The sequence below is a fragment of the Xanthomonas campestris pv. asclepiadis genome (assembly GCF_020784175.1).
Classification (GTDB): domain Bacteria; phylum Pseudomonadota; class Gammaproteobacteria; order Xanthomonadales; family Xanthomonadaceae; genus Xanthomonas; species Xanthomonas campestris_D.
The window spans coordinates 1-57,671 of sequence record NZ_JAJGQM010000030.1 but is presented as its reverse complement, the minus strand read 5'-3'; the positions used below and the strand labels follow the sequence as shown (position 1 = coordinate 57,671).

Sequence of the window (57,671 nt, the reverse complement as noted above, 5' to 3'; positions counted from 1 at the left end):
CTACGCGCAACAGGTATGACGGGAAGCTGCGGGCCGGCGGTCGCTTGCGACCGCTCCACCAGCAAGCCCCGTTCGACAAGGTCGTTGATCTCCAGGTCCGACACCGGGTCATGTGCCAGGTAGGCGAGCAGGGAGTGCTCCAGTGCCTCGGGCAGACGGAAGTAGCGGTCGTTGCCGACATCCAGGAACACCAGGCGCTCGCCAATGCGGCAAAACGCTAGGTCGTTGCGCAATGTGTAGCAGTGCATGGCGCTGCCCTTGAGAGAAGGGGCGCACCGTTGCAGTGCGCCCCGTGGCCTGGGAAGTTGCTCACCGGCATGTACAGCCGAGTGGCGACCGCCGCGCGTTGGCAGCGCCTAGTCCTGGCTGATGCCCAGCGTGGTGCTGCCACCCATTTCTTCGCCTGCCAGTGGCCCGCCCTGCGTGTCCAGGCTTGCGATCCCAAGCACGATGAGATCCTGACCAAACGTCTTGGTGTGCGCGTCGTTGTTGCTGGTATCCATGGTCTCTACTCCTGGTGTGAGAGGCGTGCACTCAGGCACGCCTCGAGTTCACTCTTCGGAAATGCCCGGCACATTGAAGCCGCCGATTTCTTCGCCGGCGAGCGGGCCGCCCTTGGTGTCGGTGCTGGCAACGCCAAGCACCGTGATCTCGCTGGATGCATCGCTGTGGGTGGTGTCATTGATGTTCATCGCTGTCTCCTGGTTGTGCCATGGGGATCCATGACGCAGACACGTTAGAAAACGGGTGTATTGATTTTCAAATGATTAAGTCGTAACACCGTCATGATTAAATGCACTGTGTGACCGCCATCGAAGATGACCGTGCAAGCCTGGCCGGTGGCGTCGCATCGCGCCATTCATTCCACATCAGGCGCACACTGCCGGCGGTGCGCCAGCGCAGAATGTGCATCTTGCGAGGCGTAGCGCTGGCGACAGTCAGTGCCGCGCTGTCAAACCTGACGGCTGCGCTCATGCATGACCGCCACGATGCGCGGCACGGCCTGGATACGGCGTACGTGATAGGCATGCAACGCTGTTTGCAATGCCGCAAGGTCACGCTGCTGCCAGTGCAGCGTGAGCTCTGCCAGTTCTTCATCGAGCCCGTCGAGCAGGCCGTGTTTGGCACGTCGCACCGGGGCCAGCTTGTCATTGGTCTGCCTGACCGCGTGGTGCAGCGACCAGTGCGCGGTGGCACGGGCGATGGCATCGAAGAGCTTCCAGGTCTGCTTGACCACGTCTGTCGCTGCATTGGTGGATTCCGGCTCGGCAGGGGCATGCGGCACCAATGCAACGCCGATATCGCAGGCCATCCGCAACAGGCGCTCCATCCAGTCGTACAGGTCCCGCAACGCGACCTCGGTGAGCAGCGGCACCTGAAAGCCATAGCGTGCGTGATCGATGAGCAGGCCTTCGCCGACCAGGCGATACAGCGCAAAGCGAACTGGCGTGGAGCTGATCTTTAACTCGGTGGCCAGCTTTGCCGGGTCGATGCGCTGACCGGGCGGATACCGCCCGGACTGCAGTGCGCGCCTGACCTGCGCATAGGCAACTGCACGTTTGGAGTGGATTTCACCCATGACGAACTCCTTGTCTGACCGCGACGCCTCCCCTGGCTGGATCGTACATGCAATGGCTGCGGCAGGAGTTGCTGCGGTAGTCCTTTTGGTCCCGGGCTTGTCACATCGTGCCGCGTACGAGTCAGGCTGCGAGCCAATACGCTGCCCCAACAGTAAGAGTTTTTATAACGCCCAAACTGAGGCCACTAAAAGAGGGCCGCCTGGTTTGCCAGGGCGGCCCTCGTTTGAACATTATCTGTTCCTGCTGTCGCGTTGCACGACCGGCGTGCCAAACGCCGTGGCTTGCTTAGCGAAACGACTCACGCAGCCGCTTGCCCGCATACTCCTGCGCAGCCTTTGCCTTGGCAACGACTGCCGCACACCCGAAGAACTCGTGCGTCACGCCGGTGTAGACCTCGCGCTCGACCGTTACGTTGGCCTCCTTGAGTGCGTCTTCCAGCTTGGCGCCGTCGCTGCGCAGCGGGTCGATGGTGGCGTTGATGATCGTCACCGGTGCCAGGCCGCGCAGGTTGGCGTTGACCAGGTCCAGGCGCGTATCTGCCTTGTCGGCGTCGCTGCGGATCAGGTGCCCCACGAACCATTCGATCATGGCCTTGTTGAGGGGCTTGGCGATGGCGTTTTCGATGTAGGACTCGGTGTGCAGGCTGCCGGTCTGGCCAACCGGGTACACCGCCAGGATATGCGTCGGTGCCTGCAGCCCCTTGTCACGTGCGGCCACGGCCGTGGCGATGGCCAGGTTGCCGCCGGCGCTTTCGCCTGCAAGGGCAACGCGCTGCGGATTGCCGCCGATGCTGGCCGCGTTTGCCAGCACCCATTCGTAGGCGGCGAGCGCGTCGTCCCAGGCGGCGGGAAACTTGTGTTCGGGCGCCTGGCGATAGTCGACCGAGACCACGATGGCGCCGGTTTCCTTGGCCAGCCCGCGCGCGCCGCCGTCATAGACCTCGGCATTGGCGATCACCCAGCCACCACCGTGGAAATAGACGATGACCGGCAGTGCGGTGCCGCCCTGCGGGGTGTAAACGAAGGCAGGAAGATTGCCGGCAGGCGTTTCCAGGGTGTGGGAGGTGCGCTTGACGCCGGGCACCAGCACCTCGGGATCGGCGGTCTTGCCCTGGTCCTGCAGCAACTTCTTGACCGCATCGGCGATGGTTGGCTGCTGCCGGGCTTCGGCCGGCGTGAGCTTTTCGATGGCCTTGGGTTCGAGCGCATCGTGGGCCTGGGCCAGGTCGTGCATGTCGTCGTCGGCACGGATGGCGCCGATGACGTTGGAAAGGGTGTCGATGATCGGGTTGGGCTTGCCGTGCTCTGTCATGTATGCGTCTCGGTTGGTTGACCCTGACGCTAGCGGTGGCACAGTCAATGGGGTGAAAAGGGAGCTCGGCCGTTATGCACATGGCCGCAACATCTGCGGCGGGCGCCGCTTGCAATCGCTGTTGCGTGATCGCAGCGGCGCGCGCTTTGCGCCGCTGGCGGCATCGCTCAAAGCCCCCGGCTGCAGACAGCGCTCACCAATCGGTGGGCGCATAGTCCTTGAGGAACTGCCCCCACACATGCTCGCCGGTGTTGGCGCCGTGGATGATCGGGTCGACGATGCGGGCGGCGCCGTCGACGATGTCCAACGGCGGGTGGAAGCGTTCCTGCTGGACCTTGAGCGCGGCGATGTCGGCCGGATCCTCGTCGGTGACCCAGCCGGTGTCGACGCTGTTCATGTGGATGCCGTCGTTCTGGTAATCGGCCGCCGAGGTGCGCGTCATCATGTTCAACGCGGCCTTGGCCATGTTGGTATGCGGATGCCGGGTGGTCTTGAAGTTGCGGTAGAACTGCCCTTCCATCGCCGAGACGTTGACGATGTGCTTGTCGCGCTCGGGCGTGCGCAGCATCAGCGGCTTCAGCCGCGCATTGATGATGAAGGGCGCGATGGCGTTGACCAGCTGGGTCTCCAGCAGCTCCACCGAGGGCACTTCGTCCATCAGCAGGCGCCAGGAGTTGCGCCCGCGCAGGTCCACCTGCTGCAGGTCCTGGTCCAGCCGTCCTTCCGGGAACAGGTGCTGCTGGCCAACCAGTTCGTCGTCCAGCAACGCCACCTGCGACAGCTCGGCGGCGCGGGTGAGGCCGTCGGCGCCGTCCAGGCCGCGGCCATGCACTGCCGGCAGCGCCATCGCCGAGGCATCGCGCAGTGGTTCGGGCGTGCGCAGGCCTTCGTAATGGCCGACCAGGTTGCGCACGGTGTCCGGCAACTCATGCAGCGCGGCGGTTTCGCCGGCCATCATGTGCGCGTAGAACTGCGGCGGGCGGCGCACGGTCTGGCAGGCGTTGTTGATGATGAAGTCCAGCCTGTCGCGGGTGGCCAGCAGCTGGCTGCAGAACGCTTCCACGCTGGGGGTGTGGCGCAGATCCAGGCCGAACACCTGCAGGCGATGGCCCCATTCGCTGAAGTCCGGCTCCTGCGCATAGCGGGCGGCCGAATCGCGCGGGAAACGCGTGGTCACGATCAGTTCCGCACCGGCGCGCAGCAGCTTCAGGCCGGCCTGATAGCCGATCTTGACCCGGCCGCCGGTCAGCAGCGCCACGCGTCCGCGCAGGTCGGCGGTTTCGGTGCGCTTGAAGTAGTTCAGCTCGGCGCAGGCCGGGCACATCTGGTCGTAGAAGTGATGTAGCTGGGTGAACTTCTGCTTGCACACGTAGCAGTGGCGCAACTCCGGCGAATGCGTGGGCTCCGGTGCGGCAGTGGCGTTTTCGCCGTTGTGCGCATCGTGCAGGCCGGCGGCATGCGGCGGGAAGAAGTTCGGCGTGCTGAACACCGGTTTGCGCCGCAGTGCGCGGATGCCGCGCTGCTCCAGCAGCGCCTCGGCCTTGCGCACCTTCTCCTGGTGCCGCTCGCGCTCGCGCTGCTTGAGCAGCTGCCGCCGCGCCTTGGGCTCGGGGTGATAGACCCTGGCCACCACCTGGTGCAGGCGCACGCGGTCGGCCTCGGGCAGGGTGTCGAGCACGCTGCGGTCGGCCTCGATGGCCTCCAGCAGGTCCAGCGCCGCGCGCAGGCGGTCGGTGAGCGGCAGGTCGTCGTTGGCGGGCACGGGCGGGACGTTGGTGTTCAAGATGGATCCGGAAAAGAGCGGCAGAAAGCGGAGCGAGTGCAGCGAAGGGCGCGGTGGATGGCACGTCCAGCGGCCGCACCGGTCGGGAACCGGGCGCCGCAGGCCGGAGCAACCGGGCCGTGGCTATTTTCGCCGATCCTGCGGTGCTGACGCCAACGGCGTGTCAAGGCCGTCGCAGGGGGGGACAACTGCGGTGCCGAGGGTGTGCCTGATCGGGACTGACAGCCAGGCAGGATCCGGCCAGCCAGATCGCCGAGCTCAACGCCGATGCCTGCAGGAAAGCGCAGGTTTGCTACAGGGTGCCTTCCGGCGTCGGTGATTGCCAGGTAGCGCGCGCTGCTTGCCGCTTGCGGTGCAGGGGCCGCTGTTGCCTTGCAGTCATTGATCTCCGGTCTTATAGCGCCGATGGCTGGTCGTGTTTGCTCATGCCAATACGCCAACTCACGCACTCTCCAAATCGGCTGGGCTAGGGTTGCGGCCTACTGGTGTAGCGGAGAAGACAACATGGGCCTGTTGGTCGACGGCAAGTGGCAGGACAGTTGGTACGACACCGACAAGAGCGGCGGGCGTTTCGAGCGCTCGCAATCGCAGTTCCGCAATTGGGTGACGCGCGATGGCAGCCCTGGTCCGCACGGGGAAGGCGGCTTTCAGGCTTCTCCCGGCCGCTATCACCTGTACGTGTCGCTGGCCTGCCCGTGGGCGCATCGCACGCTGATCTTCCGGCGCCTGAAAGGGCTGGAGTCGATGATCGACGTGTCGGTGGTGCACTGGTTGATGCGCGACCAGGGCTGGACGTTCGATCCTGGCCCGGGCGTGATAGCCGATCCGATTCACCACGCCAAGCGCCTGTACGAGGTGTATCTCAACGCCGATCCGCGTTACACCGGGCGCGTGACGGTGCCGGTGCTGTGGGATCGTGAGCGCAATACCGTGGTCAGCAACGAGTCGGCCGACATCATCCGCATGTTCAACGGCGCCTTCGACGAGGTCGGTGCTGCGGCCGGCGATTTCTACCCGGAACCGCTGCGCGCGCAGATCGACGAGATCAATGCGCGCGTGTACGACACCGTCAACAACGGCGTGTACAAGGCGGGTTTTGCCACCACGCAGGCGGCGTACGAAGAGGCGGTGCTGCCGTTGTTCGAAAGCCTGGATTGGCTCGATGCACGTCTGGGCCGGCAGCGTTACCTGTGCGGCGACCAGCTCACCGAAGCGGACTGGCGCCTGTTCACCACGCTGGTGCGATTCGACGCGGTGTACGTGGGCCACTTCAAATGCAACCTGCGGCGCATTGCGGACTATCCGCAGTTGTCCGGCTATCTGCGTGAGCTGTACCAGATGCCGGGGATCGCAGAGACGGTGAATTTCCAGCACGTCAAGCATCATTACTACCAGAGCCACGACATGATCAACCCCACCGGCATCGTGCCGCTGGGGCCGCTGCTGGATCTGCAGGCGCCGCATGGGCGTGGCGGCTGATGCATCTGCCGGCCGCATGCGACAGCGCTCAGGCACGCAGCAGCATGGCGTGCACTAAGCTGTGCGCCTTCGATACGAGCAGGAGCGGTAAGTGCTGAATCATGTGATGGTAGGATCGAACGATATTGCGCGATCCAGGCAGTTCTACGATGCGGTGCTCGGTGGCGTGCTCGGTGCCGCCGAGCCGTTGGTCAACCCCGCCGGCTCCGGCCATGTGCGCCTGTTCTACCGCCATGCCGGCAGCACCTTCGCCGTCAGCGAGCCGATCAACGATGCGCCCGCCACCAGCGGCAACGGTGCAACCGTCGGGTTTACCTGCAGCTCGCCCGAGCAGGTGCAGGCCTTCCACGACGCTGCCGTGGCGGCAGGCGGCGTGTCCATCGAGCAACCACCGGGCGTGCGTGAAAGCCGCATGGGACCGGTCTGGCTCACCTATGTGCGCGACCCGGATGGCAACAAACTCTGCGCGATCTATCGACCTGATTAAACCGTGATGCCCGCACTGCTGCGACATGCTGCAGCGCGACCAAGCACCGTGTTGTTGCTGCGCCACGGCGACGCTGGAATGGCGGTCGCCGCGGCTGCGTCAGGTGATGGATCCGGTCACCGGATTGTCGCGCTAGTGCTTTGCCACGTCGCGCATGATCAGCGTCGCCGCGCCCACTGTGATCGCGTCCTCGACCACGCCGGTGCTGGTCTGGCCGTAGCGCTCAATCGCACGCATACGGACGTTAAAAGTGAGATAGGCGGCCACCACTGCGGTGGTCGCGCCCAGCAAGGCAGCAACGCCGCGCTGATGGCGCGGAGCCAGTGCCGCGCCGACGATCACACCGGTGGCGACGCGGGCCACCATGCCGGGCAGCACGATGCGGTCGGGCGCGGTTTTCATCTTGTCGCCTGCCAGCTCGCCACCGGCGAGCGCGAGCATGCCGGCCGATGCCAGCGGATTGGCCAGCAGCGCCGGTGCGCCATTGTCGGCAGGCAGCTTGCCGGTGCGCGCCGCGTTGGTGACCGCAGCCAGCGGCGTCATCGAGCGCATGCCGGCGACGGCGCCCATCAGGATGGAATGAATCAAGGCCATGGTTACCTCTGCATGTGCTCACCAGGCGCAGGCGGAATGCGCTGCGTGCGGCACGCTGTATGGACGTGCACACACTAGGGCTGCGCATGTATGGGCATTGGCAAGATGTTGTGCATGCGGTGCATTGGCGGCACCCGCCAGCCACCGGTTCTGCCGGCGCGCCACGGCGCCGGGATGCACCGCCCTGCGCCGCTGAGCCAGGCGCAGGGCATCGAGCTCAGGGGGCTTTGCTGCCCAACAGGAACTTCAGGCCATGGGTGATGCCGCGCGGCGCGACGCTCAGGTGATCCTCGTCGTTGAGCACCTCCAGCTCCAGCTGTAGCGACGGATACCCTCTTGCGCGCAGCGTCTGCACCATGGTCCTGGCGTCGATCACCATGTCGTACTGCTTGTTGTAGCGCACCTGCTCGTACTCGCCGACGTACATGTAGACCCGTGCCGGCACATCGGTGTGTCCGGCGGCAAAGCGTTTTTCCAGCGCGGCCGTGGCGTGCTCGCCATACCAGTAGGAAGGGCTGCCAAGCAGATAGCCGGAAAACATCTGCGGTGTGCTGAGCAGGATATGGGTGCCGAGCAGGCTACCGTAGGAATGCCCGAGAAACAGGCGCCTGCCTTCGTCGGTTCGGTAGCGCTTGGCAATGAAGGGCAGCACCTGCCCGCGAAGGTAGGCCGCGTAGGCCGTGCTGCCGCCATGGGTCGCGTTGGGCGGTGCGGTGTCGCCATTTTCCAGCGTCGGGGTGTAATCGCGCCGCCGGCTGGGCATCGGCGCGTCACCTACCGCGTAGGACAGCCCGACCAGGATGAAGTCCTCGATCGCGGGCCCGTCGCCGTTCAAGCGGCGCGCGATCTGCCGCACCACAGGGAATGCATAGTCGCTGTCGGTGACGTAAAGGACCGGATAGCGACGCTCCGGGTGTTGGGCGTAGCCGGCCGGCAGGCCGACAATCACCTGATAGCGGCGGCCCGAGCCCGGATCCGGGACATCCCAGACCTGGCTGTCGACAATCTCGTACGGCTGCCCTTCGCCGCGTTGCCCAGCGAGCGCGGTGGCCATGGCCGCTGTGGCCGCTGCCGGCGGTTGCGCAGGCGCCAGCGCCTGTTCCTGCGGTGCGTGTGGTGCATTGATGCAGCCAGCGAGTGACAAGGCGAGCAGCCCTGCCGGCAAGTGTCTGTTCAACAGCGTCCCCCGGCCAGGTGTGGCGATAGCGCGCATCACTTCAGGCGGCCGACATATGCCAGCACGGGAGCCGCTGCCATATCGTTCGGGTTGGTGCCGGGCAGCCCTTGCGGTACCTCCATGCCTTTGCTGCGGTAAAAATCGGTCCAGTACTGCGAGATCTTGCCGGTCTGCAGGTTCTTGAAGTTCATCGGCTGCAGTGCGAAGACGTGCTGTGCGCGAAAGGCGCGTTCGATGAAGTCCGAGCAGTAGTAGCTGTTGTCGTCCTGCACGTAGGTCTGGTTGTAGGGCTTGCCGAGCATGCGCCGAGCCTGCGCGATGGCGCCGGGGATCGCACCGCGCTGTTCTTCCGTCAGCCGGTACACATGGATCTGCCGGTGCCTGGCGTTGGCGTCTTCGACAAATGCCTGCAGGGGCTGCTGCCGCGAGCCTTGTTCGTCTGCGTGCAGCAGCACCTGTTCCGTGCCGTCATGGGCGAGCAGCGCCACGTGATCGAAGCTGGGTGCGTCCTGTTTGGCGGTGGCATCATCGATGGCGCCGCTCAGGCCGGTGCGGGCGGCGGTGACGAACAACAGGTCGCCGTCCTGGAGCTGGACTGCGATGGACGTTGCGGGCAGCAGTGCCAGTGCGAGCACGGCGAGCAGGAGGAGGATGCGCATGGGAGGCCGGCAGGTGATGCAAAGGGCGCCCATTATCGCCAGGAACGACGGCGGGCGGCTGGTGCGCGATGGGCTCTGTAGAATGCGGTGGCCAGCGGGCGTCGCCGCCGCCATCGCGTCGCGGCAATCCCTGTCCGTCTGGAGTGTTGCATGCGTGCTTCTTCTGCGTTGTCGCCGATCGGCCGGCTGTTTGCCGCCGCCGCTTTTTTCGAAGGGCTGACCTGGGCCGGGCTGTTGCTCGGCATGTTGCTCAAGTACGGTACCCACACCACCGAGCTGGTGGTGTGGGTATTCGGGCGCCTGCATGGCGCGGCCTTCCTGTTCTACGTGGCGGTCAGCGTGCTTGCCGCGTTGCGGCTGCGCTGGCCGTGGTGGGCGTGGGCGCTGAGCGTGCTGGCCGCATTGCCGCCACTGGTGACGGTGCCGCTGGAGATGTGGTTCCGGCGCATCGGCTTGCTGGGTGTGCGCACACGCGGCGGTGTCTGAGCACATCAGGGCAGGCCAGGCATTGCCGGGCGGCCGTGCGTGGTACGCGGCATTTCGCTGTGAACGCATCCAACGTCACGCCAGACGATGGACGCCGCCAACCGCCTTTGCCACCATAGGTGGACCAAGGAAGAAGCGGAGTGTCGCAATGCATTACTGGATGAAGAAGGCGACTGCCGCATTGGCGGTGGCGATGGCAACCACCGGATCGGTTTGCGCGCAGACGCCGCCGCAACCGGTGGATCTGGCGCCCTATCTCAAGAGCGACCAGTTCGAGCGGATCAAGATTTCGCCGACCGGCGACTATTTCGCGCTCACCATGCCGCTGGAAGATCGCACCGTGCTGGGCATCGTGCGGCGCCAGGACAAGGTAGCCACCGCGAAAGTCACCGGCGGCGCCAACAGCGTGGTGGACGATTTCTGGTGGGCCAGCGACGACCGCATCGTGGTGTCGATGGCGCAGCGGCTGGGCTCGCGCGACGAGCCGATGGCGATCGGGCAACTGCATGCCATCGACGCCGATGGCAAGAATGGCCGCCTGTTGGCCAGCCCCTATGGCACCAATCCGGAGATCAACGGCGTGCAGTTGAAGATGGACCTGGAGCCTGGCACGTTCATGCTCGATACCTTGCCGGGTGATCCGCGCAACATCCTGGTGTCGACGATCCCCTTCGTCGGCGACCCGAGCATCCGCATCGACAAGCTGGATATCCAGACCGGCCGGCGCAGTACCGTGGCGACATCGCCGGTGCGGCGTGCGAACTTCGTGACCGACCAGCAGGGGCGCATCCGCTTTGCCAACGGCGCCGATGTGACCAACGTCAGCAAGCTGTATTACCGCGACGACGATGCGGCGCCGTGGCGGTTGGTCAACGATGCCGCCAGCAGCGGGCATCGTGAGTTTCCGCTCGGCTTTGCGGCCGATGGCAGCCAGGCCTACCTGCAAGTGGAGCAGGCGACCGGCACCGATGTGCTGGTGGGATGGGACCCGGTCAGCGGAAAGTCCACGCCGTTGTTGCACGACGACACCGTCGACCCCTACCGGATCCTGCGCGACCTGGATGGCATCACGCCGATCGGTGCGTCCTACATGAGCGACCGGGTGCGCAACCGCTTCTTCGACGAGAAGTCGCCGACGGCAAGGCTCTATCGCAGCCTGGAAAAAGCCTTCGACGGTAATGCGGTCTACATCACCTCGGCCACCCGCGACCGTCGCCTGGTGCTGGTGTATGTGTGGAGCGATCGCAATAACGGCGATTATTATTTGTTCGACACGGTCAGCAAGAAGGCCGACCGGGTGTTCAGTCGCCGCGAATGGTTTCCGCCCGATGGCGTGCCGGCGACCAGGCAGGTGAGCTTCAAGGCGCGCGATGGCCTGGAGTTGCACGGCTATCTGACCCAGCCGCTGCACGCCGAGGCAGGCAAGCCGCTGCCGTTGATCGTGATGCCGCATGGTGGCCCGTTCGGGATCTTCGACAAATGGGAGTTCGACGACGACACCCAGCTGCTGGCCGCAGCCGGTTACGCGGTGCTGCGCGTCAATTACCGCGGCTCGGCCAATTACGGGCGTGCCTTCACCCAGGCCGGTGCCAGGGAGTGGGGCGGGCGCATGCAGGACGATCTCACCGATGCCACCCGCTGGGCTATCGCGCAGGGCGTGGCCGATGCCTCGCGTATCTGTCTCTACGGCGCCAGCTACGGCGGGTATGCGGCGCTGATGGGCGTTGCGAAGGAGCCGGCCGTGTACCGCTGCGCCGCCGGCTATGTGGGCGTCTACGATCTGGACATGATGGCCCGCGACACCGCGCGCTCCGCGCGTTGGGCAAAGAACTGGACCGGCGACTGGCTGGGCGCACGTGACACCCTGGCCACACGTTCGCCGGTGGTGCTGGCCAAGCAGATCAAGGTGCCGGTGTTTCTGGCGGCCGGCGGCAAGGACGAGCGCGCGCCGATCGAACATACCAAGGCCATGGAACGCGCGTTGAAGGGTGCCGGCGTGCCGGTGGAGTCGCTGTACTTCCCCAACGAGGGCCACGGCTTCTACACCGAGGCGCATCGACGCGAGTACTACACGCGCTTGCTGGCGTTCTTGAGCAAGCAGCTGGGTGGTGGGACCGCGAAGTAAGCGAGGCGTTCCATCAGGTGTTGCCTGAGGGGGCGCATGATCTAGCGTGCCGGTGGTGATGCACGCGGCTTGTTGTGTTAACCGCGGTGTGTGTGCGCCTGCATCTTTTGCGATGCGGTGTTGCGACGTTTGCGTGCGCGGGTAGGGCGTCGCGGCCGGGTCCGCTCCTACGGTTCTTGGGGTTTGGCGGGTGTGGTGTTGCGCCCAGAGCCGATGCCGGACGACGGCGCAGGCCGGCTGCACCGACGTTTTCTCTGCACTCCCGGTTCAACTGCTTGATAGCGCGGCATCGTCGATGGCCGACGATGCCGCTTCCAGCATCGCCTACTTCTCCGGCATCGGCTTCATCTGATAGTCGGCCGGCGGGGTGGAACCGAGCAGATGCTGCACGAAGTAGTCCCAGCGGCGGCGGGCGACGTAGGGGGTGAGCTCGCCGTAGCCGTGTTTGGCGTTGGGCAGCATCAGCATGTCGAAGTCCTTGTTGGCCTTGATCAGTGCATCGGCGACCAGCAACGTGAGATGCGGCGACACGTTGTCGTCCAGCGTGCCGTGCACCAGCATCAGCCGGCCCTTGAGCTTGCTGGCGTGGGTGGCGTTGGCCTGGTCGTCGTAGTTGGAAGTGCCATCCTTGTTGACGATGTGCTCGCCGTGATACTTCTCGGCCCAGTCGTCCTCGTAGCCGCGGTTGTCGTGGTTGCCGCTTTCCGACCACGCCACCTTGAACAGTTCCGGGTAGCGCAGCATCGCGGCGGTGGACGCATTGCCGCCACCCGAATGCCCCCAGATGCCGACACGGCTGGTGTCGAACCACCGGTAGCGCTAGCCGAGTTCCTTCACCGCGGCCACCTGGTCGGGCAGGGTGTTGTCGCCCATGTTGGCGTACCAGGTGTCGTGGAAGGTCTTTGAGCGCCACGGCGTGCCCATGCCGTCGATGGCGATCACAATGAAGCCCAGTTCGGCCAGCGACTGGTTGTCGCCATGGCCGGCCAGGAAGCTGCGGCCACGCACCGAGCCGGTCTGCGGGCCGGGGTAGACGTAGTCGATCACCGGGTACTTACGCGCGGGATCGAAGTTTGTCGGCTTGAACATCAGCCCGTACAGCGTGGTCTTGCCGTCGCGCGCCTTGACCGTGATCGGTTCCGGCGGCACCCAGCCGGCGGCCTTGAGGCGGCTGATGTCGGCGGTGGCGATGGTGCTGAGCGTGCGCCCGTCGGCGGCATCGCGCAGCACGCTCACCGGCGGCGTGACCGAGGTGGAATAGGTGTCGACGAAGTGCTTGCCATCGGGCGACAGCGCGATGCTGTGGTCGGCGACCTCGGGCGTGAGCAGCACCGGCTTGCCGCCGTCCAGGCTCACCTTCCACAGCTGCTGGTAATACGGGTCCACGCCCGGCGTGCGGCCTACGCCGACAAACCATGCAGTGCGCGTCACCGGGTCCACGCGCAGCAGTTCGGTGACGTTGCCTTCGCCGCTGGTGATGGCGCGCTTGGGTTTGCCGGTGGCCAGGTCGTACAGGTACAGCTGGCCCCAGTCGCTGCGTTCGGAGAACCACACCGCCTCGTTGCTGCCGGGCAGATAGGCCCAGTTGGCGGCGACCTGGCCACTTTCGTAATAGGTCTTGGCGGTTTCGTCGAAGGCAGTGCGCACGGCGCCGGTGCCGGCATCGGCAATGCGCAGCCACACTTGCTTGTGGAAGCGCGAGGTCGAGGCGAATGCCAGGGTCTTGCTGTCCGGCGCCCACTTCACGTCGTCCCACAGGCCCGGCGAGCAGCTCACGTCGTCGCACAGCGTGGAGCGGTGCTGGTCGGCGGGCATCTTCAGCCGCACCACGCTGGCGCTGGGCACGTCGATGATCACGCGCTCGATCATGGTCACGTCCTTGTCGCCGGCCATCGGGTATTTCCAGGACTGCAGTTCCGGATGCCCGAGCTTGGTGCTGACCAGGTACATGTCGCCGGTCTTGCGCTGGTCCTGCTGGAAGGTGGCGATCTTGCGCGAGTCCGGCGACCACGCAACGATGGCGTTGTCGCTGTGCTGCCAGCCGGCGTTGTCGGTGGCGTAGCCGAAGTTTTCCACACCGTCGCGGGTGAGCTGGGTCTCCTTGCCGGTAGCCAGCTCGCGCACCCACAGGTTCCAGTTGCGAATGAACGCTTCGCGGGTCTTGTCGGGCGACAGCACGCCCGGTTCGGGTTTGGCGGCCGTGAACAGCTTGCTGCACCGGGCGCGCGCATCGCACAGCACCGCGGTGTCGCGCACGCTGAAGCGGTAGCGGCCATCGGCGCTGAGGCTGACCTTGGGCGCCAGGGTGGCGGCCTTGAGCGGCTTGTCGCCGGTCTTGAGCAAGGTGTTGAGCGAGGCGGCCAGCGCGGCGGGCTTGAACAGCGGCGCGGTCTTGCCGGTGGCGGTGTCCAGCTGCAGCAGGCGGTCGCCCTTGGCATCGTGGTCGACGTAGACCACATAGGTGGCATCCAGCCAGGTGACGCGCGTGGGGGCATGGTCGACCAGGGGCTGCGCGGCGTAGTAGATCAGGCGCTCGGCGCGCGCGTAGTCGGCCTCGGTCACGCTGGGCGCCTGCGCGTTGGCGGCGACAGGCAGCAGGGCGAGCGACAGGACAGTGAGCAGGTGGCGCAACGGCAACGGTATGGGCATGTGGACCTCATCAAAAGGGCGCGCGCCGACAACGGCGGTGCAACCTCGCATGCTACGTGGGCGGGCAGGGCATGCGACCCTGCCAAACGTCGTGCCTTGCCGCGGAACGAAGGTGCCAGGCGTGGTGCGGTAGGTGCTGCGCGCCCTGCGGCACGTGCGGCTACTTGCCCATGCAGCGTTTCCAGCGTTCATTCACGCGCTGGGCGAACCAGGCAGTGGTCAGCGTGCGGGTGATCTTGGGGCTGTCCAGGGTGATGCCGGGCAGTACCGCCCGTGGCAGCGGCTTGCCGGCACTGCGCTCGGCCCGCGCGAATACCTGGCGATACAGCTCAGTGTCCTGGAAATCGATGGAATTGCCGGCCTCCAGGGCACGGCGGATCTGGCGGTCGCTCATTGCCAGCTGGCTGCCCAGCGCGCGTGCGGCACGTTCGGTACCGCCGGGGGCGTCCAGGCTGGCGCCGGGGGTGAGCAGGTCGCCGTCCAGGGCGAGCGCGATGCCGCTGGCCTTGCTCAGCGCGGCTTGAAACGCGGCGTTGCGGCTGGCATACCAGCCGGCGTTGAAGTCGGCAAAGCGGTACAGCAGCGCGTCGTAACTGGTTGGGTAGCCAAGCAGATGCGTGGTGCCGAACCACAGCCCGCCGCGACGGCTGAAGACCTCGTGGCGGATCGAGTCGCCAGGCGGATACGGATAGCCCGCGGCGTGCTGCTCGGCAAACGCGATGCTCACCTGCATCGGCCCGGCGGTATGCACCGGATTTAGCCCGTCGAACAGCCGCGCGCCCAGCGGCACGCTGCCGGTGAAGTCCTCGAAGATGCGGCTCAGCTCCTGCTCGGTGCGCGCGCTCGCAATACGTGTGGCATAGCTGCGGCCATCGGGCGAGGCGATGCGCAAGGCGGCATCGACCATGAAGCCGGGAATGTGATGCGCGCTGGCGCGGCGATCGATCTCCGCGCGCGAAATCCTGCCGAGATTGGGCACGACCGGGTTGGCCTGGTAGGTCGACTCCTGCTCGGTCACCGCCAGCACCGCGCAGATGTGCTCGACGCTGGTGTCCAGTCCCTGCGAGGACAGCGCCACGTACACATCGTCGGCCCAGCCGGCGCGATCGGGCAGGGTGGTCGGCAGGCGCCGGGCAATGTCGGCCTTGACCGCATCCGGGGAGCGCTGTGGCGCACGCGGCGCCTGGGTGGCGCAGGCCGACAGCAAGGCGACGGCAAGCAGCGTGAGCAGGCGGGGCAGGCGGGATGTCACGGCGTCTCCAGGATCGATGGGGGCGGCAGGTGCCGTGCGGCAGTTTACGTGGCTGTCGCAGCGCGGCTGCATCTGGCGATCTGCGGCAGCGCGTTTGCCGGAAGCCTGCCGAGTGGCAGGCTTGCCGCAGCGCGCACGGCCGCCGGTTGCTGCCAGCGCGATCTGCAGCCCGATTCAAGCCCGCAGTACGCAGGCCGATAACGATCGTGACGCAATGCGTGGCGATCACATGACCTGCCCCGCTCGCCAGCCATCATGGCCGCGTGTTTGCATCGATGTGGCGTTCAAGCAGACGCCGACGTCGCTCCGATTTCACCGCCAGCCAACCATGGGAGAGCTTGAGTGCCGCAGCAACCAGCAAACCCGATACGGGCCGGGCGGCTTGTCCTGTGCACGGCAGCCATGCGGTGTGGCTCATCGTCGTCGTGAGGGGGCGATGAGCAGCGCGACGCCGCGCTGGCGGCGCAGGGTCCTGGGGATGGCAGCGATGCTGTTCAGCGCGACGCTGTGGGCGCAGCCGCAGCCGTGGAAGCGCATCGAAACCGCCACGATCGACGACCCCAGGGCTGCCCTGCAGGTTGCCCAGGCCGCGTTGCAGCGTGCCCGCAGCGATGGCGATGCCGACGCGCAGTTCTGGGCCTTGCTGGCGCAGGCGCGCGTGCTGATTTCCCTGGAAGAGAGCGAGCGCCGTCAGGCGGCCCTGGCCCAGGCGCGTGCGATGTTGGCGAAAGTGCGTGGCAACACGGCGCAGGCGCAGCTGTGGCTGGCGATCGTGCAGGCGCTCAGCGATGTGCGCGAGAGTCCCAACCGCGGCATGCTGGCGCGGCTGGAAGCACTGCGTCAGCAGGCGCGTGCGCTGGGGCGCAACGATCTGCTGTGCGAGGTCGAGGCGGTCGACATGTGGAGCATGCTCGCCTCCGGCAGCAGCGACGAGGCCTGGAACGCCGCGCAGGCCAGCTACCAGTGCGCAGTGCGCCAACACAGCCTGGGCCTGGAGCTGGATGCCTTGACCCAGCTCGGCTCGCTGGCCAGCCGCGTGGGTGGCCGCTCGACCGAGGACAACGACGCCGAAGACTATCTGCAGCGCGCCCTGGAGCGCCTGCGCGGCCAGCCGGCACGCTTTCAGCGCAGCCTGATCGAATACGAGTACGGCACCTCGCTGGCAGCGCAGCAGCCGGACGCGGCGTTGCTGCATTTCAAGCGCGCGCTGGCGCTCAGCCGCGAGCTGGGCGATCAGGCCGGCGTGGCCGCGGCATTGACCAGCGCCAGCGAGGTCCTGATCGACGCCGATGATGCCACCGCTGCATTGGCAATGGCGCGCGAGGCACTGCCATTGATGCAACGCCAGGGCAATGTCGGCCGGGTGGCCGCCTGCCACGCGGTGTTGCTGCAGGCATTGACCGCGCTCAAGTCCGGCAGCCTCGGCGCGCAGATCGTCGCGGCCAAGGCCGCAGACGATCCCAATCTGTCGCTGGGACGGCGCGCGCAGTTGCTCGATGCCATCGCCCAGGCACTGGCGGCGGAGGGGCGTCATGCCGAGGCATACCAGGAACTGCAACGCGCCAACACGCTGCGCGCGCAGAGCCTGGATCGCCAGCGCGACACCGTGATGCTGCGCCTGCAGGCGCGCTACGAAGATGCGCGCCGGGGCGCCGAAACCGCCGAGCTGCGCCGGCGCAGCGAGACCGCGCAACTGGCATTGCAGGCCCGCGAAGCCGGTCAGCGCAGCTTGTGGATCGCGTTGTGCGCGGCCTGCCTGTTGTTGCTGGGCGCGCTGGTGGTGCTGGCCTTCAGTGCGCGCCACCGGCGGCAGCTCTCGCGGCTGGCGATGCGCGACGAACTCACCGGCCTGCCCAATCGCCGCGCCATTCGCGCCGAGGCGCAGCAGCAGGTCGAGCAAGCGGTGCGCTCGCAGGTTCCGTGCATGCTGGCATTGATCGATCTGGACCACTTCAAGCTGATCAACGACGTGCATGGCCACGCCGCCGGCGACGCCGTGCTCAAGGCGCTTGCCAGCGCCTCCAGGCTGGCACTGCGGACGCAGGATCGCCTGGGCCGGCTGGGCGGCGAGGAATTCCTGCTGGTGCTGCCGGGCTGCAGTGCAGAGGAGATTCCTGCCGTGTTTACGCGGCTGCGCAACGCGGTGGCCGCGATCGAGATCGCCGGCCTGCCTGCCGACCAGCCGGTGCGCTTCTGCATGGGCGCGGTGAGCGTCACTGCAGGGACCGGTCTGGATGTGCTGCTGGGGCAGGCCGATCTGGCCCTGTACGCCGCCAAGACCGCCGGGCGCGATCAATGGGCGGTGTGTTGACGCGTGGATGAGGGCGGCTGCGGCCTGGCTGCCGTAGCGCTCACTGATGCACCGGGCGCAGTGCGCGCAGTGGTGCGTGGCCCAGGCAGTGCATGGCGAGTGCGTGTGTGTCTGGCACGCAGGGCGCAGCTGCCGCCAAGGCAAGATGGCGCCCAGCAGGACGCCATCGGCAATGCGCCGTTTTACTGGCTGACTTCCTGCATCGGAATCTTGTGCTGCTGGGAATACGCGCGCTGCGCGATATTCAGGGCTTGCATATCGGTGTTGAGCTGGGTGGACACGGTTTCCAGGTCCTTGGCCAACGGCGCCAGCTCGGTATTGGTATAGCCGTTGGGCAGGGCGGCCACGCGTTCGAGCGCGGCCATCATCGCGTCGGCGCTTTTGAGGTAGGCCGACAGCTTGCCGTCCAGGTCCTTGGCGTTGTCGGGCACGCCCGAGGCCACGGCGGTATTGGCCTGCGCGTTGGCGGCCAGTGCCTTGCGTTGGCTGCCCAGCGCGGTCTTGTAGCTGTCCAGCGGCTTGTGCGCGATGGCATCGGCCACCAGGCTCTGCCCGCGGTCGCCCGACACCCACGGGTCGATGATGCTCACCGCGCCATTCCAGACCGAAATGTTGTGCAGCAGGTAGTCGCTGGAGGAGAGCTTGGAGGCGCCGGTGGTGGTGCCGCCACCGCAGGAAGCCAGCAGCAGACTGAAAGAGACAAGCAGGAAGGTGGTGAACGTCTTCAAAGCGAAAGATCCTTGGTACGAGGCCGTTGTTGCCACTGCATGGCGAAGACGGCAAAAACCCCAAGGAAGCGCCCGGACAATCCATGTTGCACTGTTGCTGGCCATCTTCCCTGAGACGAATGCAGCGTGGAACATTCCATTCACTCTGAGCGAGTGCGCTGCGCCATCAGTATAGCGGCCGCGTGCAGCCGGCAGGTGCGTGTCATGCGCTCGTTACGCGACCACCAGGTGCTGCATGCGTGCGATGGATGGCCTCGGCCGGTTGCGCTGCGCGTACACTGCGCCGCCACCATCGAACCGATGCCTGCGTGAAAAAAAAAGCGGCCCAAATCACCGCCACCTGCGCCAGCTCCCGCAGCGTCCCGGATCCACGAATGGATCATCGGCGGGGGAGCCGTTGTCGTGGCGATCGCCTGTTGCATGCGGCTGTGGCTGGTGCTGGAGGCGATCGTCACGGGGCGCTATATCAGCGTCATCCGCGGCCGGCCGACCAGAATCTTCTACGCGGATGCAGACCCGCAGCGGTTCTGGATCGCCGTCTGCTGGGATGCGTTGCTGACCAGTGTGCCGTTGGCGGTCATCGCCTGGTTCACCTACGTTGCCTGGACGACGTACCGACGCGGCAGGCGATGACCTGCGCGGTTGTTCCACAGCATGCGCAACTGCGGTGCCGCGCTGCCGACGACGGCGCGGCTGCGCATGCGTGCGGCGAGCCGCTGTTGAGTACACGGTGTTGATCAGCAAACGGGTCACAAGGCCGTGGCAACGCCTGCGCCGATCGACCCCTGCGCGTCATGCGGCAATCAGGGCCGCGTTTGCTTTTGCTTGCGTGACGGCGTCTGCGTCTCGCGCTTGGGCCAGGTGTCGTAGCTGTAGACGAACTGCTTCTGATCGGCGCCCACTGTTGGATCGCAGTGCCAGGACTTGGCGACGCTGCCGGGTTCCAGCACGCCATCCACCTCGCGCACGGACTGCGCTTCGAACGCGCAGATCGGCCCGTACAGCTTGATATCCCAGTCCGGCTCCGCGGTGGGGTGAGCGTGTTGCACCAGTACGATGTCGCTGCCGTTGAAGTGATGAACCTGGGCGCCGTGTTCGCGATTGATGCTGAAATAGCATGGTGCGCCGATGCCCAGCGGGAGCACTTCATCATCGCGCAGGATCGCGCACTTGCCGGCGTGTTCGCCCAGACGAATCGTGCGCCCGGCCAGGATGGCGGTGGTGACCGGATGGCGGGGGGTGACTTCGGACATGGGCTGCGGCGGTGACGGCGTCTGCGGCGCGGACTGCGCGTGGACTGGCGTGCCGGTTGTCATCAACAGCGCGGAGAGCAACCAGGTCGTAAAGTGGATGCGCATGCAACGTCCTTGTCGTGGGCGGTGCAGTATCGCAGATCCGTTTGCCGGCCAGGCGTGGGCGACAAACGCACTGCGTTGCAGTCAGACGAGGCAGCCGGTGCTAGTTGCGGCATCTGTCTGCTGTGCCGCGGTTTCACACGCAGCATCGACACACGGCTGGCTGCTCCAGACTGCGCGCTTCAGTCACCTCAGAAAAATCGTGCAGTCAGCGCCGTGCCGGCAGCGTTGCAAGCACGCCATCCAGCGCCAGTTGCGTGCTGAAGCCGGCCTTGCTCAGGCGCTTGCTCACTTCGTTGGGCACATCGCGGCCACTGGTCAGCCGGTTGGGCGCGCCGGTGTAATGGAACAGGCGCCCGCCACGCCGCAACACCCGCGCCAGCTGATCGTAGAACAGCTGCGAGTACAGCTCGCCGGCGATGCCGAAGCGCGGCGGGTCGTGCAGGATCGCATCGACCGAATCGTCTGCCAGCGTGGCGATGTGCTGCGAGATGTCCGCCTGGGTCAGCTGCAGACGTCCGCCGCAGGCGGCATCGTCCGGATCCGGCGACCAGGGATTGAGCGTGCGCAGCCACAGCACGTCGGCATTCTTCTCGAACGACTGCAGCTGCGCCACCCCGGCCTCCAGGCAGCAGGCGGCGAAGTAGCCCAGCCCACCACAGGTATCCAGCACGACCTTGCCGCGCGGATCGACCAGCGCCACCTTGCGCCGCGCATCCTCGAACGGCGACAGCTGCGCCGACGGCAGCATCTTGATGCCATCGATCTCGAAGGTGGGTGCGCCCCATTCGGTGGGAACGAGCTTGATCAGCGCGCCGCTGAACCGCGAGATCGGGGCGAAATCATCGCCGTCCCAGAAGTACAGCGTGCGCTGCTTGAACTTGCCCGGATATGGGTAGCCCCTGCCGCGCCACTGCCAGGTCTGCGCATCCAGCTGGGCGGTACCGGTACTGCGGCCCAGGTCCAGCGAACCGGTCCATTGGGTCAGACCACTGCCGCGCGCGGCCAGCAGCGCCTGGGCATCGGAGGAAATGAGAAGTGGACCGGAGTAGTGGGGCACGAGTCGCTGGTCCGGGTAGGCGCGGGTCACGCGCGGTGCTGGTACAAGGGAGGACTGGCATCGTAACCGACCTCATCGCGCATAGGCATCCAGTGCAGCACCGGCATGTTGGCGGCACCGCGCGGCAAGCCGCCTGCCGCGACCCGCCGGCCGTGCCGCATGCAACGGCGTGTCCATGGCGATGCATCGGCCGTCGCGCGCCGGGAGACGCGCGCCGATTCCTCTGGCGCACGCCGCACCGCATACTGCGCACTGCCCCATCGACATGGTGTCCGATTGGCGCCAACCGCGGAGGATCGGCAATGCTGAAGGGTGTGTTGTTGGGGTTTGCCTGTTATGCGGCCTATTCGATCAGCGATGCGTTCGTGAAGCTGCTGGAAGGCACGCTGCCGGTCTACGAAGTGCTGTTTCTCGGCGCCTTGCTGATGCTGGTGGCCGTGCCATTCGTGAAGAAGCCGGACGACCGCTTGCGCGAACTGGTGATGGCCAGGCAACCCAGCCTGTGGCTGTTGCGTGCGCTTACCGGCGCCATCGGCAATCTGACCTCGGTGATTGCGTTCACCACCTTGCCGATGGCCGAGGCGTTCGCGCTGATCTTCCTGATGCCGATCTTCGTCACCGTGCTGTCGGTGGTGTTTCTCAAGGAACAGGTGCACTGGCGGCGCTGGTCGGCGGTGATCGTGGGCTTCATCGGCGTGTTGATCGTGCTGCGCCCGGGCTTTCGCCATCTCACCCATGGGCATGTGGCGGCGATCGTGTGCGGCCTGGTCGGTGCCATCTCGGTCATCACCCTGCGCATGGCCGGCCACAGCGAGAAACGCCTGACCCTGTACGGTGCCGGGGTGATCGGTCCGTTGGTGATGGGCGGGATCATGATGCTGCCGAGCTTTGTCTGGCCCACGCTGTATCAGTGGGGGCTGTTGGCCGGCTATGGCCTGCTCGCCGGCCTGGCGGCGATCTGCATGATGTATGCCACGCGCATGGCGCCGGTGAGTGTGGTCGCGCCAACGCAATACAGCCAGATGCTGTGGGCGATCGCGTTCGGCTACCTGCTGTTCCACGACCACCTGGACTGGCCGATGGCGGTCGGCATTGCACTGATCCTGGGCGCCGGGCTGTTCACGCTGATCCGCGAAGAGCAGGTGTCGCGGTGGTGGCGGCGCACCAAGATTGTTTGAGGGCGGCGCTGTGCGCCGCGGGAATGGGGAGTCGGGAATGGGGAATCGGAACGGCGCTGCTTCGAACTGCTGCGATGCGCGTAATGCTATTACGATTCCCGATTCCCGATTCCCGATTCCCGCTACGGCGCAGTGGATTCCTTGCGCGGTGCACGCCAGGTTTCGACGATGCGCGCGTACTCGCCGCTGGCCTTGCTCAGGTGCAGCCACTGGTCGACATAGGCTTTCCAGGCCTGGTCGTTGCGCGGTAGCAGGAAGGCCTTTTCGCCGTATTGCAGTGGCTGCTCCGGTGCGACCGCGCATAGGCCGGGCAGGCGTGCCTGCTGGTGGAGCGCTTCGGAGGCGTCGGTGATCATCACATCCGCGCGCTGCGCCAGCAGCTCCTGGAAGATGGTGGTGTTGTCGGCGAACAGGCGCAGGGTCGCGCGCGGCAATTGACGGCGTGCGAAGGCCTCGTTGGTGCCGCCGGGCGGTTCGATCACGCGCACCTCGGGTCGATTGAGTTGCGCGATGCTGCGGTAGCGCGCCTGGTCGGCGCAGCGCACCAGCGGAATCTTGCCGTCCACATCCAGTACCGTGCTGAAACTGGCCTGGCGCTGCCGTTGCAAGGTAACCGAAATGCCGCCGACGGCGATGTCGCAGCGATCGGCGAGCAGGTCGGGCATCAGTTGCGGCCAGCTGGTGCGGACGATGTCCACGCGCGCGTTCAAGCTGCCGGCCAGCGACTGCGCCAGGGCGATATCGCTACCCTCGAACTGCCCGTCGGCACGCAGCAGCGAGTAGGGGCGATAGTCGCCGGTGGTGCAGACCCGCAGCACGCCGGACTGCAGCACGGCATCCAGGCGCGAGGCAGGCGCGGGCTCGGCCGCATGGGCGATGCCGCAGCTCAGCAGCACTACAAGGCAGATACGATGGCGCATGGCGTGGCCTCGAAGGGATGCGCCCATGATAGTCGCGGCCGGTGCGGCGTGGTCGGGCACGGCTCAAGCCACCAGATTGATGTCACGCGAACATGCCTATGCTCGCTTTCCATGGGAAGCGAAGACGCAGCGGCGCTTGCACGCAGTCTGCCCTCGGCGATAGACATCATCCGCCATCCGCCATCCGCCATCCGCCATCCGCCATCCGCCAGGTGCCAGGTGCCAGGTGCCAGGTGCCAGGTGCATGAGCCGCTTTGACGCGCGTGCGCCTGCCATGCGTCAACGGCATGTCAGCGCGATCCTGCCCGGGATCACGGCGCGGTAGCGCTGCGATGCGCACTGTCGGTCTTCCACGAACCGACCGGAGTCACTTCATGCAGCTCAATCCACGCACTGCGCGTCCGATGACCATCGCCAATGCCGGTCTGTCGGCACACGGCACGCCCGATCCGGATACCAACGAGGAAGAGATCCCGCTGGAAGAGCAGACCCCGCAGCAAGGCGGCCTGCGCGAGGAGGTCGGCGACCTGGACGCGGACGACGACCAGGCCTTGCCGGGGCGCGTCGGCGGTGGGCTTGCGGGTGGCTGAAGCGGATGGGCGTAGCGGCTGGCCGGGCGATTGACCCGCCACCCGGTACGCCCCGCTGGCGGCGGGATTGCGTCAGCGTCGCCTGGAGGTGCCCAGCAAGGACGGATGAGGGCGCAATGCCCTCGCCGCCGCAGGACACGCCGTCAATCCGTTTCTGAAGACAGCGCGGCTGCTGAAGCACACTTGTTGGCGGCATCCGTGCCGCCGCAGCTCCCCGCACGCAACCGGAGCGCCGCACCGGCCAAGGTGGTCGTGTACCGATCACGTGGCAAAGCCGGCTGCGCTCATTTCTGTGGGTCTGTCTCCTGGTCGCTCGAGGGCGCAGGGACCTGTTCCATGCAAATGCCGGTTTTGCGGTGACAGGCACATGGCCAGTGCCCCGATGTCCCGCAGTCCAGGCCTGCGAATCCGTGTTGCGGAGCAGGCATGTCAAGGGAACTGCACATGCCCCGGTTCGAAGTACACCGGCTTGTCGCCGTTTTCCGGCAAGGCGGGAATCGTATCCAGGATGGCCTTGCCGCGGATATCGGTGATACGGATGGACAAGGGCTGGTTGCCGAGCTGCTTGCCCAGGAAATGGTTGTAATCCATCTTTTGCAGGCTCTTCCAGCTGCTGCCCTGTTTCACTTCGAACTTGACCACCGGGTAGGCGTGGTTGCGCACCTGGATCGCCGCCCACCAGCGCGAGCTGCCTTCCTTGATGCGGTATTGCACATTGCCGGCGGTCGGCGCGCGCACGATCTTCCAGCTGATCGGGATGCGCCCCTGCACCGTGTCGCCGATGGCCGCGAATGCATTGGGCGATAGATCCAGCCCGCCCGACGCGCCGTCCGGATACAGGTCGGTGACATACACGACGGTCTTGCCCTTGGGCCCGGTCACTTCCAGGTAGGCGCCGGCCAGCGCGGCCCTGACCCCGCCGAAGTTCATCTGGGTCGGGTTGAGCGCGGTGATGAAGGCGTTGCGCGGAATCGGGTCCAGCAGCACCGCGCCGCCGGAATAGCCGGAGCCGGTATGGGTCGCGGTGCCGGTGAAGGTGCTGTTCCAGGTGGTGGCCTTGCCTGCATCCGCCGCAGCGGCGCTCCTTGCCGATGGCGTGGCGAGGTTCGCGCCCGACAACCCCCAGGCCTGGTGCAGGATCTGCAACTTGTCCGCGCGGGGTCTGCCATCCGGCGCCAACAGGCCGCCGTTGTTGGCATTGCCCGTTTCCCAACTGCCTAGAAACGCGCTGCGCAGTCCTGCGTTTGCCAAATAACCGCTCAATGCGGTTTGCCATGCCGGGTCGCGCGGGTCGCCGTCGCCCAGTCCGCCACCGAGGCTGACGGGTACCACTGCATGGTCGATTGCGAATTGGCCGAAGTCGCGTTGCCACATGGCAGGCAGTGCCTGCGCAAATCCGGGTGCGGCGAAGGCATCTGTCGCATCGCGATCCGGGCCCGCCAACTTCGGCATCAACACCAGGTGTCGGCGTGCAATGTCCAGCGGCACGCACGCGAACGGCTGAAGATTGCTGCCAGGCGCCTTGCGCCCTGGGTCACTGCACACCGCATTGCCGCCCACACCTTCCACACCCACGACCCAGCGCGGTGCCTGCGCCAGCACGGTTGCAGCTGCGCGCGAGGCTATTCGGTTCCAATCCTGATCCGCCGCGTTTCCGGACCAGCTGGCATTGCGATAGCCGCTGCTGCCAAGGTCGATACCCAGGACATTGGTGTTGTCGCCATAGCGGCGTGCCAGCGTGACCAGGCCGCGCGTCCATGTTTGCTGCTGTGCGCCCAGGAGCGGTGCGCGGTCATCGCAGCTTGCATCTGCAAACGCGAACATCACCTGCATCCCGCGCTGGGTTGCGGCATGCACCACTGCGTCGAGCAGTTGCAAGGAATCTAATCCGCGCAGCGTGGGATCGCCGGCAACTTCTGCAGCTGCCACAGGTGCGCGTTGCAGTACAGCGGCGCAGACCGGCACACGCACGGCGTTAATGTCCGACGCCTGCATCCGATCCAGCATTTGCGCCAGTGTATCGTTGCGCATGCCGGCGGCCGCCAACCCTTCGCGATCGAAGCCGGGCCAGGTGACCCCGCGAATCTGTAGCGCCTGACCTGTTGCATCGACAAGGGGAACTCGCGTACTGACCTGTATCGCCGGCGCGGTGACCGGGATGAGCGTTGCGAGCGCGATCAATAAATGCTTGTGTGACAGCATGGACATCTCCTGGCAGCGTGTTATGCATGTTTAGCTGAGCGCGAAGCGGCCTGTGGCGGGTGGAAACAAAAAGGCGCAGCTACCCAGGTAACGCGCGCAATGCAGTCCCGGCGTCCCACAGGCCGCCTCCCGTCCGGGTTGGCCGTCAGCGGCACGGAGTGGTCGCCGCGTCGCTTGCCGTGGCGCCACCGGGCCTGCGCCACGCAGCGCCCGTTCCGCCGACGACGGCATCTCCTCCGATGTCATCTCGTTCCGATGTGCTTGCCACGCTCTAGACAGAGGTCGAACAGCACGACAGGGATTGAAATGGCGGCCGCGAGGCGCCGCCATCGTTGTTGCAGCGATCCTCCCGCGTCCGCGGAGCGGTAGAGCAGACTAGCCTCTACCGCTCTGTAGCAACGCAGTTATCGCATCACCGATGCGGCGTCGCGCTCACGGTGACCGAGCTCGCGCCTGCACCCGATGCGCCGTTGGCCGTTACCTTGTAGTAGTACGTGGTGCCGTTGGTGAGCGCCCGGTCCACATATGAGGGCGAGGTCAGGCCCGATGCGACGGTGATGGGTGTGGCGGCTGCGTCGGCGACACGTTGCACCGTGTAACCCGTGGCACCGTCAACGGACGACCAGCTGAGCCTGACCTTGCCATCCGCTGCATTGGCGGTCAGCCCCTTGGTCTCCGTCAGCGGGCTGGCGCGCACCGCGTCGGTCGACGCCGACTGCAGCGCCGCCTTGGTCGAGGTGCCGATGGCGGGATACGCGTTGGCGACCAGCTGGACGAACTGCGCGTGGAACCAGCTACCGGCGATCGGCGCGTTCGGCAAGGCGCCCGTCAACGTGCCGTCCGGCGTCGTATAGGTCGGGTCGCAGTATCTGTCGAAGCCCTTGCCCTGGTTGTTAGGGATGGACTTGCTGGAGCCGTCGGATTCGCCCGCTCCCTTGCCCCACACATAGGCGTGGATATGCCCGCCGGGCGCTGCGGTCGGCGGCATGCCGATCCCCGCACCGCTCTGATTGCACCAGTTGCCGCGATGGAGGCGACGGTCCACGCGTCCGGAGTCCACGTAGGTGTTGATGTCATTGCCGCTGGCAGATGCAGGGCGCGCGCTGCCGCCCCAGCCGTTGCGACCGGTGTCGATCAGAAAGCCGATCTTGCTGGGCCAACCCGCCCCGACGAAGCCGTTGTAGAGCGCTTCGGCGTAGGTCGATTCGTCGAAGAAACTGTTCCATTGATAGAAGTTGGACGAGCGAATCGGCCGGCCACCGATCGTCAGGTCCGGATTGGGCAGGTTCGGCTCATGCAGCGGCGTGTAATTGGCGGTGTTGGTGACGAAGCCATCCGCACTGGCGAAACCGGCTGCCGTTCCCTGCACGACCCGCGTGTACAGCGAAATCGCCGGGTTACGGTTGCTGTCCCACCCCAGCCAGCCGGAATGGGCGATATCCAGGTAATTGTAAAGATTGGGAATGGCATGGAGCTTGTCGAGCGCGTACTTGATGGCGGCCTCGTAAATGCCGCTGGATGCCGCCTGGCCGCAGGCGGGCGTGCTTTGATTGGTGACAAGATTCGGAAGGCTGTCTGGCTCGATGATGTTGACGATCCGAAGATCCTTGTACTTCGGATTGGCCAGTGTCGATGCGATGACGTCGATGTATTCGGTCTTGTAGCGTTGCAAGCCGGCTTGCGTCAGCGGCAACTCGCCGTTGGAGGCCAGCGCGTGACAGTCGCGCCCCGGCATGTCGTAAATGACAAAGCCGACCGTGATAGGCGTATTGGCCTTTTTCTGCATCAATGCCGCATCCAGGTGGCCTTTCAGACTGAGACGGCCGGCGTTGCGCGAGCCGCCGTAGATCGCATTGATCGAATCCAGCCAGACCGAGGTTGGATAGGACTTGACGACCTGCATCTTGGCTTTCAGTTGCACATCCTTGACCTTGCGGATCGACGAGTTGACTTCCTTCGAATAATCCGGATTGACATACCCGCTCGCGCCGACGAACGGGTTGTCGACATGGGTCTGGGCGGATGCGGCAACGGGAACGAGCAGCGCGCCGGTCAGCAACGAAACGGCGAGCTTGGAGGTGACGCAGGGTCGGGAGTTTATCGAAGATGGCATTGAATTTCGCCTTGAGATGGGAAGTGGTGAAACGGTGTGTGATAGCGAGATGTCAAGATGTCGCGTGATTCGCCGTGACTGGTGGTTCATCTCGATGGATGCCCGTGCGCAATGAACGCGCTCCAAATGCGTGCGTGCATCGGTGACCCTGCGCCGGGGCGATCGGCGCAGGGGATGAAGCGGCATGTCGCATTCAAGCGGCTCGCCGTATTCACGCATCGGTCGGTGCAATGCGCCAATTTCGTTGCCGTTTGAGCGCAGCTGCAGACGGTTGATGCCTACGCGCCGGGTCATGGTGTGCCGCGTCGTTGCAGCTCATGACCGCTTTCGTCGACCCGCCAGGCGCAGCCATCGACCGCCATGGTCGGCGCATCGATCGACAACGGCAGCAGGTCTTGCAGGCAGGATGCGGGTGGAGATGCATGGGAGACTGTCTGGCGAGGCGACGAACTAAAAGAACAGAATCGTTGGCGCGAATCCGTGCGCAGCCTCTAAAAAGCGAGCGCTACCATAAAGCGGATCCTGGAACTGTCGACGACTACGCTTACCATCCGTGAAGGGTTTGGCGTTATTGCAGATGCCGATTATGTGGCGGCGCCAACGCTGGCGGATATTGGTTGTTCGGAGGGAAGATTAATAAAAATAATTAAAGAAATATTTTGATGCTGCCTGAAATAGTTTATGTGTTGAGTTTATTAAGGCGGTAATAAAGCATATTTTTCCGCGGATTATGCTGGATGTCAGTCTCGATTGGCGTCGTGGTTCCGGGGGCGTTACGCCACAGCTTCCGGTGCCCGGCGTCCGGCGGTGAGCGTGAGTCAGCGCGTCCGACCTGGATGCCGGTTTCGGAAGACCTCGGGACGATGCGAGGCGAGATCGCTACGGTCGAGATGGCAGGCGTGGGCAGGTGCCGGCAGACTGAGCTGCAGGCAGGCAGGCAGGCAGGCAGGCAGGCAGGCAGGCAGGGCGGATTGCTTCCCCGGGGAGCGCGGTACGGCCCGAACGCTGGTTCCGGTCTGGGGGCTGTGCAGGTCTGCGACGCGGGTCTTACCCAGGTCGTTGCCGAGGACTTGTCCACCACGGCCTGACATAAGGCGCGCCCCCTGGCACGCATGGGCGCGATCTCGTATGTTGGCTCGCTTGCCCACTCCTCCGGTGCCGTGCCCATGTCTGACCCGTCCGCGCCCGATCATCTGCAACGCAGTCTCTCCAACCGCCATCTGCAGCTGATCGCCATCGGCGGGGCGATCGGCACCGGGCTGTTCATGGGCTCGGGCAAGACCATCAGCCTGGCCGGCCCGTCGATCCTGTTCGTCTACCTGATCATCGGCGCGATGCTGTTCTTCGTGATGCGTGCGATGGGCGAGCTGCTGCTGTCCAACCTGGAGTACAAGTCGTTCATCGACTTCTCCACCGACCTGCTCGGGCCGTGGGCCGGGTTCTTCTGCGGGTGGACCTACTGGTTCTGCTGGATCATCACCGCCATCGCCGATGTCATCGCGATTGCCGCCTATGCGCAGTTCTGGTTTCCGGGCCTGGCGCCGTGGATCCCCGCCATTCTCTGCGTGCTGTTGCTGCTGAGCCTGAACCTGGTGACGGTCAGGTTGTTCGGCGAGATGGAGTTCTGGTTTGCGCTGATCAAGATCATCGCCATCTGCGCGCTGATCATCACCGGCGCCGGGCTGGTGGCCTGGGGCTTCCGTTCGCCGTCGGGCAACGTGGCCTCGCTGTCGAACCTGTGGAACGACGGCGGCATGTTCCCGATGGGCATTGGCGGGTTCTTTGCCGGGTTCCAGATCGCGGTCTTCGCCTTCGTCGGCATCGAGCTGGTCGGCACCACCGCTGCGGAAACCGCAGACCCGCGCCGCAACCTGCCCAAGGCGATCAACTCGATCCCGGTGCGCATCTTGATCTTCTACGTGCTGGCGCTGGTCGCGATCATGGCGGTGACGCCGTGGCGGCAGGTGGTGGCCGACAAGAGCCCGTTCGTGGAGCTGTTCGTGCTGGCCGGCGTGCCGGCGGCCGCGAGCCTGATCAACTTCGTGGTGCTGACCTCGGCCACCTCCTCGGCCAACAGCGGCATCTTCTCCACCAGCCGCATGCTCTACGGCCTGGCCGAGGAGCAGCACGCGCCCAGGGGCTTTGCCAAGCTCTCGCGTGCGGCGGTGCCGGCGCGTGGCCTGCTGTTCTCCTGCCTGTGCCTGCTGCTGGGTGCGATGCTCGTGTACCTGATCCCCAACCTGGTCACGGCGTTCACGCTGGTCACCACGTTGTCTGCGGTGCTCTTCATGTTCGTGTGGTCGCTGATCCTGTGCGCCTACATCGCCTACCGGCGCAAGCGTCCCGAGCAGCACGCGACCTCGGCGTTCAAGATGCCCGGGGGCGTGGCGATGTGCTACGTGTGCCTGGCGTTCTTCGCCTTCGTCATCGTGCTGCTGACCTTGCAGGCCGATACGCGCCAGGCGCTGCTGGCCAGCCCGGTGTGGTTCCTGATCCTGGCAATCGGCTATGCGGTGAAGCGGCAGCAGGCGCGCAGCGGCTGAGCGCACGCACGGCCGAACACATCCACGAGGACATCCTCAAGGCCCCGCAGTGCGGGGCCTTGGCGTGCATGGCTGCACGGCGCCGCGATAAAGGCCACTGGCAGCTAAGCGCGTTGTGCGTACGACGTTGACGCGGATCGGACGGAACGGGATGCTCGCCGCCATCCATCGCCACGGCCCACCGCATGATCACCACGCACCCGATCGCCACAACGCAGCACACGCAAGGGTGCTGGGTCGACCTGTGCCAGGCCAGCGCGCAGGAACTGGCGCAGGCCGCAGACACGGTGGGGTTTACGCTGCCCGATCGCGCGGCCATCGGCGAGATCGAATTTTCCAGCCGGGTGCGGCGCCAGGACGAGGTGCTGTTTCTCAACGTGCCACGCTTTCAGGACGACGATGGCCCGACCGCGCCGCTGGGCTTTGCGTTGTCGCCGACCATGCTGGTGACCCTGCGCGAGCAGCACATGGGCTCGCTGGATGCGGTGGCGGCGCATCTGCAACACGAGCCCTGCCATAGCGCCGACGATCTGCTGCTGCGCATCTTCGACCAGTTGGTGGGGCGGCTGGCAGACCGGCTGGAATCGCTGGAGGCCGAGGTCACCGACACCACCCGCCAGGTGTTCGACAACCCGCACAAGACCAGGGATCTGGAGCGCATGCTGCATCAGGTCGGTGGCATGGGGCGGCGTCTGGGCGGGCTGCACAATGCCGGGCAGGGATTGCTGCGCCTGGTCACCTATCTGGATGGCGCCGCGCCGGAATGGTTCGGCGCCGATGCGGCCAAACGCATCGGCTTGCTGCACAAGGACCTGACCACCCTGAGCGAGTTCCAGCAGCACATGGACGACCGCATCGAGTTCCTGCTCGACAGCGTGCTGGGCATGATCAACATGGACCAGAACAACGTGATGAAGGTGATGGCGGTGGCGTCGGTGGTCGGCATTCCGCCGACGGTGCTGGTCGGCATCTGGGGCATGAATTTCGCCTACATGCCCGAGCTCAAGTGGCACGATGCGTATTACTGGGCGCTGGGCGTGATCGTACTGAGCATGGTGGTTCCGCTGGCGTGGTTCCGTAAGCGCGGCTGGGTGTAACGCATCAGAGCCATAAGCCCGTAGGAGCGCACCCGGGCGCGACATGGCGTTACCGGTAAGTCCCTCGCGCCCAGGGGCGCTCCTACAGGGTTGGCTGGGATGCGCCTTGTTAATTGCTGCCGGGCGGGCTGGATCAGCCCTTGGCCTGGAAGCTGGCCTCTTCGTACGGCTGCACCACCACCCAGCCTTCGCCGGCAAAGCGCATCTGCAGGCTTTCGCCCGAGCCGCGGCCGAACAGCGTGCCGATCGACACGTCGGTCACCAGCTCCGGGCTCAGCGTGCCCGACCAGGCCACGGTGGCATTGGGGTCGGTGAACACCGGGCCGCTGGCGGCGGTGACCGGCAGGGTCAGCGGCTCGTAGTGCGAGGTGATCGCCACGATGCCGTGGCCGCTCAGGCGCACGTTGAACAGGCCGCCGGACAGCATGCCGGCCACTTTGCGCATCATCGTGATCTTGTGTTCGACGCCGGATTCGAAAGCCAGCACATCGTTGCCGTTGACGAAGATCGCCTCGCCATTCAAGCGCAGCAAGGTCACCAGCTTGCCGAGGTCGGCCAGATACACCCGGCCCTGGCCTTCGGCCTTCATCAGTTGCATGCCTTCGCCGCTGACGGCCTTCTTCAGCAGGTTGCCCAGACCCTGTTCCAGCAGCCCCTCGCGGGTGAACTTGACGTTGCCGGTGCGCGCGACCATGGCGCCGGCCTTGGACCACACCATGCCGTTGAGGCGCACTTCCAGCAGATGCGGGTTTTCCAGTTCGAACGGATCGGGGCTGACGTCCTTTTCCTTGGAATGGGCGAGAAATTCGTTGAGCGTGCGTACGGCCATGGGTCCATCCCGATGCGTGAAAGAGTGCGCATGATACGCGGCAGGCTGGTGTCTTCGAAGCGCGCTGATGGGTCAGCTGCCTGGCGTCCACAATTGCGGCGCGCTGCTGCGACGGCACACAGGGTGGCTTGGTCAGCGCTTTGCCACGCACGAGTCAGGCACCAGCCAGGCGATCCTTCGGACGTTGCGTGTCGTGCTGGAGGAATGCTGTGGTTGCTGCAGGAACCACTACGTTTACGACCTCCTCGGTGCCATGCATCAGACTAAAACACTGTCGATGCGCCACCGCTGCAGCAGCCTGGCATGTGCCATCCACTCGCGATGCAATCGCGGTTGCGTTAGGCAGTCCGCTGCGAAGGCGCGTCGCAAAATACAGTGCCAATTCGCCTGCGCCGTGCTTCTGGGATCAGCGTCGGATTCTTGCCGTTGCTGCCGCGCTAGATTGCTCCTACAGATAACGTCTTTACGTTGTTAAAGGGAGTTGGCCGATGCGCAATGTGCGTGGTAGTCGAGGGGAAGGGGACTGGGCCGGAATCTCGCTGCGTGGTGGCACGATCGCCTCGCTGCTGGCCGTGGTCGCCATTGCGCTTTGCCTGCACAGCGCAATGGCGCAAGCGGCAGTGGGGCCGGGCGTGGTGAGCGGCGACACCATCGTGCACGATCCGTCGATGCTCAAGCTGAGCGACGGGCGTTACTACATCTATGCCACCACCGGCGTGGTCACCAGTACCGACCGGACCAAATTCAGCAATGCGGGCGCGATCTTCAGCAGCATGCCGAGCTGGGTGCGCAGCTACAACCCGGATAATCAGCTGTGGGCGCCGGATGTGTCCTTCCACGGCGGCAAGTATCTGATGTACTACACCGCCTCCAGATTCGCCACCAATACCTCGGCGATTGCGCTTGCCAGCAGCAGCACCGGCAAGCCTGGCTCGTGGAAGGATCAAGGCATCGTCTATACCTCCAAGAGCAGTGACGACTACAACGCCATCGACGGCAATCTGGTGGTGGATGGCAATGGCAAGTGGTGGTTGGCGTTTGGCTCGTTCTGGTCGGGCATCAAGCTGATCCAGCTCGATCCCGGCACCGGCAAGCAGTTGTCCAGCAACACGGCGCGATACAGCCTGGCAAGCCGGCCGTCCCCGGGCGCGGTGGAGGCGCCTTTCATCCAGCAGGCCAATGGCTGGTACTACCTGTTCGTGTCGTTCGATGCGTGCTGCAAGGGCGCCAGCAGCACCTACAAGATCGCGGTGGGGCGTGCGCGTTCGGTGACCGGGCCATATCTGGATCGCGCCGGTGTGGACATGCGCAACGGCGGCGGCACGGTGATCCAGTCCGGCTTGGGCAGCATGCATGGGCCGGGCGGGCAATCGGTGTTTCGCGATGGCGACGGCGACATCCTGGTCTACCACTACTACGACGACCGCGGCGACGCGCGCCTGGGCATCAATCGGCTGGGGTACGACAGCAGTGCATGGCCGGTGGTGCAGTAGCAGCAGTCAATGGAGCACGCTGCGGCGCCTTGCAATGACGCAACGATCAGGCGATGCGTGTTGCAGTGATCTGCCGGCGTTGCCGACTGATCGACATGCGATGCCGCCAGCGCTGCCGGACAGTACCCGGCAGCGCTGGTGCACACTCAGCGCGTCGCCGCCTCGGGCTTGCGCACGCGTTTGACAGGCGCCGGCTTGGTCGCCGTGTCCGGATACAGGTTCAACAGCATCAAGGTGACGCCGTTGGTCCAGCCGAAGCCGTCCTGCAGCGCGTATTCGCCACCGCCGCCGCCGGCCGCATCGGCTTCCAGCCCGTATTTTTCGACCAGCTTGTGCTCGCGCGCGAACAGCGCCTGCACCTGGGTGAGGAAGCGTTCGCCGATGGTGCGCGCCAGCGTGTCTTCGCCGTAACGGCGCAGGCCGTCCACGGCCACCCATTGCAGCGGCGCCCAGCCATTGGGCTCGTCCCACTGCTGGCCGGTCTTCACTGCGGTGGTGGCCAGGCCGCCGGGGCGCAGCAGGCGCGCACGCACGGTGCTGGCGGTGCGTTTGGCATGTGCGTCGGTCGCCAGGCCGGTGAATAGCGGATACAGCGCCGCAGCGGTGACCTGGTCGCTGAGCGTGCGCGCCTGCCAGTCGTAGTCGGCGTAGTAGCCGGCCGCGTTCCACAGGTGCGCATCGATGGCCTGCTTGCGTTGCAGTGCCAGCGCCGCGTAATCCTGCGTGCATTCGGCGCCGGGCTGCGCACAGGCCTGGGCCAAGGTGCGCTCCAGGTGGTACAGCAGGCTGTTCAGATCGATCGGCACGATCGCGGTGGTACGGATGGTGCGCAGGTTCTGCCCGTCGGCCAGCCAGCGGCTGGTGTAGTCCCAGCCGCTTTCGGCACCGGCACGCAGGTCGCGGTAGACCTCGGCGGCCGGGCGGTCGCCGGCCTCGGCGGCGGTGCGGGTGTCGTGCAGCCAGGCTTCCGGGCGCGGGGTGTCGCGCTCGTCCCAGTAGCGGTTGAGCAGGCTGCCGTCGGCCAGGCGCACCACATGGCGCGCGGCCTGGCCGGGCTGCAGGCCGTCGCTGCCCTGCATCCAGTAGGCGTATTCCTTCTGCAGCTGCGGCAGGTAGCGCTGGTAGACCGCTTCGCCTTCCACACCGGCCTGCAGTTCCACCATGTAGGAGAAGAACGGCGGCTGCGAGCGGCTCAGGTAGTAGCTGCGATTGCCGTTGGGGATATGCCCGTAGGTGTCGATCAGGTAGGCGAAGTTGTCCAGCATCTGGCGGCTGAGCGTGGTCTGCCCGCTCTTCACCAGGCCGAGCATGGTGAAGTAGGAATCCCAGTAGTACACCTCGCGGAAACGCCCGCCCGGCACCACGTACGGATATGGCAGCGCCAGCAGGCTGCTGTACGGCGGCACGTGGGTCTGGCTGCGCACCAGCTTGGGCCACAGTTCGTCGATGTGTTCGCGCAGCGCGGTGTCCTGGCGGATCGCGTCGGTCTGCACCGGCGGCGACTCTTCGAAATTGGCATCCACGAACTTGCGCAGGTCAAAGCCGGGGTGGTCGTGCTGCGCCAGATAGTCGGCATTGATCAGCGCCGGGTCGCGCAGCGGCAGGAAGTCGACGAAGTGCTTCTGGTCGTCGAACAGCTCGCCACGCTGCACCGCCTGGAACAGTTCCGGGTAGGCCAGGTCGGGCGTGGGCGGGGTGGCCGCCGGGGCGTTGACGACCGGAGTGTCCATGGGCGCGGCGGTCAGCGTGCAGGGCGCCACGAACATGCTCAGCGAAAGGCCAAGCAGCGACGTGCAGCACGGGGGCGCGGCAGAACTCATGGCATCTCCAGAACGGGCAGTGACGTGCGGCATGGTAAACGACCGAAGTGGCGGGTGGGACCGGACGAGGGGGTCGGCAGGCCGACGGACTTCGCACGGAGACGACAGGATTCAGCAAGGTGATCCGGCGCGGTGCTGCAGGCGATCGCGCCGGTTGCGTTGCCGATCCAGGCCTATCGGCCCGGATCGAGGCAGCTTGAGCCGCGTCCAGGCTGCGCCGGATTGCCGGCATTGCTGCAAGATGCGCGCCACAGCGTGCGGCGGGCGCGCAGCGGAGTGAGCGACGGGCGGGGGCGGCGTTGCCCGTGCACGGCAGCCGGTGCGCGTGGGCAATGGCGGGCAGCAGGCCGGCCTGGCGCCTGACGAATGGCGGCGGCGTGGACGCACCGGGATGCACCGGCGGCAGGCCGGGTCAGGCCAGGCGGCTTGCCGTCTTCGTGTAGTCCAGGCGCACCTGGGTGTCCTCGCGTCAGCGTGAGCGCCGGCGATCGGTCTGCAGCAGCCGTTGCAGCTGCAGCGCGTTGGGCACCGCCAGCCCGGCGGCGGTATTGTCGAAGATCACCCAGCGTTCTGCCTGTGGATGCGCCGCATCGTGCGCCGGGTTGCGCACCGCGTCGGCCAATGCCTGCAGTGCACTGTCGTCGTAGCTGCTGTAGTAAATGCGTGGTGCGCCGTGCCAGCGCCAGTAGTGCGGGCCGGCGGTCGTCCCCGGTGTGGCGGCGTCCGGCACCGGTGCCGGGTCGGCGGCGCAGCGTGCGATGCGGTAGCGCGCCAGCAGCGCCTGTGCCTGCGGCAGGAACCAGCTGGCATGGCGCGGTTCGCAGACCACGCCGCCGTCCCAGCGCCGCCGCAGCATGGCGAAAAACCTGGCCGCCACTGGCGCATCGAAGACGGCGCTGGGCGGCAGTTGCAGCAGCAGGCAGCCCAGTCGCGTGCCCAGCGCGCCGGCCTGGGCGAGGAAGGCATCCAGCAACGCACCGGTACCGTGTAGGCGTGCATCGTGGCTGATGCTGCGCGGCAGCTTGACCGAAAAGCGGAAATCCTCCGGCACGCTGTCGGCCCAGCGTGCATAGGTACTGGCACGGTGCGGGCGATGGAACGAGGAGTTGATTTCCACCGCATCAAAACGTGTGGCATAGCGCTGCAAGACGCTGGTGCCGTCGCCGAATGCGGTGCGGTCGGCGGCCGGAATCGACCAGCCTGCACAGCCACAGCGCATGCGTGGCAGGGCGATGGATGAACGAACTTGCATGAAGTGTGCGCAAGACCAGTGGGCAGCACTCTATGCATGCGCACGTGTCAGCGTTGCGTGTGCGCCGCGCTCACGGCCGACTCACCGACGACTTCGATACTGGGCGCATGCCAGAAGGTCCTTCCCTTGTCATCCTGCGCGAACAGACCGAGGCGTTTGTCGGTCGCAAGATCCTGCGCGTGTCCGGCAACAGCAAGCAGGACATCGCACGGCTGGAGCAGCAGAAAGTGCTGGCGTTACGCAGCTGGGGCAAGCACTTCCTGATCGAGTGCGCGCAATTCAGCGTGCGCATCCACTTCCTGTTATTCGGCAGTTATCGCATCGACAAGGACAAGCCGAATGCGGTGCCGCGTTTGCGCCTGGAGTTTTCCAAGGGCCAGCGCCTGAATTTCTACGCCTGCTCGGTGCAGTTCATCGAGCGCCCGCTGGACGAGGTTTATGACTGGACGGCCGATGTCATGAACCCGCGCTGGGATGGCGCGCAGGCACGGCGCAAGTTGCGCGCCGCGCCCGGCATGCTTGCCGCGGATGCATTGCTGGACCAGGACATCTTTGCCGGCGTCGGCAACATCATCAAGAACGAAGTGCTGCATCGCATCCGTGTGCATCCGGAAAGCGCAGTGGGCGCATTGCCGGCGCGCAAGCTTGGCGAACTGGTCACCCAGGCGCGCAACTACAGTTTCGATTTCTACACCTGGAAGAAAGCCTTCGTGCTGAAGAAGCATTATCAGGTGCATACCAAAACCAGCTGCCCGCGCGATGGCGCGCCGCTGCAGTATCGCAAGCACCTGGGCAAGGCCGGGCGGCGGGCGTTCTTCTGCGAGGTCTGCCAGCGGCTGTACCGCTCGGAGGACAGCTGAGACGGGTACGTCCCGCACCCGGCGAGCCGTCGTCGTTCGGAGATGGCCGCGCCCGGTGCCAAAGGCAGGACGCGTGCCGATGCGGCAGAGGCCGTCGGAAGACGTCACAAGTCGCCCGCCGTGCCCGCTAATGTGAATGGCGGCTGGCGCCTGCCGCCCAAACAACGAATTTCAAACGCGCGCAAATGCCACGCCCGCTAGATTTGCGCGTCCTGCACCGGGTTCACGGTGCGGCGTGCGCATCTCTCATCTCATCGGTCTCCCGCATTGTGATTACCCGCAGGAAGGAAACGCTTGTCCCGCATGTCGCCGCTGTCGCATGCACGGGCGCGATCCTGTTCTTTCTTGCCTGCCTGTTGCTGTATATGCCGCCGCCGCGCGACACCGTGCGACACGACGACAGTTTGCAGGTGTATTTCGTGCCGCGTCCGCAGTTGACGCTGCCGGCACCGGTGACGCCGCCGCCGCAACGCGATCCCACACCGCGCGCTGCGCCGGCAGCGGACTCATCCGCACGCGGTGCGCCACCACCGACACGCACCCCACCGCCGCAGCGGCAGGTAGCGGCCGCCAATGCGCCGGCTGGCGAATCGATGGCGGCCCAGCTCTACACCCGTGAAGGCCGCTTGCGCATGCCGCGCGACGCGCAGGTCGACCCGATGGCGCAGACCGGCGCCGCGGTGCCGCCGGGCATGGCCGACGAACGCGCGCAGGCCAAGGCGCGCAACGTGATGGAACGGGTCAATCCGGTGCAGTACCAGGACACGCGTTTTGCCAAGGACTGGAAGAGCGACGGCACGCTGGGCGATGTGGCGATGCAGGAAATGAATCGCGGTATGAAGAAGTTCAACGACATGCTCAACGGGCCGCAGACGCAGGTGGCCAAGGCGCGACCACCGCCTGATGTGCGCTTCAACCCCACGTTGGCCGGCAATCAGGCCGAGATGGGCAGCGAAGCGACCGGCGATGCCTACAAGGCCGCGCCGATCGCGCACGAGACGCCGCCCGACCTCAAGGGCGAAGCCAGCCGTCGTATCCGCGAGGCGCTGGCAGCGCTGGAACAACGCAGCGCGCGTTGCGATGCGTCCAAGCGCAAGTCGCTGTTGTCGCCGGTACGCACGCATCTGGGCGATCTGGAACGTGCCGAGCACGCCTTGAACAACGGCGCCGACCCGGTGATGGCCGCGCAAATGCTGCCGCGCCAGGCCGACAGTGCCTACGATCTGGCCCGCCGCGCGCTGTGGTATGCGGACCGCCAGTTGAAGCAGTGTGCGATCGGGTGAGTGGTTCGGTGAGCGCGTTTGCCTGCAGCTGACCTGTAGGTGGCTGACAGCACCTTTAGAACGCTGATACAAGACGACTGAATTTCAGGCGTCGCGGTAACTAGGTGTAGTCAAAAGCGCAGCAGGTCGAGTGCGCGGCGCCCTCACCGCTCGCGGGGCACGCCGTGGACCCGTCCCTGGGGGCTCGGTGGCGGCATTCATGCCGCCACACGGTCCCGCAATCGGCGAGGACACCGCACCAGAGAGTTGGTCGATGGCTAAGTAAAAACCTGATTGTTGCTAAGTGCTGACTGCGGGCGTTACGCCAGACTCTGGCGGTAACGGTCCTTCTCCGCACTCAGCGCGACTTCCGCACGCAGGAACACCTGGCCGATCGGCTCGTCGCCGCGGGTTGCCTGTGCCTGGCCGATCAGTACCGTCAGGCCGTGCGCATGCTGTTGGTGGGCAATGTCGCGCAGGGTCTGCAGCTTCTGTTCGGCATTGGGACCGCGCAGCACGGCGATGAATTCGGCGCTGTCGGTCACGCGGTCCACGCTGTCGCCGTTGGCTTGTGCCTGCGCGGCCAAGGCCTGGTCGAGCTGTTGCAAGGCGCGGCCCAGCAGCCGCTCGCTTTGTTTTTCGGCCAGCGCGGCCAGTTCCTGCACTTCCAGGATCACCAGGCAATAGCCGGTGTCGGCGGCCGCCGGGACGGCAACCGGTGCGACCGGCTGCAGGATCGCTTCGCGCTCGAGCTGCAACTCGCGCTTGCGCTCGTCCAGCAGACGCATGGTGACGCGCGCCAATGCCTGCAGCCCGGTGCGTTGAATGTCGGTGAGCGTGCGCGGCTCGGTGTCGAGCACGCAGACGGTGCCCAATGCCACGCCGTCGGAGGTGACCAGCGGCATGCCGGCATAGAAGCGCGCGCCGGTGTCGCCGGTGACGACCGAGACGTCGGCAAAACGGCTGTCCTGGGTGAGGTCGGGCACTTCCATCAATTGCTCGGGGCTGCGGATGGCGTGATCGCACACCGCCTGGCTGCGGTCGGTCTGTTGCATGCCCAGGCCGAGTTGGGCCTTGAACCATTGGCGGTCGCGATCGACCAGCGACATCAAGGCGATCGGTGTGTCGCATAGCGAGGCCGCCACCTGCACGATGTCCTGGTAGGTGTCCTCGGGCAGGCTGTCGACGATGCGATAGCCGTCCAGGACCTGTTGGCGGGAGGCTTCGTCAGCCGGGGGGATGTGCTTCATCGATAAGCCAGGCAAGCGCGAGCGAGAAAGATGCCACGATACCGGTGCTGCCGATAACGCGGCGTGGATATCGGCCACGCGCCTTGGCGTGACCTGAAGAGTAGATCCGGATCTGCGTCCGTGGCGCACCGCGCAGGCGAGGTGGGAACAAGCAAACTGAAGCGCTGACGCGAGCTTGCCGACCCGCTTGCGATGCCTGCGCATTGCGCGCAGGAACCGGGTACTCAACTCACACACGCGCACACACACGATTGTGTACTGCGCACACCGACGGCGCGGCTCGCAAGCCGCGTCGTCGGTGTGCGACTAACCAGCCTTAGCGCTTGACCGGCTTGCCGTCCACGTCCAGCACCTGCACCTCACCCAGCTTGAGCGCACGCACCGGGGCTTCGATCTTCTTCAGGTCGCCCACGATCACCCAGGTCATCGCGTTGGGCGCGATGATTTCCTTGATGGCTTTCTGCGCGGCCGGCTGATCGATCGCTTCCAGGCGCGGCTTGAGCGTCTGCACGTAATCGTCGGGGCGGTCGAACTGCACGATGCCCTCGATCGCACCCAGCACCGCGCCGGTGGTTTCGAAGCTGCCGGGCAGGGCGCGGATGCGCTGGTTCTTGATCTTCTCGATCTCGTCGGTGGTCAGCGGCTTGTCGCCGATGATCGCGGTGGCTTCCTTGAGGATCTCGTTGGCCGACTCGGCGGTCTTGTCGGTCTGCACCGGCGCGGAGAACATGTACGGCCGCTGGCCCTGCGCATCCAGCATGCGGGTGCCGGCGCCGTAGGCCCAACGCTTGTTCTCGCGCAGATTCATGTTCAGGCGCGAGGTGAAGGTGCCGCCGAAGGCGCCGTTGGCCACGCCGATCGCCAGGTTGTCCGGCGCCTTGGTGGAAGGTGCGAGCAGGCCGGCCAGGATCACCGACTGCGGCGCATCCGGCCGGTTGATCAGGTACACGCGCGGCTTGGGCTGCGCGGCGACGTTGACCAGGTTCTTCTTCGGCAAGGGCGTGGCGGGCGCCTTCCAGTCGCCGAAGGCGGCATCGAGCTGCGGGATGATCTGCGCCAGCGTGGTGTCGCCGGCCACCAGGATGCGCAGGTTGTCCGGACGCAGCCACTGGCGGTGGAAGGCCTGCAGGTCCTGGGCGTTGAGGCTCTTGATCGCCGCCTCGGTGCCGCTGCCGGTGAGCGGGATGCCGTAGGGGTGGTTCTGGCCGAACAGCAACGGCGGCAGCGCACGCAGTGCCAGGCTGTTGGGCTGGGTCTTTTCCTGCGCAATGCCGGCCAGCCACTGGCCGCGGATGCGCTCGATGTCGGCGGCCTTGAAGGCCGGGTTGCGCACGATGTCGGAGAACAATTGCAGCGACGGCTGCAGCTGGTCGTTGAGCGCATCCAGCGAGGCGCTGCAGCTGTCCAGATCGCAGCCGACCGCGGTGATCGCGCCCAGGCGCTGGCGACGCTGCGCCACTTCCACCGAATCCAGCGCGGCGGTGCTCTCGTTCATCAGCGCGGCGCTGAAGCTGGCGGTACCGAGCTTGTTGCCCTGGTCGGCCGCATAACCGGCATCGAACAGCAGCTCCACCTGGGTGACCGGGATGGTGTGGCGCTCGGCCAGGATCACCTCGATGCCGTTCTTCAACTTGCCGCGCTGCAATTGCGGGAAGCTCAGGTCGGGGAACTGGCTGGTCTGCGGCACGCCCTTGCCGCGGTCCAGCGTGGAGGCGGTGACTTTGTACTTGCCGGCCGCCGGCAGCTTGGGCGCCGGCTTGCCGGGTTCGGCGCCACGTGCAACTACCGCCTTGTCTTCGGCGGCGGGGTCGAAGCCCTTGCCGGCCGGCAGCACGGTGAGCAGGTAGTCGCCCTTGCCCAACCAGGTCGCCGCAGTCTGCTTGACGCTGTCCACGGTGGCAGCCTGGCCGCGCTGCAGGTCCTGCTTGTAGGCGCCTGGGTCGCCGCGATAGACCTGGCCCTCGGCCAGGATCACCGCCTTGCCACCGAAGCCGCCGACCTTTTCCAGCCCGCGCACGAAGCCGGCGCGGTAGGCCACCTGCGCGCGCTGCAGTTCGTCGGCGGTCGGGCCCTGGGCGATGAACTTCTTGAGTTCCTCGTCGATGATCGCCTCGACCTTGGCCGGATCCACGCCGTCCTTCACGTCGGCCTGGATCTGCACCTGGCTGGACAGCGCGAACGGCTGGATCGCCGCCGACACGTCATCGACCAGATTGTCCTGATAGACCAGGCGCTGATACAGCCGCGAGGTCTTGCCGCCGCCGAGCACGGTGGTGGCCAGATCCAGCTGGATCGCCGCATCGCTGCCCAGCTGCGGCGCGGCCCAGGTGCGGTAGATGCGCGGCTGCGAGACGTGGTCGTGCTGCACGCCACGCTTCTGCGCGGCCAGCGGGGTCACCCACGGCTGCTGGCGCGCCACCGGCTTGCCGGACGGGATGTCGCCGAAATACTGCAGCGCCTTGGCGCGTGCCTGCGCCACGGTGATGTCGCCGGCCAGCACCAGGGTGGTATTGGCGGCGCCGTAGTTGTCGTTGAACCACTGTTTGACGTCGGCCAGCGAGGCCGCGTCCAGATCTTCCATCGAGCCGATGGTGTCGTGCTGGTACGGGTGGTTGGCCGGGAACAGGTTGGACAGGATGTTCTGGTCCACGCGGCCGTAGGGACGGTTCTCGCCCTGGCGCTTCTCGTTCTGCACCACGCCGCGCTGGGTATCGAGTTCTTCCTGGCCGATCGCGCCAAGCAGATGGCCCATGCGGTCCGATTCCAGCCACAGCGCGGTGTCCAGCGCGGTGGTCGGCACGGTTTCGAAATAGTTGGTGCGGTCGAACCAGGTGGTGCCGTTCATGTCGGTGGTGCCGACCTTTTCCAGCGGCGCGAAGAAGCTGCCCTTGTTGTTCTCCGAGCCGGAGAACATCAGGTGCTCGAACAGATGCGCAAAGCCGGTCTTGCCGGCCGGCTCGTCGCCGGAACCGATGTGGTACCAGATGCTCACCGCCACCACCGGCGCCTTGTGGTCTTCGTGCACCACCACGGTCAGGCCGTTGGGCAGGGTGAAGCGGGTGTAGCCGATCTCGGGAATGGCACTGCTGGCCGCGGGCTTGGACAGGCTGGCCGGGGCGGCCGCGACGGCGGGAGCAACGGGACCGGCAGCGACGCCGAGCACACCGGCGATCAACAGGGACAGCGGACGCAGCATGTGACACTCCAGAGCAGGACAATCGACCGAGGGTAGTGGCTGCCTGGCAGCGTCGCAAATGCTGTCCGGCAGGGGCGCCACGTGCGGCTGCCGGTTGGACGGCAAGTGACGGGCTTCCGACTCCGGCGTCGGCCGGAGTGCGGCTGCAGCACCAGGCACCCGGAGCGCGCGCCGGAGGTGGGTCCAGTCCGGCATCGGGCATGACGGCATGGCGGGTGCGAAGGCCGGTGTCCGGCATGCACCCCGCTGCCGGACGGATGTGATCGCTTGCCCATGCACGGCAAGCGCACCGGGTCGTGCAGCGAGCCTTCCGATGTCCCGCTGCCAGCGGATCGACCGGCCGGCACTGCGACGGCGCGCTGACCAGCCCTCAAGCAGGCCCGGCCGCACGCGCTCAAGTTGCCCGTCGCCTCGCCGTTACCTGGGGCGACCTACCTTGCCCAGACGTTACCCGCCGATCACGCCATGACCGTCCTGATGCCGCCCGTGCCCATTCCCGCCGACGACGCCTTGCGCGTGGAGGCGGTGCGTCGGTTGGGGGTGCTGGATACCGAGCCGGAGGCCGAATTCGACGATATCGCCTGGCTGGCCGCACACATCACCGGTGCGCCGATGGCGCTGGTGTCGCTGCTGGACGCCGACCGCCAGTGGTTCAAGGCGCATTGCGGCACCGATCTGGAAGGCACCCCCCGCGCCGTGTCGTTCTGTTCCTATACGGTGATGGGGACCGAACTGCTGGAAGTACCCGACGCCGAAGCCGATCCACGCTTCGCGCTCAACCCGCTGGTCACCGCCGCGCCAGGGGTCCGCTCGTATGTGGGCGTGCCGCTGGTCGGCCGCGAAGGCTATGCCTACGGCACCCTGTGCACGCTCAGCACCCGATCGCGCCTGCTCGACGAGAACCAGAAGCAAGGTCTGATCCGTCTGGCGCGCCAGGCCGTCAGTCAACTGGAGGCGCGCCGCGACCGGCTGGCCGCGCAAGCGCAGCGGCAGACCCTGAGCCGTTTGCTGGAAGCCATGCCCGACGGCGTGGTGTCCTGCGACAGCGACGGGTTGCTGCATGAATTCAACCACGCCGCACGGCAATGGCACGGCACCGATCCGCGCCTGTTACCGCCGGCGCAATGGGCGCAGCACTTCGATCTCTACACTGCCGACGGCAGCACCCTGCTGCCCACCGAGGCCATTCCGCTGGTGCGCGCCTGGGCCGGCGAGCACGTGCGCAATGCCGAGATGGTGATCCGCGCCACCGGCCAGCCCGCACGCAGCGTGCTGTGCAATGCAGACCCGGTGGTCAGCGATCAGGGCGCCGCATTGGGTGCGGTGTGCGTGATGCACGACATCACCCAACTGCGCGATGCCTCGGCTGCGCTGGCGGGCGAGCGCGCACGCCTGCAGTCGCTGGTGGACGCTTCGCAGGATGTGGCGATCATCGCGTTCGATCCGAACGGGCGCATCGAATTGTTCAATCCCGGCGCCGAGCGTCTGCTGGGCTACGCGGCGGACGAGGTGTTGGGCCGCTGCCCGGCGCAGTTCCATCTGCCGGCCGAGCTGGAGCGGCACATGGCCACGCTGGCCTTGTCGCCGCCGTCGTACCTCAAGCTGGCCACCGCTGCCGCAGGCGATCTGCTCGAAGAAGAAATCTGGACCCTGGTGCGAAAGGACGGCGGACTGCGGCGCGTGCGCCTGTGCTTCAACGTCATCCACGACGCGCAGCAGGGACTGTCCGGCTACCTGGCCATGGCCATCGACGTCACCGCCGAGCTGCAGGCGCAGGCCGCCGCGCAGCTGGCGGCGGAGCACTTCCGCGGAGCGTTCGAAACCGCCCCGCAAGGCATGGCGATCGTCTCGCTGGACGGCGACTGGCGCGACGTCAACCCATCGCTGTGCAGCATCCTGGGCTATCCGCGCGAGCAGTTGTTGCGCACCACCTTCCAGACCATTACGCATCCGGACGACCTGGATATGGACCTGCGCCTGGTGCAGGAACTCATCGACGGCCAACGCGACAGTTACAGCCTGGCCAAGCGCTACATCAGCCAGCAGGGCGCGGTGATCTGGGCGCAATTGTCGGTGTCGCTGGTACGCGACAGCAGCGGCGCGCCGGTGCATTTCGTCTCGCAGATCCAGGACGTCACCGAACGCCATGTCGCCGCCGAACGTCTGGCCGAAAGCGAAGCGCGGCTGCGTGCGATCAGCGATGCCACACCCACCCTGGTGGGGCACTACGATGCCGCCCAGCGCTGCCTGTTCGCCAACCAGGCGCATCGCGACTGGCTCGGCGTGGAGCCGGCCAGCCTGGTCGGCTGCACGATCACCCAGGTGCTGGGCGAGGACCTCGGTGCGGACGCGCGCGCTGCGCTGGCGCAGGTGAGCGCCGGGCAACGGGCCAGTTTCGAACACGTCCTGCGTGGCGGCGCGACGCCGCGCGATGTGGAAATCACCCTGGTGCCGGAGATGCAGGGCGCAGCGACGCAGGCGCAGGGATTCTTCCTGATGGCGCACGATGTCACCGCGCACAAGTCCCTGCACCGGCTGATGCACGAGCGCGCGACGCGCGATGCCTTGACCGGCCTGCCGAATCGCCACGCCTGGTCCGAGGCGCTGCAGGTCGCGGTGACCCAGGCGCAACAGCAGCAGTGCGCGGTCGCGGTGATGTTCCTGGACCTGGATGGCTTCAAACGCATCAACGACGTGCACGGCCACCGCGCCGGCGACGCGGTGCTGGTCGCCTTTGGCCGCTGTCTGCAGCAGGCCGCAGGCAGCCGCTATCTGGTGGCACGCCTGGCCGGCGACGAATTCGTGGTGTTGCTGGACAACCTGCAGGATCCGCAGACCGAATGCGCCGCCGTGGCAGACCGGATTCGCGCCGCCGCGGCAGCGGGCGCCGTGTTCGGTGAGCAACACCTGCCGATCCAGTCCAGCATCGGCGTCGCCTGGCAACACGGCCAACACGCCGACGCTGCCAGCCTGATGCATGCGGCAGACGAAGCGATGTACGCGGCCAAACGCGCACGTTCGCCTGCCGGGCAAGCAACATCCCGGCATTGAGCGCGGTGCACTGAGCCTGCAGTGCACCGCGTGCGTCATGCCAGCACTGCCTACAGTTGCAGGCAGTGCGTGCGTCTCTTGGCTCAGTAGCGCATCAGCGCAAGATCGGCGAGCAGGCCGGGGCCGGTCGGGTGCCATCCCAGTCGCTGCTGGGTCTGCGCGCCGGATGCTTGCAGGTCGTGCGTGGCGAATCGCGTCAACCAGCCAAAATGCGCCTGCGCCTGTTCGAGCGGCAAGGCGGCCACCGGCACGTTCAAACCACGGCCAATGGCCTCGGCGATCTCGCGCAGCGGCACGCCTTGTTCGGCAACCGCGTGATAACTGGCGCCGGCATTGCCTGCTTCCGCCGCCAATCTGTACAAGCGTGCAGCATCCAGCAAGTGTGTTGCCGGCCAGCGGTTGCGCCCATCGCCGACGAATGCCGAGGTTGCGGTTGCGCGTGCGACTTCGATCAAGTTGCTGACCAGACCTTGCTTGACCCGATCGTGCACCTGCGGAAGCCGCACCACCGACACATTGACACCGCGCTGCAGCAGCGACACAGCCGCTTCTTCCGAGGCCGCGCGCGGCAACACACGCGAACTGGCGATGGGGTTGGTTTCCAGCGCAGGTTGGCCCGCCACCGTATTCGCCGTGCCGGTGGTGGAGGTGATCACCAACGGGCGTTGCGAGCCCACCAGTGCCGAGCCGAGCGCGTCGATGACACGGCGGTCTGCCTCGCAGTTGGCCACAAACTGCGAGAAGTCGTGATTGAACGCGGTGTGGATGACGGCATCGGCCATCGCGGCTGCCTGCCGCAGGTGATCGAGGTCTTCGATCGTGCCGCGATGCACTTGCGCGCCGGCTGCGACAAGTGTGGCGGCGGCGGTGTCCGAGCGTGCCAAGCCGACGACATGATGGCCGGCATGCAGGAGATCGGCGACCACTGCAGATCCGATGAAGCCGGTCGCGCCGGTGACGAAAATACGCATTGCGTCTGTTCCTGATGAGTTGTCCAGAGCAACCATCCTGCGAGCAATGACCCGATTGCGAAACTCGCATTGGCTGCGCGGCCGATGGGCCTGCAATGGCGGTGTCTACAGGTGTGGCGCTGTTGACGATCGTCCCGATCGCTCACATTTGAAGGCGGCCGGACGACCGCTAGATGGATGCTGTGCGGGTGGCATGCGGGTCTGTGCACACCGCGTGCTGCATGCCGAGATAACCCAGCACCGCGCGGCCGATCCGCTGTTCCAGCAAGGCCCGATCGTGTTCTCCACGGTCGCCGGCCGCATTGACCATCCCACGCACGATGGCGATGACATCGTCGATCGCTGTTGCGCTATCCGGCTGTGACGGAATGTCCGCACGTGCCAGCAATTGACCGACCAATGCCGTCATCGCGACGATGAACGGCGCCAGTTCCCTGGCGATCACCGGGCGCGGCTGCTCGAAGTCGAGCAGACGCGCCAGTACCGGCCGATCGAGTTTGCTGATTGACCGAGGCGCCAATGAGCCGCAACAAGGCGCCACGGCCGTCCGGCTGCTGCTGCGCGCTTTCGGCCTCCGCCAGAAAGGCGCTGCGCTCACGCTGGCACAGCGCAACGATCAATGCGTCCTTGCCGGGAAAATACTGATAGAGCGAACCGATGCTAACCCCGGCCCGCTGCGCAACGCGATTGGTGGTCAGTCGCTCCGGTCCGTCGGTCTCCAGCAGACACGCGACCGCCTCCAGGAGGGCGGCGACGGTGTATTCGGCCCGCGATTGCTGCGGAGCCTTGCGCGGACGCACTGCCGACGGTTGCTTTTTCGTCACGATCCCGGGCAATCAGAAGCGGGTAACGCCACGCATCCTACCCGCATCGCCCGCCACACACCGCCGACAACCCGCGTGCGTGGCAGGCATGGCCTTTCACGCACGTAGTCGGTGGTCATGCGCGGTCTGCGTGTCGACGGCCAGCGTCGCGGCAGTGCGCCCGGTCGACGAGGTACGTCCATGCGGTCGCCCACCTTCGGGCACCAGGCGGAACACCGCCACTGCACGCGTCAGATCCGCCGCCTGATCTTCCATGCTGCGTGCCGCGGCGGTGGCTTCCTCCACCAGCGCCGCGTTCTGCTGGGTCATTTCATCCAGTTGCATCACCGTGGTGCTGACCTGCTCGATGCCGGCGCTTTGCTCGGTGCTGGCGGCGGTGATCTCGGCCATGATGTCGGTCACCCGCTTCACCGAGCTGACCACCTCGGTCATCGTGCTGCCGGCCTGCTGTACCAGGTCCGAGCCCTGCGCCACTTTTTCCACCGAATCGGAGATCAGCTGCTTGATCTCCTTGGCGGCGCCGGCCGAACGCTGCGCCAGCGCGCGCACTTCGGTGGCCACCACCGCAAATCCGCGGCCCTGCTCGCCGGCGCGTGCGGCTTCCACCGCCGCGTTCAGGGCCAGGATATTGGTCTGGAACGCGATGCCGTCGATCACCCCGATGATGTCGGAGATGCGCGCCGACGATTGCGTGATCGCCTGCATGGTGCTGACCACTTCCTGCACCACGCGGCCACCGCTTTCGGCTACCTCGCCGGTGCCCTTGACCAGCTGATTGGCCTGGCGCGCATTGTCGGCGTTCTGGCGCACGGTGGAGGTGAGCTCTTCCATCGAGGCGGCGGTTTCTTCCAGGTTCGCGGCCTGATGCTCGGTACGCGTGGACAGGTCGGCATTGCCGCTGGCGATCTCGCCGGCGGCGGTGTTGATCATCTCGGCCGAGTGCTGGATGCCCTGCACGATGGTGGTCAGCTGGATCGCGGTGCGGTTGGCCGCATTGGCCAGGCGGCCGAAGGCGCCCTCGTAATGCGACTCCACCCGCTGCGACAGGTCGCCATCGGCAATCGCGGCCATGATGCGGCCGACATCATCCAGGCCTGCATCGGCCTGCTGCATCAGCTGGTTCAAGGCCTGCACCATCTCGGCGAACGCGAACTGGTAGCGCGCCTGCTCGCCGCGTGCGGAGAAGTCGCCGCGCGCGGCCGCATCGGCCAGGCGTGCGATGTCGCTGTTGATCGCCGACAGGTTGCTCTTCACCGTGTCCAGCGCTTCGTGCAGCGCCGCGCGCTGGCCGGGCAGGCGGCGCATGTCGCGGCGCAGATCGCCACGGCCATACTCGCCCATCAGGTCCATCGCCTCGTTGATGGCATCCAGATGCTCGAATACCACCGTGTTCACGCCGTGCGCCAGGGTGCCGTAATCACCGGGGAAATCCTCCGGAATGCGATGCGCGATATTCTCGCCCTGCTGCAGCCGGATCATGGTCTGCATCTCGCCGTTGAAGCGCTGCAACTGGGTCTGCATCTGCTGCATGCTGTGCATCAGCTGACCGGTCTCGTCGCGCGATTCAACCTGGATGGCGTTGTCGAAGCGGCCGGAGGCAATCGCCTCTGCGGTGCGCGATGCTGCCCGCAGCGGTGCCGCCATCGCCGAGGCGATCAACCAGCACAGGCCGATCACCATGGCCACCAAGGCGCCGCCGATCAAGGTCAAGGTGCGGGTGAAGCCCCAGGCCTGCACCTGGATGTCTTCGGCGTACACGCCCATCACCAGCACCCAGTTCCAGGCCGGAAAGGTCTTGGCGTAGCTGATCTTGGGCAGCTGTTCCTGCTTGCCCGGCTTGGGCGCATTGTAGTAACTGAAGCCGTTGCCGCGCTCGATCGCGGTCTTGATGTCGCGATAGACGTACTGCCCGGCATCGCTCTTGTAGTCGCTCATATCGGTACCGACGGCGCGCTTGGGATGCATCAGGATGCGCATCTGCGGGTCGACGATGAAGAAGTAATCCACGCCGTCGTTGGTGCGCATGTCGGCCAGCGTGGTGCGCGCGGCTTCCTTGGCCTGTTCGACCGTCAGTTCGCCGGCCTTGGCCTTGTCTGCATAGTGCTGCATCACGGTCAGGCCCATCTCCACCTCGGTCTTGACGCTGAGCTTGCGCGCCTCGATCAGGTCCAGATATTGCAAGCGTGCCGCAGCCACTGCCAGCAGGATCACGCCCACCGTCAACAAGCTGCACAACAGGACGAACTTGCGGGTGAGCGGAAGATTGGCAACGTGACGACGCAACAGGGACACAACGGGCATGGCAACGACATCCAGAACGCGCGCAGGGCGCTATGTCATGAATAGCGGCTGATTCACATGCGGGTTGAATGCTAATTGCGGCAGCGTCCGCTTGCGTCAGCTGCGATGTAGGAGCGCCCGGGAGCGCTCCTACAAGGTCATGGGCATCGATCCAGCGATCGATGGGTGACGCGACATTGGTGACTTGCAGACTGTCGGCAGCATGCAAGCAGCGGCGGACACGCACTGCGTGCCCGCCTTATTGCATCAGCCTGCCGCGCAGAAGCCGAATTCAGCCGTCGCGCCGGCCGCCAGGGTGCGATTGAAATCCACGCCGCTGACCTTGAGCGTGCTGCCGCTCTGCGACCAGGTGGCGTTCCAGGCGTTGTTGACGGTGCCGGTGACCGGCAGCGAGATCGACCAGGTGCCGCTGGCGGTGCCGGTGTTGGTGACCTGCACGCGATTGCAGTAGCCACCGTTCCACTGGCTGTCCACGCTCACCTTGGTGCTGAAGCTGCCGCTGGGCGTCGGCGTCGGCGTCGGCGTCGGCGTAGGTGTCGGGGTTGGCGTGGGAGTCGGTGTGGGGGTAGGCGTGGGCGTGGTGGTGCTCAGCGTGCCCCACAGCGTCCGCAACAGCGTCATCTTGTCCTGGCGCACGCTGGTCCAGTCGTCGCGCAGGATGCCGCCGGTGTCGCCGCTGTTGGGATTCCACGACCAGTAGAAGCCCTCGTTGATGCCCTTGCTGCGCAGGTACTGCACCAGCGCGTCCTGCCAGACCTTGTCGCGTGCATCGCCCTCGCCGTACTTGCCGCCGAATTCGCCCAGCAGCAGCGCATACGTGCCGGCGAACTGGCCGAAGTGACGGTCCCAGATTGCAGGCATGTTGTTGGGGAAGTTGCTGTCGTTGAAGTACGCCTGCGCGTACACGTCCGGCCCGTACACATGCGGTGCCAGCAGCAGCCGGTTGGCCGGAATGTTCAACGGGGTGCAGGCCAGCGGCTGCAGATTGCCGCCCCAGAAGATGCCGCCATTAGTCGAGCAGACCGGATTGTCGGTGATGCCTTCCACCGCGATGATCCATTTGGGCGCCACCGCCAGTACCGCGGCCGAACCGCGCTCGGCGGCCTTGTTCCAGTCGGTGGCCGCGTTGCCGGTGCCCCAGGTCGCGGCACCGTGCGGTTCGTTCTTCAGGTCCAGGCCGATCACGCTGGGCACGTTCTTGTAGCGGTTGGCGACAAAGCGCAGGTCATCCAGCCACTGCGCTTCGGAATACGAGCCGGTATACCAGAGCTCGGAGATGGCAGCGCAGTCGGGGGTGTGGTGATCCAGCAGCACGTACATGCCGCGCGCGTTGAATTCGTTGATCACCTTGTCCAGGATCTGCAGCGAGCTCAGGCCCTGCAGATCGGCATTGAGGCTGTAATCGATGCTGGTCGGCATCGTGCTGCTGCGCAGGGTGGCCGGGCAGAACGGCAGACGCACGGCGTTGAAGCCCAGGCCCTGCATCTGGTTGATCATGTCCTTCCAGTTGCGTGCCCACAGGCCATGCATGACATGGTTGCCGGTCTCGAAGCCGAACACGTTGACGCCCTTGAGCTGGACCACCTTGCCACTGTCGTCGACGATCTTGTTGTTGCTGATGGAGTAGCTGAAGGCCGGTGCGGCGGCGAGCGCCAGCGCCGTGGCCAGTGCGAGCGTAGTTGCAGTCCTGAAGATGGACATGGTGGTCTCCCTAGCGAACCCGGCTCGACACCCGAACCCGGTGAGGGGGCATCTTGGTCTTCGGCTGCGTCGTTTGGCGTGACCCGGACCACAGAAAGGCGCATTGCCGCACCGATCACACGCTGGCTGCGGGCCGGTTCGCTTTCGCGCACACTATCGCCGCTGTGGCCTGTCCGCAGGCTGTCCTTTCTGTCCCCGGAGTGTCTTCCAATGTCTTTCCTGCGTGCCGAACTGGCGCAATGGCGCGCCTCGCCTGCGCGCGAACTGATGGCCGGTGCGGTCGCCACCTTTGCGCTGATTCCCGAAGTGATCGCCTTTGCGTTCGTGGCAGGCGTCGACCCGCAAGTGGGGTTGTTCGCGTCGTTCCTGATCGGGATCGTCATCGCGTTTTTTGGCGGACGCCCGGCGATGATTTCCGCTGCGGCCGGGTCGGTGGCGCTGGTCGCCGCGCCGCTGGTGGCCGCACATGGGTTGCCCTATCTGCTGGCGGCCGGTCTGCTGGCCGGTGCGGTGCAGATCCTGTTCGGTCTGTTGCGGCTGGGCGTGCTGATGCGCTTTGTCAGCAGCTCGGTGCGCACCGGTTTCGTCAATGCGTTGGCGGTGCTGATCTTCGCCGCACAGCTGCCGCATCTGCAGCATGCCAACCTGGCTACCTGGGGCATGTTGGCGTTGGGCCTGCTCATCATCTACGGCCTGCCGCGGCTGCCGCTGCCGGGCGTGTCGGCGATTCCTTCGCCGCTGCTGTGCATCCTGGTGCTGACGCTGCTGGGCTCGGCGTTGCATCTGCCGCTGGAGACGGTGGCCGACCTGGGCAAGCTGCCCGACGCGCTGCCATTCCTGCAATGGCCGGCAGTGCCGCTGACGCTGGAGACCTTGCGCATCATCGCCTTGCCGGCGCTGGCCATCGCGATGGTGGGGCTGCTCGAATCGCTGATGACCGCACGCGTGGTCGATGAACTCACCGACACTCCGAGCAACAAGAACCGCGAGTGCACCGGGCTGGGCCTGGCCAACACCGCTGCCAGTCTGTTCGGCGGCATCGCCGGCTGCGGCATGATCGGGCAGACCGTGGGCAACGTGAAGTACGGCGGGCGCGGCCGTCTTTCGACCCTGTTCGCCGGCGTGTTCCTGCTGATCCTGATGGTGCTGCTCAAGCCGTGGGTCTCGCAGGTGCCGGTGATCGCCTTGGTGGCGATCATGGTGATGGTCTCGGCCGAGACCTTTGACTGGCGTTCGCTGCGCACCGTGGTCACACATCCGCGCACCTCCAGCGTGGTGATGCTGGCCACCGTGGCGGTGACCCTGGCCACCCGCAACCTGGCCGCCGGCGTGGCGGTGGGCGTGGTGCTGAGCGGGGTGTTCTTCACCTTCAAGGTGGCCGGGCTGCTGCAGATCGCGCACAGCGATGGCGACGATGGCGTGCGCACCTACCACGTGCGCGGGCAGGTGTTCTTCGCCTCGGCCGACCTGTTCATCGACGCCTTCGACGCACGCCAGGTGCCCGGCCACGCGGTGGTGATCGATGTCAGCCGCGCGCATTTCTGGGACATCACCGCGGTGGCGGCGCTGGACAAGGTGGTGCAGCGGCTGCGCCATCATGCGCTGGAGGTACAGGTCAAAGGTCTGAATGCCGGCAGCCGGCGGCTGATGCAGGCGCACGCGCTGGGCGACGATACGCTGGAGTCCGCGCTGCCGTAAGTGCCGCAGGTGTGCAGGCCTGTCGCGCGCCTGCACATCCGTGTACGCCGGCTGGCCGTGCGCTGCGCCAGCCGGCGGGCGGACTCAAGTTCGCGTGCGCAGCGCCGATGAACCGGCATCGAGATTGCCGGTAACCCGTCGTGATGCCAGTGCGTTCCAGCCCGAGAGGTGTGCCCGCGTGCCGTGACCGGCGCTGCGGGTCTGCGTCCGCCCGCGGGATGGTGCGGCAATGACCACGGCACCGTTGCTGGAACGCATGGTGGACCTGACCGCCATCCGCGACGCCGATCTGCTCGATCTGAGCCTGTTGCGCACCATGCGCGAGGTCTGCGTATCCGAGGAACTGTCGTTGCTGCGCATCGCCCCGGACGGCCGCACCATGGCCGAGACGCGGCTGCGCGAGGATGGCCGGCTGTCGCTGACGGTGGCCGACATCCACGACGCGCACCTGCGCGCGCAACTGGCCGACCTGCACGGGCCGGGCGATGTGGTGCAGTTGCAGCAGGACGGCCGCGCGCTGCTGGTGTATCCGATGATGGAAGCACGCGGGATCCGCACCTGCCTGCGCGTGGGCGGCACGCGCGCACCCGGCGCCGCCGAGCAGGTGATGCTGCAGGGCTTCGCGCGTTTCTTCCAGAATTACCGCAGCCTGCTCGACGATGCCCAGCGCGATGCGTTGACCGGCCTGCGCAATCGCAAAACCTTCGACGATGTGATCCTGCGCCTGTTCGCCGGCGGCGCGGATGCAGCGGCCAGCGAGGGCGTGTGGTTGGGGATCGTGGACATCGACCACTTCAAGCGCGTCAACGACAGCTTCGGCCATCTGTATGGCGATGAGGTGCTGTTGTTGGTGGCCCAGTTGATGCAGCGCTGCTTCCGTCAGGACGATCTGCTCTTCCGCTTCGGCGGCGAAGAGTTCGTGATCGTGTTGCGCGGAGTGGATCGCGACACCGCGGTGACGTTGTTCGAGCGCTTTCGTGTGGCGGTGGCCGAGCATGTGTTTCCGCAGGTCGGCAAGGTCACGCTCAGCGCCGGCATCGTCGAGCTGACCGACGGCCGGTTGATCAGCCAGCTGCTCGACGAGGCCGACAAGGCGCTGTACTGGGCAAAGCAGCATGGCCGCAACCGCGCCGAGGTCTACACCGAACTGGTGGCCAGCGGGCAGATGCGCCAGGTTGCCCAGCAGGTCGGCAGCGTCGATCTGTTCTGAGTCGATCTGTTCTGTGATGCGTTGGCGTTCGCCGGCGGCAGCGCTGCCGTGCACACCCGATCGAACGCCGCAGTGGCTACACTCCAGGGCTGTTCTGACACTACCTGGGTGCTGCAGTGAAGCGAGTTGTTACCAAACGCGTTGCAATGGGAATGCTGGCCATGGCGGTCTCGACCGCACTGATGGCGGCCACGCCCACCTTCGATGGCGCGCGCATCTCGCGCGACGTCAAGGAGCTGGCCTCCGATGCCTACGAAGGCCGCGGCCCGGCCACTGCCGGCGAAGAAAAGACCATCGCCTACCTGAGCAAGCAGTTCGCCGCTGCCGGCCTGCAGCCGGGCGGCGATCTGCGCGACGGCAAGCGCGCCTGGACCCAGGCGGTGCCGCTGCGCCGCGCCGATATCGTCGGTACCCCGACCATCGCCCTGCAGCATGCCGGCAAGCCGCAGGCGCTGACCCAGGGCAAGCAGATCGCCATCCGCGCCGCGCTGGACGGCGCGTCCAAGGTCGATATCGCCAACGCACCGCTGGTGTTCGTCGGCTACGGCGTCAAGGCGCCGGAGCGCGACTGGGACGACTTCAAGGGCGTGGACCTGAAAGGCAAGATCGCGTTGGTGCTGATCAACGACCCGGATTTCGAAACCGGCAAGGGCGCCTTCGACGGCGCCGGCATGACCTACTACGGCCGCTGGACCTACAAGTACGAAGAAGGCGCACGCCAGGGCGCGCTCGGCGTGCTGGTGGTGCACGAAACCGCGCCGGCCTCCTATGGCTGGGACACTGTGGCCAGCTCCAACACCAACACCATGTTCGATGTGGTGCGCGACAACCCGCGCGCCGCGCATCCGACCCTGGAAGGCTGGATCCAGCGCGACCTGGCCGCCGACCTGTTCAAGCAGGCCGGGCTGGATTTCGACGCCTTGAAGAAGCAGGCGCAAACGCGTGGCTTCAAGCCGGTCGAACTCAAGGGGCAGGGGCTGAGTGCCAGCTACCAGGTCAAATCCGATGTGATCACCTCGCACAACGTGGTGGCGCGGCTGGACGGCAGCACGCATCCGGATGAAACGCTGATCTACAGCGCGCATTGGGACCACATCGGCGTGGGCAAGCCGGACGCACGTGGCGACACCATCTTCAATGGCGCGCTGGACAACGCCAGCGGCACGGCCGCACTGCTGGAGCTGGCGCGTGGCTTTGCCGCCGGCCCCAAGCCGCAGCGCTCGGTGGTGTTCCTGGCGGTCACCGCCGAGGAAAAGGGCCTGCTGGGCTCGGAGTTCTACGCCTCCAAGCCGCTGTATCCGCTGGACACCACCGTGGCGGTGATCAACATGGACGGCATGAGCCCGTTCGTGCCATCGCGTGATTTCGGTATCTACGGCACCGCAAAACTCGAATTGCTCGATCAGCTCAAGACCGTCGCCGGCCAGTGGAAGCTGCGCTACACGCCCGATCCCAAGCCGCAGGCGGGATACTTCTTCCGCTCGGATCATTTCTCTTTCGCCAAGCGTGGCGTGCCGGCGCTGTCGTATGCGGCCGGGCAGGATTGGGAAGTGGGCGGCGTGTCCGCGGGCAAGGCCGCCTCCGACGACTACACCGCCAAGCGCTATCACCAGCAGGGCGATGAGTGGAAGCCGGACTGGACCTTCGCCGGTGCCGCGCGCGATCTGGGGGTGCTGTACGCGCTGGGCCAGCAATTGGCCGATTCGCGCCAGTGGCCGAACTGGAGCTCCGATTCGGAGTTCCGCGCCACCCGCGATGCCAGCGAGGCGGCGCGCAAGTAGGACCGGCTGAAACGGCGGCAGCGCTTCCATCAGCGGCGTTGCTATTGCCGATGCGGCATGTGCCACGTGTGCATGCCGCCTCCGCCTCCAGCCACGTGCCCGGTGCTCGCTAGGTCTTGTCGGCTGCTTCAAGGCCGTGAGGACGTGGTTGCCCTGGCAGGCTGGCTAGGGTGGCACGCATGCGTCGTTTGCAGAGCGGTTGACGAGAGGCCTAGTTCTCAAGCCAATGCCCGCTCACTGGCGTGCGGCGAGGGCGCCAGAGCAGCGGTTCGCGGGTTGGCTGCAGGGCCCTTGCCCGCCCACCATCGCAGGACACGCCGCAAGTACGTCCTTGTAGCAACTGTGTTGTTGGAGGAGGTTCTGACCGTTCTGGAAGCCGGGCACGGAGCGCCGGCCGCTGGTCAGCAGCCGGCGGCTCCATCGAGAGCATGGACGCTCAGGTCGGGACGGTGTGGACGTCTGCGGCGTGAGCGTCTCGTACTCGCGCGTTGAG

The 57,671-nt window shown here is 66.0% G+C and carries 41 protein-coding genes and 4 pseudogenes (1 of these 45 running past the window's edge); 18 read left to right on the top strand and 27 right to left on the bottom strand.

What is annotated here, in order from left to right:
- The 6 genes from LL972_RS14085 to LL972_RS14060 all read right to left on the bottom strand — a co-directional run.
- A protein-coding gene (locus LL972_RS14085; protein WP_228328112.1) for a lasso peptide biosynthesis B2 protein crosses the window boundary here: on the bottom strand, positions 1–248 show its 5' portion. The gene continues 427 nt to the left of window position 1, outside the view; 248 of the gene's 675 nt are visible here — the first part of the coding sequence; the start codon lies at positions 246–248; its stop codon lies beyond the left edge, outside the window.
- Between the two features lie 108 nt (positions 249–356).
- Entirely contained in the window at positions 357–503 is a 147-nt protein-coding gene (locus tag LL972_RS14080) for a benenodin family lasso peptide (RefSeq protein ID WP_228328111.1), read from the bottom strand.
- Positions 504–551: 48 nt separating this feature from the next.
- Positions 552–692, bottom strand: a complete 141-nt coding sequence (locus LL972_RS14075; protein ID WP_016903879.1) for a lasso peptide xanthomonin 1 — start codon at positions 690–692, stop codon at positions 552–554.
- A 260-nt stretch (positions 693–952) separates the two neighbouring features.
- Positions 953–1,579 carry a GntR family transcriptional regulator gene (locus tag LL972_RS14070; RefSeq protein ID WP_228328110.1) on the bottom strand — a complete coding sequence of 209 codons (627 nt, stop codon included), beginning with the start codon at positions 1,577–1,579 and terminating at the stop codon, positions 953–955.
- Between the two features lie 286 nt (positions 1,580–1,865).
- Positions 1,866–2,891 (bottom strand): alpha/beta hydrolase, encoded by a 1,026-nt coding sequence (locus tag LL972_RS14065; RefSeq protein ID WP_228328109.1) that lies wholly within the window; start codon positions 2,889–2,891, stop codon positions 1,866–1,868.
- Between the two features lie 193 nt (positions 2,892–3,084).
- A complete protein-coding gene (locus LL972_RS14060; protein WP_228328108.1) occupies positions 3,085–4,674 on the bottom strand; it encodes an SDR family NAD(P)-dependent oxidoreductase in 1,590 nt (529 codons plus the stop codon).
- Between the two features lie 215 nt (positions 4,675–4,889).
- Here LL972_RS14060 and LL972_RS14055 point away from each other — a divergent pair.
- The 3 genes and pseudogenes from LL972_RS14055 to LL972_RS14045 all read left to right on the top strand — a co-directional run.
- Positions 4,890–4,985: pseudogene (locus tag LL972_RS14055) on the top strand (SPFH domain-containing protein); the annotation flags it as partial.
- Positions 4,986–5,178: 193 nt separating this feature from the next.
- Positions 5,179–6,153 (top strand): glutathione S-transferase family protein, encoded by a 975-nt coding sequence (locus tag LL972_RS14050; protein WP_228328107.1) that lies wholly within the window; start codon positions 5,179–5,181, stop codon positions 6,151–6,153.
- 91 nt (positions 6,154–6,244) lie between these two features.
- On the top strand, positions 6,245–6,640 hold the full coding sequence (locus LL972_RS14045; protein WP_228328106.1) for a VOC family protein: 396 nt from the start codon (positions 6,245–6,247) through the stop codon (positions 6,638–6,640).
- A gap of 132 nt (positions 6,641–6,772) precedes the next feature.
- Here LL972_RS14045 and LL972_RS14040 read toward each other — a convergent pair whose 3' ends face one another.
- The 3 genes from LL972_RS14040 to LL972_RS14030 all read right to left on the bottom strand — a co-directional run bounded on the left by LL972_RS14040 (position 6,773) and on the right by LL972_RS14030 (position 9,070).
- Positions 6,773–7,234, bottom strand: a complete 462-nt coding sequence (locus tag LL972_RS14040; protein WP_228328105.1) for a DUF4126 family protein — start codon at positions 7,232–7,234, stop codon at positions 6,773–6,775.
- Positions 7,235–7,451: 217 nt separating this feature from the next.
- On the bottom strand, positions 7,452–8,447 hold the full coding sequence (locus tag LL972_RS14035; RefSeq protein ID WP_429002166.1) for an alpha/beta hydrolase: 996 nt from the start codon (positions 8,445–8,447) through the stop codon (positions 7,452–7,454).
- Entirely contained in the window at positions 8,447–9,070 is a 624-nt protein-coding gene (locus LL972_RS14030; protein ID WP_228328104.1) for a YiiX/YebB-like N1pC/P60 family cysteine hydrolase, read from the bottom strand. The genes LL972_RS14035 and LL972_RS14030 overlap by 1 nt, the downstream gene beginning before the upstream one ends.
- A 150-nt stretch (positions 9,071–9,220) precedes the next feature.
- Between LL972_RS14030 and LL972_RS14025 the strand changes: the two genes are divergently transcribed.
- Positions 9,221–9,556: a DUF3817 domain-containing protein gene (locus LL972_RS14025; RefSeq protein ID WP_228328103.1), complete on the top strand. Its 336-nt coding sequence runs from the start codon at positions 9,221–9,223 to the stop codon at positions 9,554–9,556.
- Between the two features lie 148 nt (positions 9,557–9,704).
- On the top strand, positions 9,705–11,681 hold the full coding sequence (locus LL972_RS14020) for an alpha/beta hydrolase family protein (protein WP_429002165.1): 1,977 nt from the start codon (positions 9,705–9,707) through the stop codon (positions 11,679–11,681).
- Positions 11,682–12,005: 324 nt separating this feature from the next.
- Here the strand turns inward: LL972_RS14020 and LL972_RS14015 are convergent.
- Together LL972_RS14015 and LL972_RS14010 are read right to left on the bottom strand one after the other, a co-directional pair.
- Positions 12,006–14,330, bottom strand: a pseudogene (locus tag LL972_RS14015) (S9 family peptidase).
- A 160-nt stretch (positions 14,331–14,490) separates the two neighbouring features.
- Complete coding sequence (locus tag LL972_RS14010) at positions 14,491–15,582, bottom strand: DUF1615 domain-containing protein (RefSeq protein ID WP_228328102.1); 1,092 nt, start codon at positions 15,580–15,582, stop codon at positions 14,491–14,493.
- A 436-nt stretch (positions 15,583–16,018) separates the two neighbouring features.
- Between LL972_RS14010 and LL972_RS14005 the strand changes: the two genes are divergently transcribed.
- Positions 16,019–17,893 (top strand): GGDEF domain-containing protein, encoded by a 1,875-nt coding sequence (locus tag LL972_RS14005; protein ID WP_228328101.1) that lies wholly within the window; start codon positions 16,019–16,021, stop codon positions 17,891–17,893.
- Between the two features lie 182 nt (positions 17,894–18,075).
- Here the strand turns inward: LL972_RS14005 and LL972_RS14000 are convergent, their stop codons facing one another.
- A complete protein-coding gene (locus LL972_RS14000) occupies positions 18,076–18,621 on the bottom strand; it encodes a hypothetical protein (RefSeq protein WP_228328100.1) in 546 nt (181 codons plus the stop codon).
- 420 nt (positions 18,622–19,041) lie between these two features.
- Between LL972_RS14000 and LL972_RS13995 the strand changes: the two genes are divergently transcribed.
- Positions 19,042–19,254 carry a hypothetical protein gene (locus LL972_RS13995; protein WP_228328099.1) on the top strand — a complete coding sequence of 71 codons (213 nt, stop codon included), beginning with the start codon at positions 19,042–19,044 and terminating at the stop codon, positions 19,252–19,254.
- A 170-nt stretch (positions 19,255–19,424) separates the two neighbouring features.
- Here the strand turns inward: LL972_RS13995 and LL972_RS13990 are convergent, their stop codons facing one another.
- Entirely contained in the window at positions 19,425–19,979 is a 555-nt protein-coding gene (locus LL972_RS13990) for a hypothetical protein (RefSeq protein ID WP_228328098.1), read from the bottom strand.
- Between the two features lie 205 nt (positions 19,980–20,184).
- Positions 20,185–21,036, bottom strand: coding sequence for a class I SAM-dependent methyltransferase (locus LL972_RS13985; RefSeq protein WP_228328097.1), 852 nt, complete (start codon positions 21,034–21,036; stop codon positions 20,185–20,187).
- A gap of 302 nt (positions 21,037–21,338) precedes the next feature.
- Between LL972_RS13985 and LL972_RS13980 the strand changes: the two genes are divergently transcribed.
- On the top strand, positions 21,339–22,214 hold the full coding sequence (locus LL972_RS13980; protein ID WP_228328096.1) for a DMT family transporter: 876 nt from the start codon (positions 21,339–21,341) through the stop codon (positions 22,212–22,214).
- 122 nt (positions 22,215–22,336) lie between these two features.
- Here LL972_RS13980 and LL972_RS13975 read toward each other — a convergent pair whose 3' ends face one another.
- The gene (locus LL972_RS13975; RefSeq protein WP_228328095.1) at positions 22,337–23,134 is read right to left on the bottom strand and encodes a transporter substrate-binding domain-containing protein; all 798 of its coding nucleotides are present in this window, start codon (positions 23,132–23,134) and stop codon (positions 22,337–22,339) included.
- Between the two features lie 374 nt (positions 23,135–23,508).
- Here LL972_RS13975 and LL972_RS13970 point away from each other — a divergent pair, with 374 nt between their 5' ends.
- Positions 23,509–23,724, top strand: coding sequence for a hypothetical protein (locus tag LL972_RS13970; RefSeq protein WP_115045439.1), 216 nt, complete (start codon positions 23,509–23,511; stop codon positions 23,722–23,724).
- A gap of 429 nt (positions 23,725–24,153) precedes the next feature.
- Here the strand turns inward: LL972_RS13970 and LL972_RS13965 are convergent, their stop codons facing one another.
- Both LL972_RS13965 and LL972_RS13960 read right to left on the bottom strand, forming a co-directional pair.
- Entirely contained in the window at positions 24,154–25,926 is a 1,773-nt protein-coding gene (locus LL972_RS13965; protein WP_228328094.1) for an expansin EXLX1 family cellulose-binding protein, read from the bottom strand.
- Positions 25,927–26,338: 412 nt separating this feature from the next.
- Positions 26,339–27,985 carry a glycoside hydrolase family 6 protein gene (locus tag LL972_RS13960; protein WP_228328118.1) on the bottom strand — a complete coding sequence of 549 codons (1,647 nt, stop codon included), beginning with the start codon at positions 27,983–27,985 and terminating at the stop codon, positions 26,339–26,341.
- A 1,166-nt stretch (positions 27,986–29,151) separates the two neighbouring features.
- Here LL972_RS13960 and cycA point away from each other — a divergent pair.
- Positions 29,152–30,582 (top strand): D-serine/D-alanine/glycine transporter, encoded by a 1,431-nt coding sequence (gene cycA, locus LL972_RS13955; protein WP_228328093.1) that lies wholly within the window; start codon positions 29,152–29,154, stop codon positions 30,580–30,582.
- Between the two features lie 185 nt (positions 30,583–30,767).
- On the top strand, positions 30,768–31,679 hold the full coding sequence (locus tag LL972_RS13950; protein WP_228328092.1) for a CorA family divalent cation transporter: 912 nt from the start codon (positions 30,768–30,770) through the stop codon (positions 31,677–31,679).
- Between the two features lie 133 nt (positions 31,680–31,812).
- Here LL972_RS13950 and LL972_RS13945 read toward each other — a convergent pair whose 3' ends face one another.
- On the bottom strand, positions 31,813–32,508 hold the full coding sequence (locus LL972_RS13945) for an AIM24 family protein (RefSeq protein ID WP_104583728.1): 696 nt from the start codon (positions 32,506–32,508) through the stop codon (positions 31,813–31,815).
- Between the two features lie 488 nt (positions 32,509–32,996).
- Here LL972_RS13945 and LL972_RS13940 point away from each other — a divergent pair, with 488 nt between their 5' ends.
- The gene (locus LL972_RS13940; RefSeq protein ID WP_228328091.1) at positions 32,997–34,001 is read left to right on the top strand and encodes an arabinan endo-1,5-alpha-L-arabinosidase; all 1,005 of its coding nucleotides are present in this window, start codon (positions 32,997–32,999) and stop codon (positions 33,999–34,001) included.
- A 146-nt stretch (positions 34,002–34,147) separates the two neighbouring features.
- Here the strand turns inward: LL972_RS13940 and treA are convergent, their stop codons facing one another.
- Complete coding sequence (gene treA / locus LL972_RS13935; protein WP_228328090.1) at positions 34,148–35,821, bottom strand: alpha,alpha-trehalase TreA; 1,674 nt, start codon at positions 35,819–35,821, stop codon at positions 34,148–34,150.
- A 469-nt stretch (positions 35,822–36,290) separates the two neighbouring features.
- Positions 36,291–37,073, bottom strand: coding sequence for a DUF72 domain-containing protein (locus LL972_RS13930; RefSeq protein ID WP_228328089.1), 783 nt, complete (start codon positions 37,071–37,073; stop codon positions 36,291–36,293).
- Positions 37,074–37,180: 107 nt separating this feature from the next.
- On the opposite strand from LL972_RS13930, the gene LL972_RS13925 reads away from it, so the two are divergent.
- A complete protein-coding gene (locus LL972_RS13925) occupies positions 37,181–37,933 on the top strand; it encodes a DNA-formamidopyrimidine glycosylase family protein (RefSeq protein WP_228328088.1) in 753 nt (250 codons plus the stop codon).
- Between the two features lie 269 nt (positions 37,934–38,202).
- On the top strand, positions 38,203–39,216 hold the full coding sequence (locus tag LL972_RS13920) for a hypothetical protein (protein ID WP_228328087.1): 1,014 nt from the start codon (positions 38,203–38,205) through the stop codon (positions 39,214–39,216).
- A 299-nt stretch (positions 39,217–39,515) separates the two neighbouring features.
- Here the strand turns inward: LL972_RS13920 and LL972_RS13915 are convergent, their stop codons facing one another.
- Both LL972_RS13915 and LL972_RS13910 read right to left on the bottom strand, forming a co-directional pair.
- On the bottom strand, positions 39,516–40,445 hold the full coding sequence (locus tag LL972_RS13915; RefSeq protein ID WP_228328086.1) for a GAF domain-containing protein: 930 nt from the start codon (positions 40,443–40,445) through the stop codon (positions 39,516–39,518).
- Positions 40,446–40,761: 316 nt separating this feature from the next.
- Positions 40,762–43,641, bottom strand: coding sequence for a M16 family metallopeptidase (locus LL972_RS13910; protein ID WP_228328085.1), 2,880 nt, complete (start codon positions 43,639–43,641; stop codon positions 40,762–40,764).
- Between the two features lie 399 nt (positions 43,642–44,040).
- On the opposite strand from LL972_RS13910, the gene LL972_RS13905 reads away from it, so the two are divergent.
- Positions 44,041–46,692, top strand: a complete 2,652-nt coding sequence (locus LL972_RS13905; protein WP_228328084.1) for a PAS domain S-box protein — start codon at positions 44,041–44,043, stop codon at positions 46,690–46,692.
- 83 nt (positions 46,693–46,775) lie between these two features.
- On the opposite strand, the gene LL972_RS13900 is transcribed toward LL972_RS13905, so the two are convergent.
- The 5 genes and pseudogenes from LL972_RS13900 to LL972_RS13885 all read right to left on the bottom strand — a co-directional run bounded on the left by LL972_RS13900 (position 46,776) and on the right by LL972_RS13885 (position 52,489).
- Complete coding sequence (locus LL972_RS13900) at positions 46,776–47,663, bottom strand: SDR family oxidoreductase (protein ID WP_228328083.1); 888 nt, start codon at positions 47,661–47,663, stop codon at positions 46,776–46,778.
- A gap of 169 nt (positions 47,664–47,832) precedes the next feature.
- Entirely contained in the window at positions 47,833–48,183 is a 351-nt protein-coding gene (locus tag LL972_RS13895) for a hypothetical protein (RefSeq protein ID WP_228328082.1), read from the bottom strand.
- A gap of 97 nt (positions 48,184–48,280) precedes the next feature.
- Positions 48,281–48,463 (bottom strand): annotated as a pseudogene (locus tag LL972_RS21800) (TetR/AcrR family transcriptional regulator); the annotation flags it as partial.
- A gap of 221 nt (positions 48,464–48,684) precedes the next feature.
- Positions 48,685–50,770 (bottom strand): annotated as a pseudogene (locus LL972_RS13890) (methyl-accepting chemotaxis protein); the annotation flags it as partial.
- 264 nt (positions 50,771–51,034) lie between these two features.
- Positions 51,035–52,489 carry a glycoside hydrolase family 5 protein gene (locus LL972_RS13885; protein WP_228328081.1) on the bottom strand — a complete coding sequence of 485 codons (1,455 nt, stop codon included), beginning with the start codon at positions 52,487–52,489 and terminating at the stop codon, positions 51,035–51,037.
- Positions 52,490–52,699: 210 nt separating this feature from the next.
- On the opposite strand from LL972_RS13885, the gene LL972_RS13880 reads away from it, so the two are divergent.
- The 3 genes from LL972_RS13880 to LL972_RS13870 all read left to right on the top strand — a co-directional run bounded on the left by LL972_RS13880 (position 52,700) and on the right by LL972_RS13870 (position 57,178).
- Complete coding sequence (locus LL972_RS13880; protein WP_228328080.1) at positions 52,700–54,187, top strand: SulP family inorganic anion transporter; 1,488 nt, start codon at positions 52,700–52,702, stop codon at positions 54,185–54,187.
- Between the two features lie 229 nt (positions 54,188–54,416).
- Positions 54,417–55,397 carry a GGDEF domain-containing protein gene (locus tag LL972_RS13875; protein ID WP_228328079.1) on the top strand — a complete coding sequence of 327 codons (981 nt, stop codon included), beginning with the start codon at positions 54,417–54,419 and terminating at the stop codon, positions 55,395–55,397.
- A gap of 152 nt (positions 55,398–55,549) precedes the next feature.
- Positions 55,550–57,178 (top strand): M28 family metallopeptidase, encoded by a 1,629-nt coding sequence (locus LL972_RS13870; RefSeq protein WP_228328116.1) that lies wholly within the window; start codon positions 55,550–55,552, stop codon positions 57,176–57,178.
- Positions 57,179–57,671: the final 493 nt, after the last annotated feature.

Coding starts and splice junctions, on each gene's coding strand:
- LL972_RS14080 (WP_228328111.1), bottom strand. CDS start 503: ATGGATACCAGCAACAACGACGCGCACACCAAGACGTTTGGTCAGGAT.
- LL972_RS14075 (WP_016903879.1), bottom strand. CDS start 692: ATGAACATCAATGACACCACCCACAGCGATGCATCCAGCGAGATCACG.
- LL972_RS14070 (WP_228328110.1), bottom strand. CDS start 1,579: ATGGGTGAAATCCACTCCAAACGTGCAGTTGCCTATGCGCAGGTCAGG.
- LL972_RS14065 (WP_228328109.1), bottom strand. CDS start 2,891: ATGACAGAGCACGGCAAGCCCAACCCGATCATCGACACCCTTTCCAAC.
- LL972_RS14050 (WP_228328107.1), top strand. CDS start 5,179: ATGGGCCTGTTGGTCGACGGCAAGTGGCAGGACAGTTGGTACGACACC.
- LL972_RS14040 (WP_228328105.1), bottom strand. CDS start 7,234: ATGGCCTTGATTCATTCCATCCTGATGGGCGCCGTCGCCGGCATGCGC.
- LL972_RS14035 (WP_429002166.1), bottom strand. CDS start 8,447: ATGCGCGCTATCGCCACACCTGGCCGGGGGACGCTGTTGAACAGACAC.
- LL972_RS14030 (WP_228328104.1), bottom strand. CDS start 9,070: ATGCGCATCCTCCTCCTGCTCGCCGTGCTCGCACTGGCACTGCTGCCC.
- LL972_RS14025 (WP_228328103.1), top strand. CDS start 9,221: ATGCGTGCTTCTTCTGCGTTGTCGCCGATCGGCCGGCTGTTTGCCGCC.
- LL972_RS14020 (WP_429002165.1), top strand. CDS start 9,705: ATGCATTACTGGATGAAGAAGGCGACTGCCGCATTGGCGGTGGCGATG.
- LL972_RS14005 (WP_228328101.1), top strand. CDS start 16,019: ATGAGCAGCGCGACGCCGCGCTGGCGGCGCAGGGTCCTGGGGATGGCA.
- LL972_RS13995 (WP_228328099.1), top strand. CDS start 19,042: ATGCGGCTGTGGCTGGTGCTGGAGGCGATCGTCACGGGGCGCTATATC.
- LL972_RS13990 (WP_228328098.1), bottom strand. CDS start 19,979: ATGCGCATCCACTTTACGACCTGGTTGCTCTCCGCGCTGTTGATGACA.
- LL972_RS13980 (WP_228328096.1), top strand. CDS start 21,339: ATGCTGAAGGGTGTGTTGTTGGGGTTTGCCTGTTATGCGGCCTATTCG.
- LL972_RS13975 (WP_228328095.1), bottom strand. CDS start 23,134: ATGCGCCATCGTATCTGCCTTGTAGTGCTGCTGAGCTGCGGCATCGCC.
- LL972_RS13970 (WP_115045439.1), top strand. CDS start 23,509: ATGCAGCTCAATCCACGCACTGCGCGTCCGATGACCATCGCCAATGCC.
- LL972_RS13965 (WP_228328094.1), bottom strand. CDS start 25,926: ATGCTGTCACACAAGCATTTATTGATCGCGCTCGCAACGCTCATCCCG.
- cycA (WP_228328093.1), top strand. CDS start 29,152: ATGGGCGCGATCTCGTATGTTGGCTCGCTTGCCCACTCCTCCGGTGCC.
- LL972_RS13950 (WP_228328092.1), top strand. CDS start 30,768: ATGATCACCACGCACCCGATCGCCACAACGCAGCACACGCAAGGGTGC.
- LL972_RS13945 (WP_104583728.1), bottom strand. CDS start 32,508: ATGGCCGTACGCACGCTCAACGAATTTCTCGCCCATTCCAAGGAAAAG.
- LL972_RS13940 (WP_228328091.1), top strand. CDS start 32,997: ATGCGCAATGTGCGTGGTAGTCGAGGGGAAGGGGACTGGGCCGGAATC.
- treA (WP_228328090.1), bottom strand. CDS start 35,821: ATGAGTTCTGCCGCGCCCCCGTGCTGCACGTCGCTGCTTGGCCTTTCG.
- LL972_RS13930 (WP_228328089.1), bottom strand. CDS start 37,073: ATGCAAGTTCGTTCATCCATCGCCCTGCCACGCATGCGCTGTGGCTGT.
- LL972_RS13925 (WP_228328088.1), top strand. CDS start 37,181: ATGCCAGAAGGTCCTTCCCTTGTCATCCTGCGCGAACAGACCGAGGCG.
- LL972_RS13915 (WP_228328086.1), bottom strand. CDS start 40,445: ATGAAGCACATCCCCCCGGCTGACGAAGCCTCCCGCCAACAGGTCCTG.
- LL972_RS13910 (WP_228328085.1), bottom strand. CDS start 43,641: ATGCTGCGTCCGCTGTCCCTGTTGATCGCCGGTGTGCTCGGCGTCGCT.
- LL972_RS13900 (WP_228328083.1), bottom strand. CDS start 47,663: ATGCGTATTTTCGTCACCGGCGCGACCGGCTTCATCGGATCTGCAGTG.
- LL972_RS13885 (WP_228328081.1), bottom strand. CDS start 52,489: ATGTCCATCTTCAGGACTGCAACTACGCTCGCACTGGCCACGGCGCTG.
- LL972_RS13880 (WP_228328080.1), top strand. CDS start 52,700: ATGTCTTTCCTGCGTGCCGAACTGGCGCAATGGCGCGCCTCGCCTGCG.
- LL972_RS13875 (WP_228328079.1), top strand. CDS start 54,417: ATGACCACGGCACCGTTGCTGGAACGCATGGTGGACCTGACCGCCATC.
- LL972_RS13870 (WP_228328116.1), top strand. CDS start 55,550: ATGCTGGCCATGGCGGTCTCGACCGCACTGATGGCGGCCACGCCCACC.